This window comes from Xanthobacteraceae bacterium, from assembly GCA_019454205.1.
Classification (GTDB): Bacteria; Pseudomonadota; Alphaproteobacteria; order Rhizobiales; family Xanthobacteraceae.
The window spans coordinates 2,786,231-2,840,035 of record CP075369.1 but is presented as its reverse complement, the minus strand read 5'-3'; the positions used below and the strand labels follow the sequence as shown (position 1 = coordinate 2,840,035).

The 53,805-nt window shown below is 63.1% G+C and carries 63 protein-coding genes (1 of these 63 running past the window's edge); 40 read left to right on the top strand and 23 right to left on the bottom strand.

What is annotated here, in order from left to right:
• Nucleotides 1-164: 164 nt before the first annotated feature.
• On the top strand, nucleotides 165-1,139 hold the full coding sequence (locus KF794_14385) for an NADPH:quinone oxidoreductase family protein (GenBank protein QYK44922.1): 975 nt from the start codon (nucleotides 165-167) through the stop codon (nucleotides 1,137-1,139).
• 37 nt (nucleotides 1,140-1,176) lie between these two features.
• Here the strand turns inward: KF794_14385 and KF794_14380 are convergent, their stop codons facing one another.
• From KF794_14380 to KF794_14370, 3 genes are read right to left on the bottom strand one after another with little or no spacing between them, the layout of a single operon-like run.
• Entirely contained in the window at nucleotides 1,177-1,554 is a 378-nt protein-coding gene (locus KF794_14380) for a DUF1232 domain-containing protein (protein ID QYK44921.1), read from the bottom strand.
• Between the two features lie 41 nt (nucleotides 1,555-1,595).
• Nucleotides 1,596-2,168, bottom strand: coding sequence for an RNA 2',3'-cyclic phosphodiesterase (thpR, locus tag KF794_14375; protein QYK44920.1), 573 nt, complete (start codon nucleotides 2,166-2,168; stop codon nucleotides 1,596-1,598).
• 5 nt (nucleotides 2,169-2,173) lie between these two features.
• Nucleotides 2,174-2,815 (bottom strand): arylesterase, encoded by a 642-nt coding sequence (locus KF794_14370; GenBank protein ID QYK44919.1) that lies wholly within the window; start codon nucleotides 2,813-2,815, stop codon nucleotides 2,174-2,176.
• A 79-nt stretch (nucleotides 2,816-2,894) separates the two neighbouring features.
• On the opposite strand from KF794_14370, the gene KF794_14365 reads away from it, so the two are divergent.
• The 3 genes from KF794_14365 (at nucleotide 2,895) to KF794_14355 (ending at nucleotide 7,122) form a co-directional block, all read left to right on the top strand.
• Entirely contained in the window at nucleotides 2,895-3,614 is a 720-nt protein-coding gene (locus tag KF794_14365; protein ID QYK44918.1) for an ABC transporter ATP-binding protein, read from the top strand.
• On the top strand, nucleotides 3,611-6,184 hold the full coding sequence (locus KF794_14360) for an FtsX-like permease family protein (protein QYK44917.1): 2,574 nt from the start codon (nucleotides 3,611-3,613) through the stop codon (nucleotides 6,182-6,184). Before KF794_14365 ends, KF794_14360 begins: the two co-directional genes overlap by 4 nt.
• A 158-nt stretch (nucleotides 6,185-6,342) precedes the next feature.
• A complete protein-coding gene (locus KF794_14355; GenBank protein QYK44916.1) occupies nucleotides 6,343-7,122 on the top strand; it encodes a Bax inhibitor-1/YccA family protein in 780 nt (259 codons plus the stop codon).
• Nucleotides 7,123-7,247: 125 nt separating this feature from the next.
• Here the strand turns inward: KF794_14355 and KF794_14350 are convergent, their stop codons facing one another.
• From KF794_14350 to acnA, 3 genes are all read right to left on the bottom strand, one after another.
• Nucleotides 7,248-7,610 carry a DUF2794 domain-containing protein gene (locus KF794_14350; GenBank protein QYK44915.1) on the bottom strand — a complete coding sequence of 121 codons (363 nt, stop codon included), beginning with the start codon at nucleotides 7,608-7,610 and terminating at the stop codon, nucleotides 7,248-7,250.
• Nucleotides 7,611-7,993: 383 nt separating this feature from the next.
• The gene (locus tag KF794_14345; GenBank protein ID QYK44914.1) at nucleotides 7,994-8,719 is read right to left on the bottom strand and encodes a DUF1223 domain-containing protein; all 726 of its coding nucleotides are present in this window, start codon (nucleotides 8,717-8,719) and stop codon (nucleotides 7,994-7,996) included.
• A 102-nt stretch (nucleotides 8,720-8,821) separates the two neighbouring features.
• Nucleotides 8,822-11,533: an aconitate hydratase AcnA gene (gene acnA, locus KF794_14340; protein QYK44913.1), complete on the bottom strand. Its 2,712-nt coding sequence runs from the start codon at nucleotides 11,531-11,533 to the stop codon at nucleotides 8,822-8,824.
• Nucleotides 11,534-11,675: 142 nt separating this feature from the next.
• On the opposite strand from acnA, the gene ccmA reads away from it, so the two are divergent.
• The 5 genes from ccmA to KF794_14315 all read left to right on the top strand — a co-directional run bounded on the left by ccmA (nucleotide 11,676) and on the right by KF794_14315 (nucleotide 14,453).
• Nucleotides 11,676-12,299 (top strand): heme ABC exporter ATP-binding protein CcmA, encoded by a 624-nt coding sequence (gene ccmA / locus KF794_14335; GenBank protein ID QYK44912.1) that lies wholly within the window; start codon nucleotides 11,676-11,678, stop codon nucleotides 12,297-12,299.
• On the top strand, nucleotides 12,299-12,964 hold the full coding sequence (gene ccmB, locus KF794_14330) for a heme exporter protein CcmB (protein QYK46720.1): 666 nt from the start codon (nucleotides 12,299-12,301) through the stop codon (nucleotides 12,962-12,964). Before ccmA ends, ccmB begins: the two co-directional genes overlap by 1 nt.
• Nucleotides 12,965-13,027: 63 nt before the next feature.
• A complete protein-coding gene (locus tag KF794_14325; protein ID QYK44911.1) occupies nucleotides 13,028-13,756 on the top strand; it encodes a heme ABC transporter permease in 729 nt (242 codons plus the stop codon).
• Entirely contained in the window at nucleotides 13,756-13,914 is a 159-nt protein-coding gene (gene ccmD, locus KF794_14320; protein QYK44910.1) for a heme exporter protein CcmD, read from the top strand. Before KF794_14325 ends, ccmD begins: the two co-directional genes overlap by 1 nt.
• A complete protein-coding gene (locus tag KF794_14315; protein QYK44909.1) occupies nucleotides 13,911-14,453 on the top strand; it encodes a DsbE family thiol:disulfide interchange protein in 543 nt (180 codons plus the stop codon). Before ccmD ends, KF794_14315 begins: the two co-directional genes overlap by 4 nt.
• A gap of 6 nt (nucleotides 14,454-14,459) precedes the next feature.
• Here KF794_14315 and KF794_14310 read toward each other — a convergent pair whose 3' ends face one another.
• The gene (locus KF794_14310) at nucleotides 14,460-14,915 is read right to left on the bottom strand and encodes a nuclear transport factor 2 family protein (GenBank protein ID QYK44908.1); all 456 of its coding nucleotides are present in this window, start codon (nucleotides 14,913-14,915) and stop codon (nucleotides 14,460-14,462) included.
• A 72-nt stretch (nucleotides 14,916-14,987) separates the two neighbouring features.
• On the opposite strand from KF794_14310, the gene KF794_14305 reads away from it, so the two are divergent.
• Nucleotides 14,988-15,488: a helix-turn-helix transcriptional regulator gene (locus KF794_14305; protein QYK44907.1), complete on the top strand. Its 501-nt coding sequence runs from the start codon at nucleotides 14,988-14,990 to the stop codon at nucleotides 15,486-15,488.
• On the opposite strand, the gene KF794_14300 is transcribed toward KF794_14305, so the two are convergent.
• The 5 genes from KF794_14300 to KF794_14280 all read right to left on the bottom strand — a co-directional run bounded on the left by KF794_14300 (nucleotide 15,485) and on the right by KF794_14280 (nucleotide 20,153).
• Nucleotides 15,485-16,072, bottom strand: coding sequence for a septation protein A (locus tag KF794_14300; protein QYK44906.1), 588 nt, complete (start codon nucleotides 16,070-16,072; stop codon nucleotides 15,485-15,487). The two genes, KF794_14305 and KF794_14300, sit on opposite strands and share 4 nt — an antisense overlap.
• Before the next feature lie 31 nt (nucleotides 16,073-16,103).
• Nucleotides 16,104-17,021 carry a signal recognition particle-docking protein FtsY gene (gene ftsY, locus KF794_14295; GenBank protein ID QYK44905.1) on the bottom strand — a complete coding sequence of 306 codons (918 nt, stop codon included), beginning with the start codon at nucleotides 17,019-17,021 and terminating at the stop codon, nucleotides 16,104-16,106.
• Nucleotides 17,022-17,031: 10 nt separating this feature from the next.
• Nucleotides 17,032-18,276, bottom strand: coding sequence for a tRNA (N(6)-L-threonylcarbamoyladenosine(37)-C(2))-methylthiotransferase MtaB (gene mtaB / locus KF794_14290; GenBank protein ID QYK44904.1), 1,245 nt, complete (start codon nucleotides 18,274-18,276; stop codon nucleotides 17,032-17,034).
• Nucleotides 18,276-19,151, bottom strand: a complete 876-nt coding sequence (locus KF794_14285; protein QYK44903.1) for a diaminopimelate epimerase — start codon at nucleotides 19,149-19,151, stop codon at nucleotides 18,276-18,278. The genes mtaB and KF794_14285 overlap by 1 nt, the downstream gene beginning before the upstream one ends.
• A gap of 66 nt (nucleotides 19,152-19,217) precedes the next feature.
• Nucleotides 19,218-20,153 carry a hypothetical protein gene (locus KF794_14280; GenBank protein ID QYK44902.1) on the bottom strand — a complete coding sequence of 312 codons (936 nt, stop codon included), beginning with the start codon at nucleotides 20,151-20,153 and terminating at the stop codon, nucleotides 19,218-19,220.
• A 424-nt stretch (nucleotides 20,154-20,577) separates the two neighbouring features.
• On the opposite strand from KF794_14280, the gene ffh reads away from it, so the two are divergent.
• The 9 genes from ffh (at nucleotide 20,578) to leuC (ending at nucleotide 27,293) form a co-directional block, all read left to right on the top strand.
• The gene (ffh, locus tag KF794_14275; GenBank protein ID QYK44901.1) at nucleotides 20,578-22,089 is read left to right on the top strand and encodes a signal recognition particle protein; all 1,512 of its coding nucleotides are present in this window, start codon (nucleotides 20,578-20,580) and stop codon (nucleotides 22,087-22,089) included.
• Between the two features lie 18 nt (nucleotides 22,090-22,107).
• Entirely contained in the window at nucleotides 22,108-22,455 is a 348-nt protein-coding gene (gene rpsP / locus KF794_14270) for a 30S ribosomal protein S16 (GenBank protein ID QYK44900.1), read from the top strand.
• Between the two features lie 6 nt (nucleotides 22,456-22,461).
• Complete coding sequence (gene rimM / locus KF794_14265; GenBank protein ID QYK44899.1) at nucleotides 22,462-22,992, top strand: ribosome maturation factor RimM; 531 nt, start codon at nucleotides 22,462-22,464, stop codon at nucleotides 22,990-22,992.
• On the top strand, nucleotides 22,989-23,690 hold the full coding sequence (gene trmD, locus KF794_14260; GenBank protein QYK44898.1) for a tRNA (guanosine(37)-N1)-methyltransferase TrmD: 702 nt from the start codon (nucleotides 22,989-22,991) through the stop codon (nucleotides 23,688-23,690). Before rimM ends, trmD begins: the two co-directional genes overlap by 4 nt.
• Nucleotides 23,691-23,780: 90 nt before the next feature.
• The gene (rplS, locus tag KF794_14255; protein ID QYK44897.1) at nucleotides 23,781-24,269 is read left to right on the top strand and encodes a 50S ribosomal protein L19; all 489 of its coding nucleotides are present in this window, start codon (nucleotides 23,781-23,783) and stop codon (nucleotides 24,267-24,269) included.
• Between the two features lie 102 nt (nucleotides 24,270-24,371).
• Entirely contained in the window at nucleotides 24,372-24,755 is a 384-nt protein-coding gene (locus KF794_14250) for a hypothetical protein (protein QYK44896.1), read from the top strand.
• A gap of 6 nt (nucleotides 24,756-24,761) precedes the next feature.
• On the top strand, nucleotides 24,762-25,637 hold the full coding sequence (locus KF794_14245) for a metallophosphoesterase (protein ID QYK44895.1): 876 nt from the start codon (nucleotides 24,762-24,764) through the stop codon (nucleotides 25,635-25,637).
• 36 nt (nucleotides 25,638-25,673) lie between these two features.
• Nucleotides 25,674-25,814, top strand: coding sequence for a hypothetical protein (locus KF794_14240; protein ID QYK44894.1), 141 nt, complete (start codon nucleotides 25,674-25,676; stop codon nucleotides 25,812-25,814).
• 69 nt (nucleotides 25,815-25,883) lie between these two features.
• Entirely contained in the window at nucleotides 25,884-27,293 is a 1,410-nt protein-coding gene (leuC, locus tag KF794_14235; GenBank protein ID QYK44893.1) for a 3-isopropylmalate dehydratase large subunit, read from the top strand.
• A 76-nt stretch (nucleotides 27,294-27,369) separates the two neighbouring features.
• Here leuC and KF794_14230 read toward each other — a convergent pair whose 3' ends face one another.
• From KF794_14230 to KF794_14220, 3 genes are all read right to left on the bottom strand, one after another.
• Nucleotides 27,370-28,074 (bottom strand): hypothetical protein, encoded by a 705-nt coding sequence (locus KF794_14230; GenBank protein QYK44892.1) that lies wholly within the window; start codon nucleotides 28,072-28,074, stop codon nucleotides 27,370-27,372.
• A 169-nt stretch (nucleotides 28,075-28,243) separates the two neighbouring features.
• Nucleotides 28,244-28,600 (bottom strand): hypothetical protein, encoded by a 357-nt coding sequence (locus tag KF794_14225; protein QYK44891.1) that lies wholly within the window; start codon nucleotides 28,598-28,600, stop codon nucleotides 28,244-28,246.
• A 94-nt stretch (nucleotides 28,601-28,694) separates the two neighbouring features.
• Nucleotides 28,695-28,907, bottom strand: coding sequence for a hypothetical protein (locus KF794_14220; GenBank protein ID QYK44890.1), 213 nt, complete (start codon nucleotides 28,905-28,907; stop codon nucleotides 28,695-28,697).
• Nucleotides 28,908-29,099: 192 nt separating this feature from the next.
• Between KF794_14220 and KF794_14215 the strand changes: the two genes are divergently transcribed.
• The 3 genes from KF794_14215 to leuB all read left to right on the top strand — a co-directional run bounded on the left by KF794_14215 (nucleotide 29,100) and on the right by leuB (nucleotide 31,462).
• A complete protein-coding gene (locus tag KF794_14215) occupies nucleotides 29,100-29,525 on the top strand; it encodes a metallopeptidase family protein (GenBank protein ID QYK44889.1) in 426 nt (141 codons plus the stop codon).
• Between the two features lie 177 nt (nucleotides 29,526-29,702).
• Nucleotides 29,703-30,308 (top strand): 3-isopropylmalate dehydratase small subunit, encoded by a 606-nt coding sequence (leuD, locus tag KF794_14210; protein ID QYK44888.1) that lies wholly within the window; start codon nucleotides 29,703-29,705, stop codon nucleotides 30,306-30,308.
• A gap of 44 nt (nucleotides 30,309-30,352) precedes the next feature.
• Nucleotides 30,353-31,462 (top strand): 3-isopropylmalate dehydrogenase, encoded by a 1,110-nt coding sequence (gene leuB, locus KF794_14205; GenBank protein QYK44887.1) that lies wholly within the window; start codon nucleotides 30,353-30,355, stop codon nucleotides 31,460-31,462.
• A 70-nt stretch (nucleotides 31,463-31,532) separates the two neighbouring features.
• Here the strand turns inward: leuB and KF794_14200 are convergent, their stop codons facing one another.
• Nucleotides 31,533-31,805 carry a hypothetical protein gene (locus tag KF794_14200; GenBank protein QYK44886.1) on the bottom strand — a complete coding sequence of 91 codons (273 nt, stop codon included), beginning with the start codon at nucleotides 31,803-31,805 and terminating at the stop codon, nucleotides 31,533-31,535.
• 203 nt (nucleotides 31,806-32,008) lie between these two features.
• Here KF794_14200 and KF794_14195 point away from each other — a divergent pair, with 203 nt between their 5' ends.
• The 3 genes from KF794_14195 (at nucleotide 32,009) to KF794_14185 (ending at nucleotide 35,009) form a co-directional block, all read left to right on the top strand.
• Nucleotides 32,009-33,091, top strand: a complete 1,083-nt coding sequence (locus KF794_14195) for a sulfite oxidase (protein QYK46719.1) — start codon at nucleotides 32,009-32,011, stop codon at nucleotides 33,089-33,091.
• A 141-nt stretch (nucleotides 33,092-33,232) separates the two neighbouring features.
• On the top strand, nucleotides 33,233-34,603 hold the full coding sequence (locus KF794_14190; GenBank protein ID QYK44885.1) for a sulfite oxidase: 1,371 nt from the start codon (nucleotides 33,233-33,235) through the stop codon (nucleotides 34,601-34,603).
• Between the two features lie 4 nt (nucleotides 34,604-34,607).
• On the top strand, nucleotides 34,608-35,009 hold the full coding sequence (locus KF794_14185; GenBank protein ID QYK44884.1) for a hypothetical protein: 402 nt from the start codon (nucleotides 34,608-34,610) through the stop codon (nucleotides 35,007-35,009).
• Here the strand turns inward: KF794_14185 and KF794_14180 are convergent, their stop codons facing one another.
• Entirely contained in the window at nucleotides 35,010-35,864 is an 855-nt protein-coding gene (locus tag KF794_14180; GenBank protein QYK44883.1) for a hypothetical protein, read from the bottom strand. It abuts the gene before it with no gap.
• A 134-nt stretch (nucleotides 35,865-35,998) separates the two neighbouring features.
• Between KF794_14180 and KF794_14175 the strand changes: the two genes are divergently transcribed.
• Nucleotides 35,999-37,033 (top strand): aspartate-semialdehyde dehydrogenase, encoded by a 1,035-nt coding sequence (locus KF794_14175; GenBank protein ID QYK44882.1) that lies wholly within the window; start codon nucleotides 35,999-36,001, stop codon nucleotides 37,031-37,033.
• 55 nt (nucleotides 37,034-37,088) lie between these two features.
• Here KF794_14175 and KF794_14170 read toward each other — a convergent pair whose 3' ends face one another.
• Nucleotides 37,089-37,763, bottom strand: coding sequence for a carbonic anhydrase (locus KF794_14170; protein QYK44881.1), 675 nt, complete (start codon nucleotides 37,761-37,763; stop codon nucleotides 37,089-37,091).
• Between the two features lie 115 nt (nucleotides 37,764-37,878).
• Between KF794_14170 and KF794_14165 the strand changes: the two genes are divergently transcribed.
• Both KF794_14165 and KF794_14160 read left to right on the top strand, forming a co-directional pair.
• Nucleotides 37,879-38,772: a CoA ester lyase gene (locus KF794_14165; GenBank protein ID QYK44880.1), complete on the top strand. Its 894-nt coding sequence runs from the start codon at nucleotides 37,879-37,881 to the stop codon at nucleotides 38,770-38,772.
• Nucleotides 38,769-39,836 carry a MaoC family dehydratase gene (locus KF794_14160; GenBank protein ID QYK44879.1) on the top strand — a complete coding sequence of 356 codons (1,068 nt, stop codon included), beginning with the start codon at nucleotides 38,769-38,771 and terminating at the stop codon, nucleotides 39,834-39,836. Before KF794_14165 ends, KF794_14160 begins: the two co-directional genes overlap by 4 nt.
• On the opposite strand, the gene KF794_14155 is transcribed toward KF794_14160, so the two are convergent.
• Nucleotides 39,833-40,723: a LysR family transcriptional regulator gene (locus KF794_14155; protein ID QYK44878.1), complete on the bottom strand. Its 891-nt coding sequence runs from the start codon at nucleotides 40,721-40,723 to the stop codon at nucleotides 39,833-39,835. The genes KF794_14160 and KF794_14155 overlap by 4 nt on opposite strands.
• A gap of 250 nt (nucleotides 40,724-40,973) precedes the next feature.
• On the opposite strand from KF794_14155, the gene sdhC reads away from it, so the two are divergent.
• Genes sdhC through KF794_14130 form a run of 5 tightly spaced genes read left to right on the top strand, consistent with a single transcriptional unit; the run spans nucleotide 40,974 to nucleotide 44,607 of the window.
• On the top strand, nucleotides 40,974-41,372 hold the full coding sequence (gene sdhC / locus KF794_14150; GenBank protein ID QYK44877.1) for a succinate dehydrogenase, cytochrome b556 subunit: 399 nt from the start codon (nucleotides 40,974-40,976) through the stop codon (nucleotides 41,370-41,372).
• Between the two features lie 3 nt (nucleotides 41,373-41,375).
• Entirely contained in the window at nucleotides 41,376-41,756 is a 381-nt protein-coding gene (gene sdhD / locus KF794_14145; GenBank protein QYK44876.1) for a succinate dehydrogenase, hydrophobic membrane anchor protein, read from the top strand.
• A gap of 2 nt (nucleotides 41,757-41,758) precedes the next feature.
• On the top strand, nucleotides 41,759-43,591 hold the full coding sequence (locus KF794_14140) for a succinate dehydrogenase flavoprotein subunit (protein ID QYK44875.1): 1,833 nt from the start codon (nucleotides 41,759-41,761) through the stop codon (nucleotides 43,589-43,591).
• Nucleotides 43,592-43,825 (top strand): hypothetical protein, encoded by a 234-nt coding sequence (locus KF794_14135; protein ID QYK44874.1) that lies wholly within the window; start codon nucleotides 43,592-43,594, stop codon nucleotides 43,823-43,825.
• Between the two features lie 2 nt (nucleotides 43,826-43,827).
• Nucleotides 43,828-44,607, top strand: coding sequence for a succinate dehydrogenase iron-sulfur subunit (locus tag KF794_14130; protein QYK44873.1), 780 nt, complete (start codon nucleotides 43,828-43,830; stop codon nucleotides 44,605-44,607).
• On the opposite strand, the gene KF794_14125 is transcribed toward KF794_14130, so the two are convergent.
• Nucleotides 44,608-44,910: a hypothetical protein gene (locus KF794_14125; GenBank protein QYK44872.1), complete on the bottom strand. Its 303-nt coding sequence runs from the start codon at nucleotides 44,908-44,910 to the stop codon at nucleotides 44,608-44,610. It lies immediately after the preceding gene.
• 57 nt (nucleotides 44,911-44,967) lie between these two features.
• Between KF794_14125 and KF794_14120 the strand changes: the two genes are divergently transcribed.
• Nucleotides 44,968-45,357 (top strand): VOC family protein, encoded by a 390-nt coding sequence (locus tag KF794_14120; protein ID QYK44871.1) that lies wholly within the window; start codon nucleotides 44,968-44,970, stop codon nucleotides 45,355-45,357.
• A gap of 94 nt (nucleotides 45,358-45,451) precedes the next feature.
• Here KF794_14120 and KF794_14115 read toward each other — a convergent pair whose 3' ends face one another.
• Nucleotides 45,452-45,832, bottom strand: a complete 381-nt coding sequence (locus KF794_14115; protein QYK44870.1) for a hypothetical protein — start codon at nucleotides 45,830-45,832, stop codon at nucleotides 45,452-45,454.
• A gap of 327 nt (nucleotides 45,833-46,159) precedes the next feature.
• The gene (locus KF794_14110) at nucleotides 46,160-46,744 is read right to left on the bottom strand and encodes a GNAT family N-acetyltransferase (GenBank protein QYK44869.1); all 585 of its coding nucleotides are present in this window, start codon (nucleotides 46,742-46,744) and stop codon (nucleotides 46,160-46,162) included.
• 380 nt (nucleotides 46,745-47,124) lie between these two features.
• Here KF794_14110 and KF794_14105 point away from each other — a divergent pair, with 380 nt between their 5' ends.
• From KF794_14105 to sucD, 5 genes are all read left to right on the top strand, one after another.
• Nucleotides 47,125-48,306 (top strand): AFG1 family ATPase, encoded by a 1,182-nt coding sequence (locus KF794_14105; protein ID QYK44868.1) that lies wholly within the window; start codon nucleotides 47,125-47,127, stop codon nucleotides 48,304-48,306.
• Nucleotides 48,303-48,623, top strand: a complete 321-nt coding sequence (locus KF794_14100; GenBank protein ID QYK44867.1) for a DUF1311 domain-containing protein — start codon at nucleotides 48,303-48,305, stop codon at nucleotides 48,621-48,623. Before KF794_14105 ends, KF794_14100 begins: the two co-directional genes overlap by 4 nt.
• A 222-nt stretch (nucleotides 48,624-48,845) precedes the next feature.
• Nucleotides 48,846-49,811 carry a malate dehydrogenase gene (mdh, locus tag KF794_14095; protein QYK44866.1) on the top strand — a complete coding sequence of 322 codons (966 nt, stop codon included), beginning with the start codon at nucleotides 48,846-48,848 and terminating at the stop codon, nucleotides 49,809-49,811.
• A 33-nt stretch (nucleotides 49,812-49,844) separates the two neighbouring features.
• Nucleotides 49,845-51,014 carry an ADP-forming succinate--CoA ligase subunit beta gene (sucC, locus tag KF794_14090; GenBank protein QYK44865.1) on the top strand — a complete coding sequence of 390 codons (1,170 nt, stop codon included), beginning with the start codon at nucleotides 49,845-49,847 and terminating at the stop codon, nucleotides 51,012-51,014.
• Nucleotide 51,015: 1 nt separating this feature from the next.
• Nucleotides 51,016-51,900, top strand: a complete 885-nt coding sequence (gene sucD / locus KF794_14085; GenBank protein QYK44864.1) for a succinate--CoA ligase subunit alpha — start codon at nucleotides 51,016-51,018, stop codon at nucleotides 51,898-51,900.
• Between the two features lie 10 nt (nucleotides 51,901-51,910).
• On the opposite strand, the gene KF794_14080 is transcribed toward sucD, so the two are convergent.
• On the bottom strand, nucleotides 51,911-52,198 hold the full coding sequence (locus KF794_14080; GenBank protein ID QYK44863.1) for a hypothetical protein: 288 nt from the start codon (nucleotides 52,196-52,198) through the stop codon (nucleotides 51,911-51,913).
• A 236-nt stretch (nucleotides 52,199-52,434) separates the two neighbouring features.
• On the opposite strand from KF794_14080, the gene KF794_14075 reads away from it, so the two are divergent.
• Nucleotides 52,435-53,805: the 5' end (the start) of a 2-oxoglutarate dehydrogenase E1 component gene (locus KF794_14075; GenBank protein QYK44862.1), read on the top strand. The gene runs 1,590 nt beyond the window's last position; only the first 1,371 of its 2,961 coding nucleotides appear in the window; the start codon lies at nucleotides 52,435-52,437; its stop codon lies off the right edge, out of view.

Sequence of the window (53,805 nt, the reverse complement as noted above, 5' to 3'; positions counted from 1 at the left end):
GGCCCCGCGACAAACTCCGCCACAGGAATTAGAAATAGCCGCCTTTAGCCCCGCCTGCCAAGGAAACGGTACAGGGAAGGCGGGCCGTCCAATCTGGCAGCGATGTAGGCATCGACGCCGACAAAAACATGGCGCGGTTACGCGCCGCATACGGGAGTGAGCCGATGAAAGCCGTTCTTTGCGTTCGCTACGGAGGGCCGGAAGCCCTCGAAATCCGCGACATTCCGGAGCCGGTCGCAGGCAAGGGCGAGGTCGTGGTGAAGATCGCGGCGGCGGCGCTCAATTTCTTCGACACGCTCATTATTCAGGGCAAGTACCAGTACAAGCCCGACATGCCGTTTTCGCCGGCGTCGGAATTCTCCGGCACGGTGGAATCGGTCGGCGAGGGCGTCACCGGCTTCAAGCCGGGCGACCGCGTGATCGGCAACATCCCGACCGGCGCGGCACGCGAGAAGATCGCGGTGCCGGCGCGTGCGCTCATTTCCGTTCCGGATGGACTGGAACTCGAAAAGGGCGCGGGCCTGATCGTTACCTACGGCACCACCATTCACGCGCTGAAAGACCGCGCGAAGCTGAAACCCGGCGAGACGCTCGCGGTGCTCGGCGCAAGCGGCGGCGTCGGCCTCGCGGCGGTCGAACTCGGCAAGGTGCTCGGCGCGAAGGTGATCGCTTGCGCGTCGTCGCCTGAGAAACTCGCCTTCGCGAAACAGCATGGCGCGGACGAACTGATCGACTATTCGAAGGAAGATCTGAAAGAGCGGCTGAAGACGCTCACCAACGGCAAGGGCGTGGACGTCATTTATGATCCCGTGGGCGGCGATTTCGCGGAGGCGGCTTTGCGCTCGATTGCGTGGGAAGGGCGCTTCCTGGTGATCGGCTTTGCGGCGGGCGAGATTCCGAAAATTCCGCTCAACCTCGCGCTGCTGAAGGGCTGCGATATCGTCGGCGTGTTCTGGGGCGCGTTCGCGCAACGCAACCCGGAAGCGAACCGCCAGCACATTTCCGACATCGCGAAATGGACCAGCGAGGGCAAGCTCTCCGCGCATCTTGATGCAAAATATAAGCTCGACGACGCGGTCGAAGCGTTCCGCGCCATCGCGCAGCGCAAGGTGAAGGGCAAGATCGTTCTGGTGCCTTGAGTCTTCGCCGTCCCCGCCTTCGCGGGGACGGTTGCCGCTACTTCTTCGCGACTTCCAGATCATTCAGCGCCGCCTTCGCGGCGTCGCGATGCTCCGGCTTGATGTGCGAGGAAATGAGCTGGAGCGTCGCCATCAGCACCGCCGCATCGTCGGTGAAGCCGAGCGCGGGCATGAGGTCCGGCACCATGTCGAGCGGCATCACGAAATAGGCGAGCGCGGCGAGCAGCATGCCGCGCACACGCAGCGGCGTGTTGCGGTCCAGCGTGCAGTAATAGGCGGCGAGCGCTTCTTCCGCGAACGGGATTTTCGCGGCGGCTGCCCTGATCTTCGGCCAGAAGCCTTCGCGTACGCGCTCGGCGTCGCCCTTGCGGGTGCGGAACTTCCAGAAGAAGTTGCTTGCCTGAAAAGCGGCCATCTCATGCTCCCTCGCGGGCGCGCGAACGCCCGTTCGGGAAATTACATGGCGCTGGCGTGGCGGAGTTCAAGTCCCTGCCGGCCGCGAAGCGGATAGTCGGCTTCCACGATATACGGCCCGCCGCCGGTGGAGGCCCGCGACGAATAGAGCACGAAGCGGTTCACGGGAAAGCGGATCGCGCGGAACGCGCGGCGGCTGGAGAGATAGTCGGCGACATCCATGCCGGAAGCGTCGCGCAATCTTGCCAGCGTGACATGTGGCGTGAACTTGCGCGGCTCCGGGGGAAGGCCGAGCCGCTGCATGATGCGCTCGTGCTCGTATTGCAATTCGGCGAGCGAAGGCGTGGGCGTGGCGGCGGCGAAGATCGCGCGCGGTTTCTTCCCGCCGAAATGATCGAGGCCGGTCAGCGTGACCTCGAACGGCGCGCGCTGCACGCCGTCAAGCATGTCCGCGATGTCGTTGGCAGTGCGGTCGTCGATGTCGCCGATGAAGCGGAGCGTGAGGTGGTAGTTTTGCGGATCGACCCAGCGTGCGCCGTGGATTCCGCCGCGAAGCGCGGAGAGAATCATGCCGACATCCTTCGGCACTTCGATCGCAGTAAAAAGTCGCGGCATGAGGGTTACCCGCGGCGTTTTTTGACTCGCTCGATCAGCGATTCGCTCGAAGGCAGTATACGCTCAACCATGACGGATACACCCTTCGCTGTCGGATGCAGGCCGTCCGCCATGATCAATTCGCGCTGCGCGGCGACGCCGTCGAGCAGGAACGGATAGAGCAGCACGCCATATTCCCTGGCGAGTTCCTCGTACATGGCGTCGAACTTCTTTGCATAATCCGCGCCAAGATTAGGCGCAGCGCGCATTCCCGCGATCATCACGTCGATATTGCGGGCGCGGAGCCGCCGGATGGCGTCGCCGAGTGCCTTTTTTGTCACCGCCGGGTCGACGCCGCGCAGCATGTCGTTGGCGCCGAGCGCGAGAATCACCGCGTCGGTTCCGTCCGGCACCGACCAGTCGACGCGGGCGAGGCCGCCGCTCGCGGTGTCGCCGGAAACACCGGCATTGGCGATTTCGACATCATGGCCGCGGCGCTTGAGTGCGGCTTCCAGTTGAGCAGGCAGTGCTTCCTGTCCGGTCAGGCCGAATCCGGCCGTCAAACTGTCGCCCAATGCAACGATTTTGATGGTCTGGGCGAAGGAGAGTGTCGATCCGCCAATCATGGCGGCAAGTGCCAGAAGCAGGCTTGCGGCAAGCGCGCGCATGGAATGGCGTGTTCGCCGGGCAATCCCATCTATGGCAGAACGATTGAAGCGCGAATCCCGCCGGAGCAACCACGCCCGCATGAATATCTCCACGCCGCTGAATTCGAGCTCACCCGCTATCCGCCTGAATAATGTCGATTTGAAGCTGGGAAGCGGAGCGGCGCGCGTTCATATCCTCAAGAAAGTGACGCTCCAAATCGGGCAGGGCGAAGCGGTGGGCCTGCTCGGCCCTTCCGGCTCCGGTAAATCCACGCTGCTGATGGTGATGGCGGGCCTGGAGCGTGCCGACGAAGGTTCGGTGCAGGTCGCGGGTAGCGAACTGACGGCGATGAGCGAAGACGAACTGGCGCGCTTCCGCGGCGCTATCGCGGGCATCGTGTTCCAGTCGTTCCACCTGATTCCCACGATGACCGCGGTCGAGAACGTCGCGGTGCCGCTCGAACTCGCGGGCCGCGCGGATGCGCTGGAGCGCGCGAAGGCGGAGCTTGCGGGCGTGGGTCTCGGCGCACGGCTCGATCATTACCCCGCGCAATTGTCGGGCGGCGAGCAGCAGCGCGTGGCGCTGGCCCGCGCGCTTGCGCCGGAGCCTGCGATCATTTTCGCGGACGAGCCGACCGGCAATCTCGACGAGACCACCGGGCGGGAAATCATGGATCTCCTGTTCGCGAAGCGCGCTGAAAAGAACGCGACGCTGGTGATCGTCACCCACGATCCGGTGCTCGGAGACCGTTGCGACCGCGTGATCCGGATGCGTTCGGGCGAGGCGACTTCCGAATCGCCGAAGGCTGTGCGCGCATGAGCCTTGCCGCAGGCGCGCCGCAGGCTTCTTTCTTTTCGCGGTATGCCATCGCGCTCAAACTTGCGTTGCGAGAACTGCGTGGCGGCGTGCGCGGCTTCGGCGTTTTCCTTGCCTGTCTCGCGATCGGCGTGACCGCAATCGCGGGCGTCGGTTCGTTCGCGCGCGCGCTGTCCGACGGCATGTTGCGCGAGGGCGAAAGAATTCTAGGCGGCGATATTTCGTTCTCGCTGATCCACCGGCAGGCCGATCCGGCCGAGATGACGTTCCTGAAGGGCAAGGGTGCGGTTTCTGAAATCGCGAGCCTGCGTGCGATGGCGCGCGTGACCAACGGCGCCGCGACGCTGGTCGAACTGAAGGCGGTCGATGACGCCTATCCGCTCAACGGCAAGGTCGAACTCGATCCGAACGTGCCGCTGGGCCGCGCCTTGCAGAAGGTCGGCGAGCGCTACGGCGCGGTCGCGGAGCAGGCATTGCTCATCCGTCTCGGCATTCTGCCCGGAACGGAAATCAAGATCGGCGAGGCCACGTTTCTCGTAACCGCGGCCATCGTGCAGGAGCCGGATCGTGTCGCGGCCGGTATCGGTTTCGGTCCGCGCCTGATAATTTCGCAGGAAGGCTTGCAGGCTACCGGGCTGATCCAGCCCGGCAGTCTGGTGCGCTGGAGCTACCGGGTGCGGCTCAACGATCCCGGCTATCCGGCGATTCAGTTTATGCAGGAGCAGGCGCGCGACCTGTTTCCGAATGCGGGCTGGGAAGTCCGCACGCGCTCCAGCGTCTCGCCGCAGCTTGAGCGCAATGTGCGCAGGCTTGCGGAGTTCCTGACGCTGGTCGGCCTCACCGCGCTGCTGATCGGCGGCGTCGGCGTAGCGAACGCGGTGATGCATTATCTCGACCGCAAACGCGCGGATATCGCGACGCTGAAAGCGGTCGGCGCTTCCGGCGGCACCGTGTTTTCCATTTATCTCGCGGAAATCGGGATCATCGCCGGAATCGGAATTGTCATCGGACTCATCTTCGGAACGCTGTTGCCGTTCGCCATCGCCTCTTTCTTCGGGCGGTTGATTCCGCTGCCGCTCGCGCCCGGCTTTCATCCCGACGTGATGTTGCTGGCGACGGCATTCGGTATTCTGGTGGCGCTGGCGTTCGCGCTGTGGCCGCTTGGGCGCGCGCATGACGTGCCGGTCTCGGCGCTGTTTCGCGACAATGTGGAGCAGACGAGCCGCCTGCCGCGCACGCGCTATATCGCGTTCGTCGTGCTCGCGGTTGCCGCGCTCGCAGCGCTCGCACTCCTCACCGCGGAAAGCCGTCGTATTGCGCTGATTTACATCGTCGCGGCAGCGGCGATCTTTCTGGTGCTGCGCTTGCTGGCATGGGGCCTGATGCGGATTGCCGCGAGACTACCGCGGCCGCGCTCGACTGCCTTGCGCCTCGCGCTCGCGAACATTCATCGCCCCGGCGCACTCACGCCTTCGGTCGTGCTGTCGCTCGGCTTGGGCCTCGCGCTGCTTGTTACACTCACGCTGATCGACACCAACCTGCGCCGTCAGCTGACGCAGGCGCTTCCGAAAAGCGCGCCGAGCTTCTTCTTCGTCGACGTGCCCTCGAACGACGTCGAACGTTTCAATGCTTTCATCAAGCAGAACGGCAGCGGCGGCGAACTGACCGAAGTGCCGATGCTGCGCGGAAGAATCCTGAGCGTGAAAGGCGTGCCCGCCGATCAGGTGAAGGTCGAGGCGGAGCAGGCGTGGGTGCTGCAATCCGACCGCGGCATTACGTTCACCGAAACGCTCCCCGCAGGCTCGGTCCTGGTCTCCGGTGCGTGGTGGTCAAAGGATTACAGCGGCCCGCCGCTGGTTTCGTTCGAGAAGCGTGCGGCCGACGGCCTCGGCCTGAAAGTCGGCGACAAGGTTTCGGTGAACGTGCTCGGCCGCACCATCGAAGCGACCATCGCAAACCTGCGTATGGTGGAGTGGGAAAGCCTCGGCATCAATTTCGTGATGCTGTTCTCGCCGAATACGTTTCGCGGCGCGCCTCACACGATCCTCGCGACGCTGACTTACCCTAACGGCGGCGACCAGCGCCTTGAGCTGGATTTGCAGCGCGCGGTCGCGAACGAGTTTCCCGCAGTCACCACCGTCCGCGTGAAGGAAGCCTTGCAGGCGATCAATACGGTCGTCTCCGACATCGCGGTCGCGGTGCGCGGCGCGAGCGCGATCACGCTGATCGCGAGCATCCTCGTGCTGGCGGGGGCGTTGGCGGCCGGTCATCACAGCCGGGTTTACGATGCGGTGATCCTGAAGACGCTCGGCGCGACGCGGGCGCGGCTCGTGCTGGCTTACGCCATCGAATACGCAATCCTCGGACTGTCCACGGCGCTGTTCGCGACGGCGGCGGGGGCCATCGCCGCCGCCTTCGTGGTCGAGAACGTGATGAATTTCAGCTTCCGGTTCGACCCGCGCGCCGCGGCCATTGCGGCAAGTACGGCGGTACTTCTAACGATCGGACTGGGCCTGATCGGCACCTGGCGGGCGCTTGGGCAGAAGCCCGCGCCGGTTTTGCGCAATCTGTAGAACTTTAAGCAGTTTCAGCCTCTTACAAGGGTCACATAACCTTGACGTAAATTCACTTGCAGCGGAATTTACCGCGCACCATATTCATCACCGATTTCAGGGCAGGCACCCGTTTCCGGCGCCTTATCCGCCCTGCAACAAGGGAGAAAGGGACCACGATGTCCGACCTGAACAACAATCCCGCCGCTCGCTATGGCGGAGCCGTACGCACTGGCGCCGAGATCGATCAGGGTCTCCGCTCCTACATGCTCGGCGTCTACAACTACATGACGATCGGACTTGCCATCACCGGCCTGTTCGCGCTCGGCATTTACATGCTGTCGGTTTCGAGCGTTTCGGTGCCCGGCGCCGTGCTGCTTCGCGCCGGCATGTATCTGACGCCGTTCGGCCAGACGCTTTTCCTGAGCCCGCTGAAATACGTCATCATCTTCGCGCCGCTCGCGCTGGTGTTTTTCCTGAGCTTCCGCGTCGACAAGATGAGCGTCGGCGCGGCGCAGCTCACCTACTGGATCTACGCAGCGCTGGTCGGCGTTTCGCTCGCCACCATCCTGATGGTCTACACGCACACTTCGGTGGCGCGCGTGTTCTTCATCACGGCCGCCTCGTTCGGTGCGCTCAGCCTCTACGGCTACACCACGAAGCGTGACCTGTCGGGCATGGCGACGTTCCTCGTCATGGGCCTGATCGGCGTGATCATCGCCTCGATCGTGAACATCTTCCTCGGCTCGTCGATGCTGCAGTGGATCGTTTCGATCGTCGGCCTCCTCGTGTTCGCGGGCTTCACCGCCTACGACACGCAGGACATCAAGAACATGTACGATGTGAACGACGACGGCACCGTCGCAGGCCGCAAGTCGATCATGGGTGCGCTGCGCCTGTACCTCGACTTCCTGAACATCTTCCTGTTCCTGCTGCAGTTGCTCGGCAACCGCGAATAAGCAAACAGCGAATCGAAATGCGAAGGCCCGGCTAACCGCCGGGTCTTTTGCTTTGAGGGGGCGCGGTTTTTTGGTTGAAGCGTGATCTTGTCCGAAAACCGGTACCCACTTTTCGGGATCACGCTTTAGTTCACGACGCTGAGGCGCTTGTCGATCACGGCCAGCACGCGGTCCAGATCGCGGCCGCGCTTCAGGACGAAACCCGCGGAAGATACCACGGCATACTCGCCTTGCTTGCGGGCGAGCGCGGGGATTTTCTCGATCGAATAGAGCGGCTGTTCCGAGGCGCGGCGGAATACGGAAAAAACGGCGCGATCTTTCAGAAAAGCGATCGCATAATCGCGCCACTCACCGGCAGCCACCATGCGTCCGTAGAGGTCGAGGATGCGCAGCAACTCGCGGCGGTCGAACGTGGTGTTTCTGGGTGCAGGGGCGGTTGTCGCGGCTTTCGCGCGCCCCGGAAACGCTATCGGCTCGAGATCGCTCAATGCTGTTCGCGCCTCCTGCCTCGTTCACCGCGGCTGTCGCGGCAACGTCATGATTGCGCTGCCCGCGCGGCGGGGCAAGTCCCCGCTTACGTGCTGAAAATATTTGCAGATTCCAAAGTTCCACGGCGGGCGAAATATCATAAAGACGCCCCATTCCGGCCAAGCGCGCGCCCAAGGCGGCAGCGAGATTTCTTCTTGTAGCCTCCGGGCCGGTTCGATTGAGCACCGGTTAATCCCAGCCCCCCAGCCCCCGGGTTTGATCGGGCCGGCCCATTTTCCCTCCGCGAAAACTTGCGGCGAGGCGCAACCCCAGAGTTAAGTCCCGCAATTAAAAAGGGCCGGTTTCCCGGCCCTGTTTTTTTTTGCGTATTGCGATTAGCGAATCAGCGCAGCGAAAGAATCTCCGCGCCGCGAATCGCGCCGGGTGCGTTCTCGCTGCCCGCCTGCACCAGCACGACGACGGTGTCGGCTTCGTTCTTCACGATCTCCGAGACAGGGATGTTGAGCTTCACCGGCTTGCCGTCGAAGTTGCCGAGGTTGCGCCAGGAACGGACCACGTTGGTATAGACGATGGTCTCGCCCTTGTTCTCGCCGCGCGCGATCGGCACCCTCACTTTGTGCGTGACGGAGAGCAGCCAGATTTGCGCGCTGCCGTCGCCGTTGCCGACTTCGACCGCAAGCGTGTCGCCGTTGCGCTGGAGCTTCACCGGAACGCCGTGCGTGCTAGCCGTGTTGACCTTGCGTATCGCCGCGTCGATCTGGCGCTGGTCGCTACCGATGGTGAAGTCGCCGCCGTTCACGATTGCCTGCGGGGTATAGACGTTCATGTCGCCGCGCGTGCGCGAATAGCCGCGCTGGCGCTTCGTGTGTGCGTTCAGCGCGAGCGTGTCGCGCCAGCCGAGATAGTCCCAGTAGTCGACCGAAAGGGTGAGCGGGATCAGCCCCGGATTGTCGGCAAGGCGGCCGAACAGCGCGTCCGCGGGCGGGCACGAATTGCAGCCCTGGCTGGTGAAGAGTTCGATTACCGGTTTGCTGCCGGCCTGCGCGGCGCTCGTGCCGGTCAGCATGGAGAGGACCGCGACGAGTCCGAGGGTACGTGCCACATTCATGTCGTCACCGATTGATGAGAGCCGACCATAGGCACCGCCAAGCGAAAGCCGCCACTCACACTTGGGTGAGCGGCGGCTTTGCTTTGATTCCAGTGCGTTAGCTTACGCGACAGCGAGCTGGCGCAGGACGTATTGCAGGATGCCGCCGTTCTTGAAGTAGTCGAGTTCGTCCAGCGTATCGATACGGCAAAGCAGCGGTACGGTCTTCTTGGTGCCGTCCGCGGAAGTGATTTCCGCCGACATAACCTGCTGGGGTTTAAGGCCGTCCGCGAGGCCGTGGATGGTGACCTTCTCGTCGCCCTTCAGGCCCAGCGTCTGCCACGAAGTGCCTTCCTCGAAGACGAGCGGCACCACGCCCATGCCGATCAGGTTCGAGCGATGGATGCGCTCGAAGCTCTGCGCGATCACGGCGCGGATGCCGAGGAGCACGGTGCCTTTCGCCGCCCAGTCGCGCGACGAGCCGGTGCCGTATTCCTTGCCGGCGAATACGACCAGCGGAACCTTCTCCTGCTTGTATTTCATCGCGGCGTCGTAGATCGGCAGGCGCTCGCCGCCCGGATAGTGGACGGTCACGCCGCCTTCGACGCCCGGCACCATCTGGTTCTTGATGCGGATGTTGGCGAAGGTGCCGCGCATCATCACTTCGTGGTTGCCGCGGCGCGTGCCGTACTGGTTGAAGTCGATCACCTTCACGCCGTGATCGGTCAGGTACTTGCCCGCGGGCGAAGCGGCCTTGATCGAACCGGCCGGGGAGATGTGGTCGGTCGTGATCGAGTCGAGGAACAGACCGATGATGCGCGCGTCGTCGATATCGGTGATCGGTTCCGGCAGACGCTGCATGGTCGCGAAGTAGGGCGGGTTCTGCACGTAGGTCGAGTTGTTGTCCCAGCCGTAGGTGTCGCTGGGCGCGACCTTGATCGCGCGCCAGTAGGTGTCGCCCTTGAACACGTCGCTGTATTTCTTCTCGAAGATGCGCTTCGTCACGGATTTCCGGATGAACGCCGCGATTTCCTTCGGCGAAGGCCAGATGTCCTTCAGGTAGACCGGCTTGCCCTTCTTGTCGGTGCCGATCGGCTCCTTGGTGAGATCGACCTGCATCGAGCCGGCCAGCGCATAGGCGACGACCAGCGGAGGCGAGGCGAGATAGTTCGCGCGCACGTCCGGGTTCACGCGGCCTTCGAAGTTGCGGTTGCCGGAAAGCACGGCGGCGGCGACCAGATCCTTCTCGTTGATGGTCTTCGAGATTTCCTCCGGCAGCGGGCCGGAATTGCCGATGCAGGTGGTGCAGCCGAAGCCGACGAGGTTGAAGCCGAGTGCGTCGAGGTCTTTCTGCAAGCCGGACTTGGCGAGATATTCGCCGACGACCTGCGAACCCGGCGCGAGCGATGTCTTTACCCACGGCTTGGTTTTCAGGCCGAGCTTCACGGCGTTGCGCGCGAGCAGGCCCGCGCCGATCATCACGCTCGGATTCGAGGTGTTGGTGCAGGACGTGATCGCCGCGATCACCACGTCGCCGTGGCCCATGTCGAACTTCTTGCCTTCGACATGATAGCGGTTGGCGGCATCGGCGGTTTTCTTGAATTCCTTTTCCATCGCCTCGGCGAAGCCAGCCTTGGTCTTGGAGAGCGCGACGCGGTCCTGCGGGCGCTTCGGGCCGGCGAGCGACGGCTCGACCTTGGAGAGATCGAGCGAGAGCTTGTCGGTGAAAACCGGGTCCGGGGTGGAGGCTTTGCGCCACATGCCCTGTGCCTTGGCGTAGGCCTCGACCAGCTTCACGCGGCCCTTCGCGCGTGCGGTGTCTTCGAGGAAGCGGACGGTTTCGTCATCGACCGGGAAGAAGCCGCAGGTTGCGCCGTACTCGGGCGCCATGTTGCCGATGGTCGCGCGGTCTTCCAGCGAAAGGCCGCCGAGGCCGGGGCCGTAGAATTCGACGAACTTGCCGACCACGCCCTTCTTGCGAAGCATCTCGGTGACGGTGAGCACGAGATCGGTCGCGGTGACGCCGCTCTTCAGCTTGCCGGAGAGCTTGAAGCCGATCACTTCGGGAATCAGCATCGAGATCGGCTGGCCGAGCATCGCGGCTTCCGCCTCGATGCCGCCGACGCCCCAGCCGAGCACGGCGAGGCCGTTGACCATCGTGGTGTGGGAGTCGGTGCCGACCAGCGTGTCGGGGAAGGCAAACTCGACGTTCTTCTTCTTGCCCTTCACGTCGACCAGTTCTTCGGTTTTGGTCCAGACCGTCTGCGCCAGGTATTCGAGGTTCACCTGGTGGCAGATGCCGGTGCCCGGCGGCACCACGCGGAAATTGTCGAAGGCGAGCTGGCCCCATTTCAGGAACTTGTAGCGCTCGCCGTTGCGCTCGTATTCGAGATCGACGTTCTGCTTGAACGCGCGCGCCGTGCCGAAGTGATCGACGATCACCGAGTGGTCGATGACGAGATCGACCGGAACGAGCGGATTGATTTTCTTCGGGTCGCCGCCGAGCGCCTTCATCGCGTCGCGCATCGCGGCGAGATCGACCACGGCGGGAACGCCGGTGAAGTCCTGCATCAGCACGCGCGCCGGGCGGAACGCGATCTCGCGGTTCGATTTGCGCTTCTTGCCCCAGCTCGCCAGCGCCTTGATGTCGTCGCGCGTCACCGAGCGGCCGTCCTCGAACCGGATCAGGTTTTCGAGCAGCACTTTCAGCGAGAACGGCAGCTTGGACGCGCCCTTCAGCCCGTTTTTCTCAGCCACCTTGAGGTCGTAGTAGGCGTAGGTCTTGCCGCCCGCCTTGAGGGTGCGGAGGCATTTGAAGCTGTCGAGAGAGGTCACGGCATTTCCCGCTGGGTAAGAGTGATGCGTGCCTGTACCCGGCCGGTGGCGTTTCTCGTCGGGTGCCAAGGCTGATAAGCCGCTTTATAGAACTATTCGGAACAAGGGCAATGACCGGGCATTTGATCGAAAGTCGATCCCGATGCGGCTGATCGCCGAGCGGCTCGCCTGCATCCGCGGCGGGCGGGCTTTGTATGACGGGATGTCGTTTTCGCTCGAACCGGGCGAAGCCCTGCTGGTCGTGGGGCCGAACGGCGCGGGGAAATCGTCGCTGCTGCGGCAGGTCGCGGGCCTTTTGCCGCTCGACGGCGGTACGCTGACACTCGAAGGCGGCGAACTACAGGATCACATCCATTATCTCGGCCATGCGGGGGCGGTACGCGAGGCGCTGACGGTTTCCGAGAACCTCGAATTCTGGCGCGACCTCTACGGTGGCGGCGGCAAGCTCACGCCGGAGACGGCCCTGCACCGGCTGCATCTTCTGCCCTTGCAGGATTTGCCCGCGCGCAATCTTTCCGCCGGACAGAAACGCCGCCTCGCCATCGCGCGGTTGCTGACCATCCGGCGTCCGCTCTGGCTGCTCGACGAGCCGGATGCAGCACTCGACACGGAAGGCCGTGCGGTGCTGACCGGCATTATTACGGAGCACCGCGCAGGCGGCGGCATGGCGATGATCGCGAGCCACGGCACGCTCGACGTCGCGCCGTCGCGGGAGATTTCCTTCGCACGCGCGGCGCAGGCGGTGGTGGAGAAGGAAATCGCATGATCCGCGCCATGGGCATCATCATCGCGCGCGATCTCCGGCTCGGCATGCGCGCGGGCGGCGCGCTCGGCGCGGGACTGATCTTCTTTCTTTCGGTCGTGATGGTGTCGGCTTTCGCCATCGGTCCCGATCTCGGCCTGTTGTCGCGGGTCGGTCCCGCGATCCTCTGGATCGGCGCGTTGCTCGCGAGCCTCCTGGGGCTGGAGCGCATCTTCGCGGCCGACCACGAGGACGGCAGCCTCGATCTCCTGCAACTCGCGCCGCTGCCGATGGAAGCGGTCGCCGCCGCGAAGGGGATCGCGCACTGGCTGATGACCGGGTTGTCGCTTGCAGTCGCGGTCCCGGTGTTCGGCATCCTGCTCGGCGTGAGCGGCAAGGCGTTGTTCGCGGCTGCGTTGCTGCTGCTCGTTGGCACACCCGCAATCACGTTTCTCGGCCTGATCGGCGCGGCGGTGTCGGTGGCGCTGCCGCGCGCGGGCATGCTGGTTGCGATCCTCGTGCTGCCGTTCACGATCCCGGTGCTGATCTTCGGCGCGGCGGCAACCGAATCCGCGATAGCCGGAGAAGTATTTGGAACTCCGTTCAAGCTGCTGCTCGCAACCGCGCTGTTCGGCTTCGTGATCGGGCCGGTCGCGGCGGCGGCCGCAATCCGGCTGGCGCGTTCCTGAGGTCCGCATGAATTTGTTTTGCCGCATTGCCTCGAAAAATCCCGGAGCATAAGAGACGCCGCCATGCCGGTTTCCGATCTCGCCAATCCGCACCGCTTCCTGCGCTTCGCGCGCTGGGGCGTGCCGTTGTTCGCGCTGCTTGCAGTTGCGTTGATCGCGCTCGGCCTGACGCTCGGCTTCCTCGCGCCGCCGGAACGCGACCAGGGCGAGTCGGTGAAGATCATCTTCCTGCACGTTCCCTCTGCGTGGTTGTCGATGGGTATTTTCGCTTTCATGGCGATTGCCGCACTCGGCACGCTGGTATGGCGGCATCCGCTCGCCGATGTCGCGCAGAAGGCGGCGGCACCCATCGGCGCGGCGTTCTGCGTGGTGTGTCTGGTTTCCGGCGCACTGTGGGGCCGCCCGGCGTGGGGCACCTACTGGCAATGGGACGGGCGGCTGACCTCGGTGCTGGTGCTGCTCCTGATCTATCTCGGCATCATCGCGCTGTGGCGCGCGTTCGAGGAGCCGGGACTGGCGGCGCGCGCGGTTTCGGTGCTGACGCTCGCCGGGTCGATCAACCTGCCGATCATCAAGTTCTCGGTGGACTGGTGGAGCACGCTGCACCAGCCGGCTTCGGTGCTGCGCTTCGGCGGGCCGACGATTCATCCGGCGTTCCTTACGCCGCTGTTGGTATCCGCACTCGGTTTTGCGTTTCTGTTCGGCGCATTGCTGATGGCGGCGATGCGTAACGAAATCCTGCGCCGCCGGGTGCGCACGCTGCGCATCCTTGCCGCAAGCGGGGCGCAGTGATGTTCGGCGCGCACGCTCCCTACATCTTCGGCGCTTACGGCGTGGCGCTTGTCGTCTTCGCGATGCTGGCGGCGTGGGTCGTACTCGATCACCGCGCGCAGAAGCGCGCGCTCGCCGATCTCGAAGCGCGGGGCATCAAGCGCCGCTCGGAAACATGATGCGCCGTCTCGCGGTGCTGATTCCGCTCGGCATCTTCGCAATACTCGCGGGGATATTCTTCGTTCGCCTCTATAGCGGCGATCCTTCGGTCGTGCCGTCGGCGCTCCTCGACAAGCCGGTGCCGCAGGTGACGCTGGCGCCGCTCGACGGAGCGAGCGCCCAGCCGCTCACGCTTGAGGCGTTGCACGGGCAGGTGACGGTCGTGAATTTCTGGGCGTCGTGGTGTGCGCCGTGCCGCCTCGAACATCCGTTGCTGACGCGACTTTCGCGCGACAAGCGCATCCAGATCGCAGGCATCAACTACAAGGACAAGACGCCGGCGGCGCTGCGCTTCCTGCAAGAGCACGGCAATCCGTTCGCGCGAATCGGCGTGGACGGCGACGGGCGCGCGGCAATCGAATGGGGCGTGTACGGCGTGCCGGAGACGTTCATCGTCGGGCGCGACGGAAAGATCCGCTACAAGCAGGTCGGTCCGCTGACGCCGGAAAACTTTCCGCGCTTCCTCGCCGAGATCGAGAAGGCGCTGGCCGCGCGCTGACTTCGTTCAATCGACGATCGGTTCCGCTTTCGCTTCGGCGTTTCCGGCAAGGGCGAGCCGTTCCAGCGTTGCGGACAGCACGGTTGTATCCGGACAGATGATGAGTTGCGTCATGCGGCCCCATGCAAGCCGCGCGACGTGAACACCTTCCGCGGAAGTCCTCACGCCATCGGTGCCGGAGTTGGTTTCTCTCCATTCGACCGAGGCAATCGTGTTCCACGGCGTGCCGCTTACATTGATCCTTTTCAGATCGAATTTGATGTCCGGCAACAGCCGATAGAGCCGTTCGTACCAGCGGCGCGTCGAAGCCTGCGTGCGGCGCGTTCCGCAAAGGGCGTGGCGTTCGCCGAGGAAAATGTGCTCGAAGCGCGGCGCGAAAGCCCGCAAGACCGGCTCCGCGTCGCCGCGATTGATTGCGTCGAACAGGCTTCCGATCCTGGCGCGGACGATGGCGTGGTACATGGGCTTGTAAGTTCAATGATTGAACCAAGGTTGCACATTGAGTTCAATGAAGCAACCCACTATCGTGACGCCATGAAAAGAACCAGCTTCGAAAAGATGCACTGCTCCATCGCCCGCTCGCTGGAAGTGATTGGCGATTGGTGGTCGCCCCTTATCGTGCGCGATCTGTTCCTCGGCGTGACGCGCTTCGACGATCTTGCCGAGGATCTGGGCATTTCGCGCAACCTGTTGACCCGAAGGCTCGGTGCGCTCGTCGAGAACCGCATTGTCCGGCGCGTCGCCTACAGCGAGAAGCCGTTGCGTTACGAATACCATCTGACGGAAGCGGGGCGCGGCCTCGTGCCCATCCTTGCCGCGCTGACGGCATGGGGAGACCGTTGGGTGGCCTCAAAGGAAGGCAAGCCGATCCTGTTCGTGCATACCGGATGCGGCAAGAAAATCAGCGCGCAAGTCGTGTGCTCAGGATGCGGCGAGGCGCTTCACGCGGATAACCTGAAGGCGCTGCCCGGTCCGGGCGGGGCGGCGAAGGCAGGGACGAAAGTGATCGCGCGAAAACTCGCGGCGATGCGCTAGGACTTCGCGCCCGGTTCGTTCTCGGCGTACTTGAGCATGATCGGCGCCTGCGAGAAGGCGAACAGCAGCGTAATCGGCAGGAAGCCGAAGGTCTTGAACGCGACCCACTGGTCGGTCGTGAACGAGCGCCAGACGAATTCGTTCACCACCGCCATCGCGAGGAAGAACACCGACCAGTTCACGGTGAGCTTCTTCCAGCCTTCTTCTTTCAGGTGCAGCGCGCCGTCGAGCACGATCTTGAACAGCGGGCGGCCGGTGGCGAGGCCTGCGAGCAGCACGACCGCGAAGATGACGTAGATGATCGTCGGCTTCAGCTTGATGAAGGTGTCGTTGTGCAGCCACAGCGTCAGCGCGCCGAACACCATCACGATCACCGCGGTCACGATCGGCATGACCGGGAAGCGGCGGATCAGGTAATAGCTGATGGCGAGCGTGACGAGGGTCGCGACCATGAATGCGCCGGTCGCGAAATAGATGCCGCCCCATGAGTTGGCGAAGAAGAACAGAAGCAGCGGCCCCAGATCGAGCAGCAGTTTCGGGAGCGGCGCGAGGTGTTTCTTCGGGGCGGCGGTTGTGTCGGTCATGCCGTTCTGTTGCCCGCGGAATGCGGCGGTTTCAAGCGTCTTTGTCGAGGCCGACCAGCGCGCGCGAAAACTCCTTCGCGGAGAAGGTTTCGAGATCGTCCACGCTTTCGCCGACGCCGATGAAGTGCACCGGCAGTTCGTAGCGGGTCGAGATCGCAACCAGGATGCCGCCCTTCGCGGTGCCGTCGAGCTTGGTCACGACAAGGCCGGTGACGCCCGCGACCTGCTTGAAGGCTTCGACTTGCAGGAGCGCGTTCTGGCCGACGGTCGCGTCGAGGACGAGCAGCACCGCATGCGGCGCACTGGCGTCGATCTTCTTGATCACGCGGACGATCTTTTCGAGTTCGCCCATGAGCGACTCTTTGTTCTGGAGGCGGCCCGCCGTGTCGATCAGCAGCACGTCCGCGTTTTCCTCGCGCGCCTTCTCCATCGCCTCGAACGCGACGCCCGCGGGATCGGAGCCTTGCGCCTTCGCGACGATGGAAGAATTGGTGCGCCCGGCCCAGAGTTTGAGTTGCTCGATGGCGGCGGCGCGGAAGGTATCGGCTGCGCCGAGCGTGACCTTCTTGCCCTCGGCGTGGAGTTTCGCTGCCAGCTTGCCGAGCGTCGTGGTCTTGCCGGAGCCGTTCACGCCGACCGCGAGCACCACGAAGGGCTTGTGCGCGGTAACGTCGAGCGGCTGTTCGACCTTCGCCAGCACCTTCTCGACTTCGGAAGCAATCAGCGCCTTGAAGTCGGCTTCGTCGTAGCGCTCGCCGAGGCGGCCGTCGTTCAGCGCGGAGACGATTTTCGTCGAGGTCTCGACGCCGATGTCGGATGCGATCAGGAGGTCTTCGACTTCCTGCAACGTCTTCGGGTCGGCGCCGCGAAAGCCGATGCGCGCCAAGCCTTCGCCGAGGCGCGAGGCGGAGCGCGACAGGCCGCCGGTGAGGCGTTTCCAGAAACTCATGCTGCGGTTCTCATGCTGCAAGTAGCCCGCGTTCGTCGTGATCCGCAATCCGCACTTCGGCGATGGCACCGCGCGCGAAGCGCCGCGCGAGTTTCACCGGCATGAAATGCTCGCTGCGGCCCTCGAAGCCGCTGCCCTCGACCAGCACGCGGCGCGACTTGCCGATCTCGTTCGCGAAATGACGGCGCAGCAGTTCTTCGCCTTTCGTGCGCAGGAGGCTTGCGCGCTGTTTTGCGATCTCGCGGCCAAGCTGCGGCATGCGCGCGGCGGGTGTGCCCTTGCGCGGCGAGAACGGGAAGACGTGAAGGAAGGCGAGGCCGCAGTCTTCGATGTGTTGCAGTGTGTTTGCGAAATGCGTTTCGGTTTCGGTCGGGAAGCCCGCGATGAAATCCGCGCCGAACACGATGCCGGGCCGCAGGCGGCGCGCCGCATCCGTGAAACGGACGGCGTCGCGTGTGAGATGGCGGCGCTTCATGCGCTTCAAGATGAGATCGTCGCCCGCCTGCAAGGAGAGATGCAGGTGCGGCATGAGGCGTTCTTCCTCGGCCAGCGCGCGCATGAAGTCTTCGTCGATCTCGATGGAGTCGATGGAGGAAATGCGAAGGCGCGGCAATTCGGGAACATGCTTCAGGATTTGCCGCACCAGCATGCCGAGCTTCGGCGCGCCGGGAAGATCGTTGCCCCATGAGGTGAGATCGACGCCGGTCAGCACGACCTCGCGGTAGCCGCGTTCCGCGAGCGCGCGGATTTGCGAAACCACTTCGCCTGCGCCGACTGAGCGCGATGGGCCGCGGCCATAGGGAATGATGCAGAAAGTGCAGCGATGGTCGCAACCGTTCTGGATCTGCACGAAAGCGCGGGTGTGGCCTTCGAAACCATCGACCAGATGCAGCGCGGTCTCGCGGATTGAATCGAGGTCGTCGATCTGCACTTTTTCGAGCGCGCCGAATGGTTCGCGCCATGTTCCGGCATCGAGCTTGCGCGCATTGCCGATCACGCGCGCCACTTCCGGCATCGCGGCGAAGGTCTCGCTTTCCGTCTGCGCGGCGCAGCCGGTGACGACGATCTGCACGTTTGGCCGTTCGCGCTTCATGCGGCGGATTTGCTGGCGCGCCTGCCGCACCGCTTCGCCGGTGACGGCGCAGGAATTCACGATGATCGTGTTTTCGAGCTTTGCTGCTTCCGCGTGGCGGCGGATGGTTTCCGACTCGGTGATGTTGAGCCGGCAGCCGAAGGTGACGACTTCGACGGACATTACGCCGCCGGTGCCGTGTTCAGGATCTTGGCGTCGAGCACGCCTTCGAATTCGAATTCGACCGGGCCGGTCATCAGCACATGGTCGTCGCTCTCGCGCCATTCGATGTCGAGTTCGCCGCCCGGCAGCACGAGATGCACCTGGCGTCCCGTGCGCTTGGTGCGCGCAGCCGAGACGGCAACCGCGCAGGCCGCCGAGCCGCAGGCGCGCGTCAGCCCCGCGCCGCGCTCCCATGTGCGCATCGCAATATTCTCGCGGTCCTTCACGTGTGCGAGCGAGATGTTGGCGCGCTGCGGAAACACGGGGTGATTTTCGAGAAGCGGTCCGAGCTTCTCCAGATCGTAGGCGTAGGGGTCATCGACCCAGAACACCGCGTGCGGGTTGCCCATCGAGACGACGGACGGCGAGTGCAGAACCGGCGCGTCGATGGGACCGATCTGCAATTCGATCATGCGCGTGTCGCGGAATTCCTCCGCGAGCGGGATGTCGCGCCAGTCGAAGCGCGGCTTGCCCATGTCGACGGTGATCGTGTTCTCGTTCTCGAAATGTGCGGGGATCAGCCCGGCGCGTGTTTCATAAATGAAGTCGTGCTTGCCGGTCTGTTTCACGTCACGAGAAACCACGCAGCGCATGCCGTTGCCGCAGGCGCCTGCCTCCGAGCCGTCGGAATTGTAGATGCGCACGAAGGCGTCGGTGCCGGACGCGCGGGGCGGGTATAGCACCATGAGCTGGTCGAAGGGGATGGCATCCTTGCGCGCAATCGCGCGTGCGTCGGCCTCCGTCACGGGCGCGGAATCGGCGCGCAGATCGAGCACGACGATGTCGTTGCCGATGCCGTTCATCTTCACGAAGGGGCGGTTCAGAAGTGCGCTCATGTCCGGGCCGGTACAGCTTGTACCGGCCTTATATGGCGATTGCCGGCGCGATAGCCAGCCGTGGCGCTATTCGCCGGGCAGGGGAGCAATCACGGCGAGGGCGGCCTTGATCGCCTCGCGGTCGGGTGTGCCGGTCAGCGCTTTCTCGACCATCGGCGCGCGGCGGTCGGTACGCAGGATCGGCTCGCCAGCGGCCAGCCAGAATCCCGCCGCGCGGGCGCGCATGAGCGCCAAGCCGGCGTCGTCTGCCTTGTCGGCGGCTTCCAGCGCGTTCCGGAACAGGGCGATGCTTGCAACGTTTAGCGCGGCGGCCAATTCGTCGGCCGCTTCCTGCGGCCATTTCTGCCGGAGCAAGTCGGGCTGGCCATCGGCGAGCGCTTGCAGGATGCGCGCGTTCAGGCGCTCGCCGTTCGGTAACGCGGCAATCGCCTCGAATGCGCCGTGCTTGCCTTCGGGGCCGTAATAGAAAGCGAAGGCTTCGCTCCAGTTTTTCGGTGCGCCGTTCTGCAACGACCAGTTCGGCTGCGTCGCGCTTGCCTTGCGTTGCGCTTCGCCGAGTTCGTAGCGCGCGTAATTGATCAGGAGTGCGGTCATGCCTGCGTCGAGCGCGGCCTTGCGTTCCGCTTCGCTGGCGCGGGCAAAGCGCCCGGTATTGGCGAGCGCCGCGAACAGGAATGCGTTCTGGAACGAGGCGCTGCCATAGTGCTTCGCCGACACAGGCAGGTAGCTGTCGAGGCGGCCGTTGTAGTTGTCGGCGAAGCGCGCGACCGAATGGGCCTTGAAGTGGCGGCCGTAGGCATAGAGCGAAAGCGCACCTGCCCAGTCCGGTTTTTCGCCAGCGAGCAGCGCGCGGATGTCCGCCATGTCCTGCGGGAATTTGTTGTGGGCGCTGACGTCCGCTGCGGTGAGGAACGGTCCATGGCCGATCTGCCAGGGTTCGCGGGCCTGCGCCGCGAACGGGGCAGCCAGCAACAGGACGATGGCGAGCAGGCGGGCGGGCATCGGTTCCTCCTTTTTCGGGATCGTCCGGGCGCAGTCTGCCGCCGTCAAACGAAATCAGGGGCGGAATCAGGGGATTGGAACCGCCACAAGGCGCTAACCCCTGCATTTCCTTGACTTGGCCACGGTCCACCCCTAGTCGTCCTGCCACCAATCGACCGGCGAGACTTCCTCGCGGCTGACCGGGACTTTGAACCCGGAGGTCACCCCCCGACAGCGCGTTGCGCCCTCGGGGGCGAACGGCGTTTGGCGAAGGCATGACCCCCGAAAAGTGGGTACCGGTTTTCGGATCAGGTCATGCCCAAACAAGACGGCCTCATCCTGAGGAGCGGGCGCAGCCCGCGTCTCGAAGGATGAGAAACGAGCCTCGCCCTCCGAGATGCGATCCTTTCGGATCGTTCCTCAGGACGGGGCTAACGGAAGACGGATGTTCGAGAACCTGACCGGCCGCCTTGGCGGCGTACTCGACAGGCTTCGCGGCCGCGGCTCGCTCAGCGAGAGCGACGTTAGCGAAGCCATGCGCGAAGTGCGTCAGGCACTGCTCGAAGCGGACGTCTCGCTCGAAGTGGCGCGTGCCTTCGTCGAGAAGGTGAGCGCGCGCGCAGTCGGCGCGGAAGTGATCCGCTCGATCACGCCGGGCCAAATGGTCGCGAAGATCGTTCACGACGAACTGGTCGCGGTGCTCGGCTCCGATGCGAAGCCGATCGACCTCGCCGCCGCACCGCCGGTCGCGATCCTGATGGTCGGCCTGCAGGGTTCGGGCAAAACCACTTCGACCGGCAAGATCGCGAAGCGCCTCAAGGACCGGATGAAGAAGAAGGTCCTGATGGCGTCCTTGGATACGCGCCGTCCGGCCGCGCAAGAACAACTCGCCGTGCTCGGCAAGCAGGTGAGCGTCGATACGCTCGCCATCGTCGAAGGCGAGAACGCAGTCACGATCACCAAGCGCGCTCTCTCCGAAGCGCGGCGCGGCGGCTATGACGTGCTGATGCTCGACAGCGCGGGCCGCGTCACCGTCGATGAAGAACTGATGCAGGAGGCGGCGGACGTCGCCGCGATTGCGAAGCCCCACGAAATCCTCCTCGTTGCCGACGCGCTGACCGGCCAGGACGCGGTGAACACCGCGCGCGCGTTCGACGCGAAGTTAGCTGTCACCGGCATCGTGCTGACGCGCGTAGACGGCGATGGACGCGGCGGTGCCGCACTTTCCATGCGCGCCGTCACCGGCAAGCCGATCAAGCTGATCGGCGTCGGCGAAAAACTCGACGCGCTGGAAGACTTCGATCCGTCGCGCATTGCCGGACGCATCCTCGGCATGGGCGACGTGGTCGGCCTCGTCGAAAAGGCCGCCGAGAATCTCGACGCCGCCAAGATGCAGGCGACCGCCGAGAAGATGCGCAAGGGCGCGTTCGACCTCTCCGACCTGCGCGAGCAACTCGACCAGATGTCGAAGCTCGGCGGATTGTCTGGCCTGATGGGCATGATGCCCGGCGTCGCCAAGTTGAAGAACCAGATGGCGAACGTGAACCTCGACGACAATCTGCTGAAGCGCCAGAAGGCGATCATCGACTCGATGACGCCGAAAGAGCGCCGCAACCCGGACCTGCTCAAAGCCTCGCGCAAGCGGCGCATCTCGGCCGGCTCCGGCGCGAAGGTCGAGGAAATCAACCGGCTCCTGAAAATGCACCGGCAGATGGCCGACGTGATGAAGTCCATGAGCCGCGGCGGCAGGGGCGGCGGAATGCTCGCCGGCCTCGGCAACATGCTGGGCATCGGCAGCGCGCCGCAAATGCCATCGCCCGAAGAAATGAAGAAACTCGCCGAGAAAATGCCGGACGCAGGCAAGCTGCCTGCGCAGTTTCCCGGTCTCTCCAACCTGCCGTCGAAGTTTCCGGGCCTGCCGGGACTGGGCGGCATGAACCCACTCAAGAAAAAGTAGTCACGAAAGGACTAAACAATGGCCGTCGTTATCCGTCTTTCCCGCGCGGGCACCAAGAAGCGCCCGTTCTACCGCCTCGTCGTCGCCGACTCGCGCTTCCCGCGCGATGGCCGCTTCATCGAACGCGTCGGCACCTACGACCCGAAGAAGCCGAAGGATTCTCCGGAGCGTGTGAAGCTCGAACTGGAGCGCATCAAGCACTGGATCTCGAAGGGCGCGCAGCCGTCGGATCGCATCCTGCGCTTCCTCGACGCCGCCGGCATTGCCAAGCGCACGCCGCGCAACAACCCGCAGAAGGCGAAGCCGAAGAAGGAAGCCGCCGCTCCCGCGGAAGGCGCTGCTCCCGCTGCCGCTCCGGCTGCGTAAGACTAGATGACGGATCGCGTCTGCGTCGCGAAAATCGGCGCCGCGCACGGCCTGCGCGGCGAAGTGCGATTGCAGGTCTTCACGCAAGACCCGGACGCGGTCCTCGGCTTTGGCGAACTGGAAAGCGAGGACGGCACGAAGAAGTTTCGTGTTGCCTCGCTTCGTACGGCCAAGGGCCACTTCGTCGCGAAGCTCGCGGGCGTGAACGACCGCAACGCTTCCGAACTGCTCACGAACATCGAACTGTTCGTTGCGCGCGACAAACTTCCCAAGATTGAAGCGGACGGCGAGTTCTATCACGCGGACCTGATCGGGCTGCGCGTGGAGGACAAGTCCGGGAAAAATTACGGCGTCGTGATCGCGGTCCGCAATTACGGCGCGAGCGATCTCATCGAAGTCGCGGAGCCGCCGAAGAAATCCGGTACGCTGATTCCGTTCATCGACGAGTTCGTGCCGGAAGTGGATGTAGAAGCAGGACGCGTGGTGATCGTTCCGGCGCCGGGATTGTTCGATGAGCCGAAGGCGAAATCGAAATGACCTGGCGCGCTTCCATCCTCACGCTGTTTCCCGAAATGTTTCCGGGGCCGCTTGGGATTTCGCTCGCGGGCAAGGCGCTCTCGAATCAAATTTGGTCGCTCGACGCGCAAGACATTCGCGCTCAAGCGACCGACAAACACCGCACCGTGGACGACACGCCTTCCGGTGGCGGGCCGGGCATGGTCATGCGCGCCGACATTCTCGCCAAGGCCATCGACGCGGCTTCGCCCGCGGATGATCCGCGCCCGCGGCTCCTCATGAGTCCGCGCGGCGTGCCGCTGACGCAGGAGAAAGTTTGTGGCCTCGCCAAGGGTCCGGGCGTCGTCATCGTCTGCGGCCGCTTCGAGGGCGTGGACGAGCGCATCATCGCCGCCCGCAATCTCGAGGAAGTCTCGGTCGGGGACTACGTGCTGTCGGGGGGCGAGGTCGGGGCCTTCGTGCTGCTGGACGCCTGCGTCCGGTTGCTTCCGGGGGTGATGGGGGACGAGGCTTCGGGGACGGACGAGAGCTTCTCCGACGGCCTCCTCGAATACCCCCAGTACACCCGGCCGCAGGCCTTCGAAGGGGTGCCGATTCCGGACATCCTGACCTCCGGGGACCACGCGAAAGTGGCCGCCTGGCGCAGGGAACAGGCCGAACGCCTCACGGCCGCCCGCAGGCCCGACCTGTGGGGCCAAAAAGGGGGCAAAAAGGCATGACAAGCCTCGATTCTTCGCCTATAGACCCCGCCCATCCCGTTATGGAATTCACTTCCCGGCGCCGGATTTGAGCGGCGCGGAGCTACTGTCATGAACCTCATTCAGACCATCGAAAAAGAAGAAATCGCACGCGTTACCGGCGGCAAGCCGGTACCGAAGTTCCAGCCGGGCGACACGCTGATCGTGAACGTCCGCATCAAGGAAGGCGAGCGTACCCGCGTGCAGGCCTATGAAGGCGTGTGCATCGCGCGTACCGGCGGCGGCCTCCAGGAGAGCTTCACGGTGCGCAAGATTTCGTACGGCGAAGGCGTCGAGCGCGTGTTCCCGATCTATTCGCCGAACATCGATTCCATCGACGTCGTGCGCCGCGGCAAGGTTCGCCGCGCGAAGCTCTATTACCTGCGCGATCTCGAGGGCAAGCGCGCCCGCATCGTCGAGCGTCAGGACGCGGCTGCTGCCGCGCTCGACGCCGAAGCCGCGGCGATCAAGGCTGCCCAGCCGAAGGCCGAGAAGGTCAAGAAGGAAAAGCCGAAGGCGCAGGCGGCAACGCGCGCTGCCAAGGGCGGCGGCAAGAAGTAAGCCTTCGCTCACCACGAACACAAAAGGCCGGCGCATTTCCGCCGGCCTTTTTGTTTATTGCGTGCAGGCAACCCGATTGCAGCAGAGGCGTTTGGATAGACGATGCATGTTCTCGCGCAGCTTCGGACGGTTTTGATCGCGCTCCTTTTGGCGGGCGCATGCGCATTTCCGGCGCGTGCGGAAACCGTCAGCCTCGAAGTGCAGGCTTCCTCCGTGGACCGCGACAAGACCACGAACGAAGTCGTGGTGCTGATCGAACTCGCGCCCGGCGCGATCGACAAGTTCGAGAGCTTCACCGAGCGCCATGTCGGGCGGCAGATCGAAATTCGCCTCGGCACCACCGTACTGCTGAAGGCGCGGCTGGTGGAGAAGATCAAAGGCGGCACCATCCGCGCCACCACGAAATTCACCGATGACGAAGGCCGGAAAGTATCCGCGCAACTCACGCGCGGGGCGATGATCATTCTGGAAAACGTTTCGGAATAACGCTTCATGTTTTCGCGGCGCGCTTTTCTTCGCCTGCTCGGCGGTACGGCTGCTGCGGGTGCGGGGCTTTTCTCCTATGCGTTCGCCATCGAGCCGCGCTACCGGCTTGTCACCACGACCTACCGCTTCACGCCGCCGCGTTGGCCGAAGCTCGCGCGGCCGCTGCGCATCGCGGCGCTCGCCGACCTGCATGCCTGCGATCCGTGGATGCCGCTTTCGCGGATCGAGGAGATCGTGCGCGCGGCGAACACGCTGAAGCCCGACCTGATCGTGTTGCTCGGCGATTACGTCTCCGCCATCCATCGTTTCGGGACAACCGAAATTCCGGTCGAAGCGTGGAGCGCCGTGCTTGCAAAACTCGAAGCGCCGCTCGGTACCTTCGCGGTGCTCGGCAACCATGACTGGTGGACCGGCGCGGAAGAAGTGCGCCGCGGGCTTGCAGGCAACCGGATTCCGGTTCTCGAAAACGAAGCGCGCAAACTGAAAGCGCCGGACGGTTTCGAATTCTGGCTTGCGGGTCTCGGCGATCAGATCGCAATCCCGAAAGGCCCGCGCCGTTTTCAGGGCGTGGACGATCTGCCGAAAACCATGCGTGCGATCACGGATAATGCGCCCGCCATTCTGCTTGCGCATGAGCCGGATATTTTTCCGCAGGTGTCTGAACGCATTGCGCTCACGCTTTGCGGGCACACCCATGGCGGGCAGGTGCGGTTCCCCTTCTACGGCGCAGCGGTGGTGCCGTCCCGCTACGGCCAGCGCTATGCCTACGGCCATGTCGTCGAGGCCAACCGGCACCTCGTCGTATCGGGCGGGCTGGGCTGCACCTTCCTGCCGGTCCGTTTCGGCGTGCCGCCGGAGATCGTGCTCGTCGAACTGGGATAGTTTGCGGGGGCTACGGGGCAGCGCTATATCACGGCCATGCCGACGAAACGGACCACGGAACTTGCGGAAAACACGGGCGCAGCGCGCCCGCTGTGCCGCGTCGTGCTGCGCGATCATGCGCGGCTGCCGGGCCGTTTCTTCGGGCGGCTGACCGCCTCGATCCAGGCGGCGCTTTAAGCGGCTGTTCGCGCTTTCGCGCGTAAACTCTCACCCGCTTCCATCAGACTTAGCCAAGAGCCAACGACTATGAAACCGCGCACTCTCTACGATAAAATCTGGGACGATCATCTCGTCGATCAGCAGCCGGACGGCACCTGCCTGCTCTACATCGACCGCCACCTCGTGCATGAGGTGACCAGCCCGCAGGCGTTCGAAGGCCTGCGCATGGCGGGCCGCAAGGTTCACGCGCCGGAAAAGACGCTCGCCGTGGTCGACCACAACATCCAGACCACCGACCGCTCCAAGGGCATCGCCGATCCGGAATCGCGCACGCAGGTGGAAGCGCTCGCCGCGAACGCCAAGGAATTCGGCGTCGATTATTTCGACGAGCATGACCGCCGTCAGGGCATCGTCCACATCATCGGACCGGAACAGGGCTTCACGCTGCCGGGCACGACGATCGTATGCGGTGACAGCCACACCTCGACGCACGGCGCGTTCGGCGCGCTCGCGCATGGCATCGGTACGTCCGAAGTCGAGCATGTGCTGGCGACGCAGACGCTGATCCAGAAAAAAGCGAAGAACATGCGCGTGACGGTGGACGGCAAGCTGCCGGAAGGCGTCGGCGCGAAGGACATCATCCTCGCCATCATCGGCGAGATCGGCACCGCGGGCGGCACCGGCTCGGTCATCGAATTCGCGGGCGAAGCGATGCGCGCGCTGACGATGGAAGGCCGCATGACCGTCTGCAACATGACGATCGAAGGCGGCGCGCGCGCAGGGTTAGTCGCGCCCGACGAGAAGGCCTACGAATATCTCAAGGGCCGTCCGCGTTCGCCGAAAGGCGAGGCGTGGGACGCGGCCATGCGCTACTGGGAAACGCTCTACTCGGACGAAGGTGCGCATTTCGACCGCGAAGTGAAGCTCGACGGTGCGGCGCTGCCGCCCATCGTTTCGTGGGGCACCAGCCCGGAAGACGTCGTTTCCATCGCCGGCGTCGTGCCGGATCCGGCGAAGCTCGCCGACGAGAACCAGCGCATCGCGAAGCAGCGCGCGCTCGATTACATGGGCCTGAAAGCGGGGACGAAGATCACCGACATCCGGCTCGACAAGATCTTCATCGGCTCCTGCACCAACGGGCGCATCGAAGACCTTCGCGTGGTAGCGAAGATCGTGGACGGCAAGAAGGTCCACGATGCGGTGAGCGCGATGATCGTGCCGGGTTCGGGCCTGGTCAAAGCGCAGGCCGAGCAGGAGGGCCTCGACAAGATTTTCAAGGCCGCGGGCTTTGAATGGCGCGAGCCGGGCTGCTCGATGTGCCTTGCCATGAACCCGGACAAGCTGAAACCGGAAGAACGCTGCGCCTCGACCTCGAACCGTAACTTCGAGGGCCGTCAGGGCTACAAGGGCCGCACGCATCTTGTGTCGCCCGCGATGGCGGCGGCGGCGGCGATTGCCGGTCACTTCGTCGATGTACGCCAGTGGCCGAAGCACTAAAGCGTTTCGGCAATCCCTGAAAGCAAAACGGGCGCTCCAAAGAGCGCCCGTTTCGTTTTGAGCTTATGCCGTCCGCTTAGTGCCAGTGCTTCTTCTTGTTGTGCGGGTGCTTATGCGGATGATTGTGCACATGCTGATGCTTGTGCGGGTGGCGATGCATGTGGTGCTGCCCGCGATGCTGGTGGTGGCGGTGATAACGATACCGCTCCGAGGTGTAGTAGCGCGGCGCATAATCGTAACGGCGATGGCGGTAGCTGTATCCCGCGTCGTCGTCATAGTCCTGCTGCACATAGCCATACTGCCGCTGCGCGTAGCCGTAAGGCTGCGTGTAGTAGCGCGGCGCGTAATTCACCTGCGGCTGCACATAAGCAGGCTGCTGCCTCACGTAATAGTAAGTCGTGACTGCGTAGGCGTAAGGCTGCGCGGCCTGCTGCTGCACCGGATAGGCATATTGCTGCGTGTAATTGTATTGCGGCTGGTAGCTGTAGCGCTGCACGACCGGGCGGTAATCGCGCTCATAGCGATACTGCCGTTCGGCGGCGTATTCGTAGCGGCGCTGGTAGTCGCGGCGGACGTAATTGCGGCGCGGCGCATAGTCATAGCGGTTGTAGGCGTTGACGCAGCGCCATTCGCCGCGAACCTTCCGCGGCGTGCAGTTCGCGTCGGCGCGAACGGCGTTCGGCGCGACGGCGGGCGTAGAGAGTGCGGTCACGCGCGCTTGCGCGGACGTCGCGAGTCCGAAGGCGCTCACGGCAGCGAGCGCGAGTACGAATTTCTTCATTTGATGGCTTCCCATTTACCTTTCGTTGCGCGGGAGTATTTCGTTTGCCGCGTGCGCGCGAAAGCGAAAGCCGTTGGTATGGTAAGCCGGTATGGTAAAGCGCGCGGCACGCTCATGCGGCCGCTCTGTTCTTTTGCTTAACGAGGATCGCCGCGGAAACGCCGTCCGCTCAATACCAGTACGGGCGGCGATACCAGTACGGCCGATACAATCCGTACGGACGGTAATGGCTGTACGGGATGTAGCCGTAATACGGGAACGGCGGGCCGTAATGGACCACGCCGGTTTCGCCGCGGAGATAATCGGGCCGCGCGCGCCGCGCATAATACTGGCGCAGCAACCGCGTGCTCGTGCAACGCCGCTGCGACGACCAGCGCAGATGATGGCATGTGCTGCGCTTCGCATCGACAAGGTTGGTGTCGAAGCCTGGGACCGTTGCTTTGCGCGGCGCGCTGTCCGCGGGCGACGCAATGAAAGCGAGCGAGAGAAGCGAGAGCGCTGCGAATGCTGGCCGGAAACTTTTCATCTTGTGTTGGTAGCCGTTCGTTCGCCGCAATGCAAAACGGGCGCTTCTTGCGAAGCGCCCGTTTCATCAAGCCGATCCTTGCGGATCGAATTGCTTACCAGTGATGGCGCGAGCGCCAGCGGCGGTGATGGCGATAGCAGCGCCAGCCGGACCAGTGACGGCGGTGATAACAGCGCGCGTCGATGGTGTTCGATTCGACCGACGGAGCCTTCAGGCCGGTGAACGCGCCGGCGGCAGCCGGCGTGGCGGTGGCGGCAAGGCCGAGCGCGCCAGCGGCAGCGACGGCAAGAGCGAACTTCCTCAACATTGGAATCTTCCTCTCGATTGTTGCTTGCGGTCCCCAGTGGGGCGGCGGGACCGATGTGCGGATTTTCAGGAGAGTGACGTGAACCCGCCCTGATTTATGCATTCATGCCGGGTTCAGGAACATGGCTCCACCGAGGCAATAAATGCGCAATATTATGTTTGGTTCCTTAACGCGCGTGATGAAATTTCCACCATGAATGACAAGCCCGCCGAATGGCACGCCGCAACCGCGCCCACGCTCGCCGATTTCGAGCAGCTCGCGGACACAGCTTTCGCCCGTCTGCCAGAGACTTTTCGCAGGTTGTGCAGGGATATCGTCATCCGCGTAACGGATTTCCCCGACGACGATGTGCTCGATGAACTCAGAGCGGAAAGTCCGTTCGATCTTCTCGGACTGTTCTCCGGGATCGGCCTGCCGCAGGATTCCGCCGTGCCGGAAACCGGAAGAATGCCCAATCACATTTTCTTGTACCGCCGTCCGATCCTCGATTACTGGGCCGAGCATGAGCAAACGCTCGGAGAAATCGTGACGCATGTGCTGGTGCACGAGATCGGTCATCACTTCGGCATGTCGGACGACGACATGGCACGCATCGAGGCGGAAGCGGATCGGCCCTGACCGAGCCGCATCGGGCGGCCGTAGCTCCCCGCGTCCACGGGAAGGCACAGGCCGCAAAAAGCCAGCAAACAGGGCGCTTATCGCTGCCCTCCTAGAGCAAAACGTGCAGGCCCTTGATCGTCATGGGGCCGATGTGGGACAGGAACGGCCAAATCCGCTCCTTACGGACAGGCCGACATGGAAAAGTTCACGACCCTCACCGGCGTCGCCGCGCCGCTCCGGATCATCAATATCGACACCGATATGATCATCCCGAAGCAGTACCTGAAGACGATCCAGCGGACCGGCCTAGGCAAGGGCCTGTTCTCGGAGATGCGCTACAAGGACGACGGCTCTGCGAACCCGGATTTCGTGCTGAATCAGGCCGCCTACAAGGATGCGAAGATTCTCGTTGCCGGCGACAACTTCGGCTGCGGCTCCTCGCGCGAGCACGCGCCGTGGGCGCTGATGGATTTCGGAATCCGCTGCGTGATCTCGACTTCGTTCGCGGACATTTTCTACAACAACTGCTTCCAGAACGGACTGCTTCCCATCGTCGTCTCCAAGGACGATCTGGAGAAGCTGTTCGACGACGCCTCGCGCGGCGCGAACGCGACTCTCACCATCGACCTCGAGAAGCAGGAAATCCGCGGACCGGACGGCGGTGCGATCAAGTTCGACCTCGACCCGTTCAAGAAGCACTGCATGCTGAACGGTCTCGATGGCATCGGCCTCACGATGGAAAAGAAGGCGAGTATCGACGCCTTCGAGAAGAAGAACGCCGCCGCGCGGCCGTGGGCATAAGCCCGTTACCCTGTCTAATCGTCTAATTTCGTAAGCGAGCAATCATGCCGACATACAATCTGCTTTTGCTTCCCGGCGACGGGATCGGTCCCGAAGTCATGGCGCAGGCGCGCCGCGTGATCGAATGGATCGAGAAGCGCGGTCTCGCGACCTTCAACATCGAGGAAGGCCTGGTTGGCGGCGCGGCCTACGACGCGCATGGCAAGTCGATCTCCGAAGACGACATGAAGAAAGCGATGGCCGCCGATGCGGTCATCTTCGGCGCGGTCGGCGGCCCGAAATGGGATGGCGTGCCTTACGACGTTCGCCCGGAAGCGGGCTTGCTTCGGCTTCGTAAGGATCTCGCGCTGTTCGCGAACCTGCGCCCCGCGATCTGCTATCCGGCGCTGGCCGACGCTTCGTCGCTCAAGCGCGAGCTGGTCGAGAACCTCGACATCGTGATCGTGCGTGAGCTGACTGGCGGCGTCTATTTCGGCGAGCCGAAGACGATCACGGATTTGGGCAACGGTCAGAAGCGTGCCATCGACACGCAGGTCTACGACACCTACGAAATCGAGCGCATCGCGCGCGTGGCCTTCGATCTTGCGAAGGCGCGCAAGAACAAGGTCACGTCCTCCGAAAAACGCAACGTGATGAAGTCCGGCGTGCTCTGGCACGAGGTCGTCAATCAGGTGCATCAGCGCGAATACAAGGACGTGGAGCTGGAGCACCAGCTCGCGGATGCGCTCGGCATGCAGCTCGTGCGCAACCCGAAGCAGTTCGACGTGATCGTCACCGACAACCTGTTCGGCGACATGCTCTCAGACGTCGCGGCGATGCTTACCGGTTCGCTCGGCATGCTGCCTTCCGCCTCGCTCGGCGAAGTCGATTCCAAGACCAAGAAGCGCCGCGCGCTCTACGAGCCGGTGCATGGCTCCGCGCCGGACATCGCAGGCCGCGGCATGGCGAACCCGATTGCGATGATCGGCTCGCTCGGCATGGCGCTGCGCTATTCGTTCGGCATGGGCAAAGTGGCAGACCAGATCGAGGAAGCGATCTCGAACGTGCTGGCGGCGGGTCACCGCACCGCGGATATTCGCGGCAATGCGACCAAGATCGTGTCCACGCAGGACATGGGCGACGCCATCCTCGCGGAGTTGGACAAGCTCGCGTAATCGGTTCGCACAACCTCAAATAAAAACGCCGGGCACGAAGCCCGGCGTTTTGCTTTTCAGCGTGAAAGAATCAGTAGCCCGGCAACTCGAACTGGCCGGGCAGCGGCCAACGGGTATGGCCCATCGGATCGGGACCATAGGTCGGGTAGCGCCACGAAGGGCCGAACGCATAATCGTGGTAGCTTTTCGATCCCGGTTTCACTTCCGTGCCCGGATCGAGATAGCTGCGCTTCTTCACGATGATGCGGGGACGCTGCTGCCGGTATTGCGCGTCGGCTTCGTAGGCCGTCGCGGCAAGTAGCGACAAACCGGCGGCAAGGGCGATAAATGGTGCGAAACGCATGACAGCCTCCCGAATTCTCAACTCTTATAACCTTTTATCCCGGTTCCGGTTGCAGGGCCTAGTGGCCGAAAGACACAGGGGGAACGGCGATTGAGCGAGCACCGGGCAACCCGTAGATTCAGCCCGAATTTCACTTTCCGGGAGCCGTTTTGAGCGCCAGCAAACCCGCCGCATCCGCCTCCGCCGCAAAATCGCATCCCGAATTGGCGGAGAAGGGCGACAACGTCTTCGTCATCGGCGAGCAACCGCTGGTCGCTGAAACCCGGCCCGAGGCGCTCGACGACGACACCACGCCGGCATCGAAGTTTTTCATCCGCAACAACGGCGAGGTTCTGGTTGCCGCTGGCGATCCGGAGCGCTGGACGCTGTCCATCGGCGGCGAAGTGAACGCCGCGCTCGCGCTTACACTCGGCGACATCAAGGCGAAGTTCGCGCAGGTGACGCAGCGCATGGTGCTGGAATGTGGCGGCAACGGCCGCGCGTTCTTCTCGCCGCAAGCCGAAGGCGTGCAGTGGCATCACGGCGGCGCAGGCTGCGCGGAATGGACCGGCGTGCGGCTGCGCGATGTGTTACTGGCGGCGGGTCTGAAAGAGACTGCGCGTTTCACCGGACATTTTGGTGCCGACCCAGCGTTTCCGGGTCACGTTACGCCGCCGATCTCACGCGGTATTCCGATTGCGAAAGCGATGGACGAGAATACGCTGCTCGTCTTCGCAATGAACGGAAAACCGCTGCTTCCGGTGCATGGCTTTCCATTGCGGCTTATCGTGCCGGGCTGGGTCGGTTCCGTCTCCCATAAATGGCTGACAAGAATTCTGATCCGCAAGGACCGGCATGACGGAACGCTGATGGACCCCTGGCACTATCGCGTGCCGCCGGTTCCGATGATGCACGGCGACAAATTCGATCCGACGACATTCGTCGATCTGGAGGCGATGCCGTTGCGCTCGATCATCACTTCGCCGGCGAACGGTTCGCATGCGGTGTGCAACACGCCGTTACGCGTGCGCGGGGCGGCGTGGGCAGGCGATCAGACCGTTCGTATCGTCGAAATCTCGGGCGACAAAGGTGCAAGCTGGCAACGTGCGGAGCTTTCGCCGCTGAAGAATCCGTATGACTGGACTCGCTTCAGCGCGACGGTTTCATTCGCGGCGCGCGGCCCGCATGAAATCTGGTCGCGCGCGACAGATAGCACCGACAATGTACAACCCGATATAGCACATGGTTGGAATCCACACGGCTATGGCGCAAATCCGATTCATAAAATCAAAATAGTTGTTCAATAAGTGCGCGCTCGTTTGTGCGCTGCATGTTGAGCGCACAGCGCGATTCTCTACGCTTCCTCCCGGATGGAGTTGCCGTAAGCGCTCCCCCACAAAAATGAACGCCGAACGTCCCGCCGTAAGCGGTGACCAGGGAGGAATGCCATGACGACGCGCGAGCGCTCGTTCGAAGAACTGTATCGTGATGATCCCGAGCGCGCCGATGCGTTGCTCCATGGACGCAAAACCGGCGCTTCGCGGCGCGGATTTCTTGGCGGCGCTGGTGTCGCCGCTGTCGGCGCAATGGTGGGTGCCGCCATTCCGTTCTCGAAAAACATGCCTGCCGGTTTTGTGCCAGCCGCATTCGCGCAGCAACCGAATCCGAACGCGCAAACCACGACACCGCCGCCCGCAACACCGGAAAAGAAAGGGCCGCAGCTGCTCAATTTCCCCGGCAAGGACGGCAAGCTCGTGGTGCTCGGCGAGCGGCCGCTGGTGGCGGAAACGCCGGAAGCGTTGCTCGACGACGACACCACGCCGACCTCGAAATTCTTCATCCGTAACAACGGTAATCCGCCGCAGAACACCGGCGATCCGGACGCATGGAAGCTCACCATCGACGGCGAAGTGAACAAGCCGCTCGAAATCACGGTCGGCGAACTGAAGAAGAAATACAAACCGCAAACGCTGCGCATGGTGTTGGAGTGCGGCGGCAACGGCCGTTCGTTCTTCTCGCCGCCTGCAAGCGGCAACCAGTGGACCAACGGTGGCGTCGGCTGCGCGGAATGGACCGGCGTTTCCCTTGCCGAAGTGCTGAAAACCGCGGGTGTGAAGCCCTCCGGCATCTACACCGCGAATTACGGGGCGGACGCGCATCTTTCGGGCGATCCCGCGCGTCATACGCTTTCGCGCGGCGTGCGCATCGCGAAAGCTATGGAGCCGCAGACGCTTCTCGTCTGGGCGATGAACGGCAAGCCGCTGGAGGCTGTACACGGCGCGCCGCTGCGGTTGATCACGCCGGGCTGGGCGGGTTCGGTGTCGCACAAGTGGCTGAACAAGATCACGATCCGCGACAAGGAACACGACGGGCAGGGCATGGTCGGCACCAACTACCGTCTCGCGATCAATCCGATGGTGCCGGGGAGCAAGGCGGACCCGAAGAATTTCCGCATTCTCGAATCGATGCCGGTGCGTTCGATCATCACGTCTCCCGCGAACGGCACCAAGCTTGCCGCCGGTACGCGCGAGATCAAGCTGCGCGGCGCGTCGTGGGCGGGCGATCTCACGGTGAAGCAGGTCGAAGTCTCGGCCGATTTCGGCCAGACCTGGACCAAAGCGACGCTCGCCAACCCGAAGAACAAGTTCGACTGGCAGCGCTGGACGGGAACCGTGAAAGTGCCGAGCGACGGCTATTACGAGATCTGGAGCAAGGCGACCGACTCCAACGGCAAGGCGCAGCCGCATGTGGCGGCGGGATGGAACCCGCAAGGTTACGGCTCCAATCCCTTCCACCGGATCGCGGTGCTGATTGGCTGAGCGAATGAAAAGGTACACAACAACGCGGGCGGCGAATGCCGCCCGCAACTTTCTCGCCGTGCTGCTGGCCGTGTTTGCGTTCGGCGTGTTGTCGACCGCATCACACGCGCAACAACAGCCGCCCGCATTCGAACCGAAGCCGGAGGATCCGGAAGATTATCCGGACAATCCGGGGCGCGACGATGCATTCTATGGCTGCACGGCGTGCCACGGATTCAAGATCGTCGCGGCGCAAGGTTTCACGCGGGAACGCTGGAGCGAAACCATCGACATCATGATCGAGCGTCACGGCGCACCAAAACTCGATGCGAAAGACCGCAAAACGATTCTCGATTATCTGGAGAAGACGTTTCCGCCGAAAGCGCCCGGCAACCGGGGCTTCCAGAATCCATTCCTGAATCAGTAATCAGCGCGCGGTGAATTTGCCGCGCAGGCGCGGGCCGTCCTTGGTATCGATCCAGTCCGGTGCTTTCGGCGCGACGCCGAGCAGCGGATTTTTCACGTCGCAGAAGCTGCGGTTACGCTCGGCAACAGCGAAGAAATCGATCAGCCGTTCGTCGCCGCCCGAAGACAGCATGGCGAGACGGTCGAGCATGCAGGCCAGTTGACCCGGCGCAACCAGCTCGGTGCCGGGATTGCAGTACCAGGCGGTGATGCCGATCGCGGCTTCGTCGAACTTGCCGGCGATGGCGAGGCAGTTGCGCGGACCATTTCCGGTCGCAAGGGTCATCTGCACGGTTTGCAGATCGCCGAACTTGGTGATGAGGATTCCGGCAGGGCCGGTGATGTCCGCTTGAATCGAGGAGAGCGCTGCCAGCGAGGCGACCGATTCCACCGGGTCGCTCAGCACCGCGCCTTCCGTACCGGGACGATAGAGCGAGACGCGAACGAACGCGCCATTGGTATCGGAAGCCGCGCCGTAGGTGAGGATGTCCTCGCGGCCGCCGCCGGTGGCATGGCGGCGTGTGAGGTAGGTGTGTTCCAGCCCCTGCAGGGCGCTGGAGGCGATGGCGAAAGCGCCGTTCTGGCGCGCGGCCTCGATCCATGCCGAGCGCTGCGGCGGCGCCTGCTCGACGGAGGATTTCGCCTGCTGCGGCCCACCGAGGCCGACCACGAAAAAAGCAACCAATGCGGCCATCGCCATGGCGGCGAGGACACGCGATGCGGTGACGGCGCGGGCTTCCTGCTCCAGCAGGAGCGGAACCGCGACAGCCTCCGGCGGACGGCGAAAAACGGAAAGCGGTACGTGGCGATCGTTCACTTTGCGGCCCCCCTGAAAGGCCCGCCAGCCCCGTTCATTCAAGGCTTGGCGCGTGCAACCTTCTCGCGTAGAACCCGCCGCATTCCGGTTAAATGCAGGAGCAAAGCCGCGGCTTTTCGCGGCCAGAGTGAACAATGGGTTACAAGGTCGCCGTAGTCGGCGCGACGGGTAACGTCGGCCGCGAAATGCTGAACATCCTTGCGGACCGCGGCTTCCCCGCGGACGAGGTCGTGGCGCTGGCTTCGCGCCGCTCGATCGGGGTCGAGGTTTCGTATGGTGACCGGATCCTTAAATGCAAGGCGCTCGAGAACTACGATTTCTCGGACACCGACTTCTGCCTGATGTCGGCGGGTTCTTCCGTGTCGAAGGAATGGTCGCCCAAGATCGGCGCGCAGGGCTGCGTGGTGATCGATAACTCGTCGTGCTGGCGCTACGACGACGAGGTGCCGCTGATCGTTCCGGAAGTGAACGCGGATGCTGTCACCGGCTATACGAAGAAGAACATCATCGCGAACCCGAACTGCTCGACCGCACAGCTCGTGGTGGCGCTGAAGCCGCTGCACGATGCCGCGAAGATCAAGCGCGTCGTGGTCTCGACCTATCAATCGGTGTCGGGTGCCGGCAAGGACGCGATGGACGAACTCTTCAACCAGACCAAGGCGATCTACGTGAACGACTCGGTCGAGCCGGAGAAGTTCACCAAGCGCATCGCCTTCAATGTCATTCCGCACATCGACGTGTTCCGCGAGGACGGTTACACGAAAGAAGAGTGGAAGATGGACGCCGAGACGAAAAAGATCCTCGATCCGGACATCGCACTGACCGCGACCTGCGTGCGCGTGCCGGTGTTCGTAGGCCATTCGGAAGCGGTGAACGTCGAGTTTGAGCAGCCGCTCTCGGCGGACAAGGCGCGCGACATTCTTCGCGAAGCACCGGGTCTGCTGGTGGTGGATAAGCGCGAGAACGGCGGTTACGTCACGCCGTTCGAGGCGACCGGCGAGGATGCGACCTACATCTCGCGCATCCGCGAAGATCACACGGTGAAGAACGGCCTGAACTTCTGGTGCGTGTCCGACAATCTGCGCAAGGGCGCGGCGCTGAACGCGATCCAGATCGCGGAAGTGCTGGTCAACCGCAAGCTCGTGCAGCCGAAGAAGAAGGCGGCGTAAGCTTCAAGGACAATCGAATAAGAAAATGGCCGGGTCTCCCCGGCCATTTTTATTTTCAGAATCTCGGCTCGGCGATCGCCGCCGCGTGCTCGGCCTTCGCGACCGGCACGAAATCTTTCTTCTGTTCGTCGTAGACCAGCAGGTCGCCGTCCGCGACGCCGAAGTACGCGCCGTGCAGCTTCAGCTTGCCGCGCCCGACCAGGATGTTCACGCAAGGGAACGTCATCAGGTTCTTGACGGTCAGCAGCACGGATGCCTTTTCGAGGCGCGTAAGATATTCGCGCTCGCTCTCGTTGTGCGCGCGCCGCGGCATGCTTTGCACCGCGGGCTCGATTATCTTCATCCAGTTGCCGATGAAATCGCCCGGCGAGAGCGGTTCGATATGGTTCGCGTGCGCGGCGATACCGCCGCACTGTGCATGGCCGAGCACCACGATGTGCTTCACGCGCAGCGCCTGCACCGCGAATTCGAGGGAGGCGGAGACGGCGCGGGTCGCGCCGTCCGGCGAATACGGCGGCACCAGATTCGCGACATTGCGCGCGACGAACAATTCACCCGGTGCGGCGTCGAAGATGACTTCCGGCGACACGCGGCTGTCGCAACAGCCAATCACCATGACTTCGGGCTTCTGGCCGCGGGTCGCGAGTTCCCTGAACCGACTCTGCTCGTCGGGCAGACGGTTGGTGAGAAAGTTGCGATAGCCTGCCGTGAGCCGTTCGGGAAAATCCACGTTTCCGTTCCTCTTTGGCGGTCCCTACGAAAGAAGCCACCTTCGCGCTCCCGTCAAGGGCTTGGCATGCAGGTTGCGTGGAGGCTAGGACATGGCCTGCAAACGAGGGGTTCTCATGCCGTCTTCCATTCGTCCGCGCAGAAGCGTGCTCTACATGCCCGGCTCCAATGCGCGTGCGCTGGAGAAGGCGCGCTCACTTGCCGCAGATGCATTGATCCTCGATCTGGAAGACGCAGTCGCGCCCGACGCCAAAACCATCGCGCGCGAACAAGTTACGGCAGCCGTGAAGGCCGGCGGCTACGGCAACCGGGAAGTCGCAATCCGCGTCAATGCGTTCTCGACGCCATGGGGCATGGATGATTTCAAGGCGGCGGCGATGGCGAATCCGGATGCCATTCTGGTGCCGAAAGTCTCGTCTGCCGACGAAATGAACGATATCGCGCGGGCGCTGGCGCAAACGAACGCGGACGGGAAAATCCGCATCTGGGTCATGATCGAAACGGCACTATCGGCCTTTCGTCTCGAACAGATCGCAGCGACCGCGAAAGACGACAAGACTCGGCTCTCGGTTTTCATTCTCGGCACCAACGACTACGCGAAGGAAACGCGGGCGAGGATCACGCGCGGGCGCGCGGGATTGATCCCGTTCCTCGCGAATACGGTCGCTGCCGCGCGCGCTTACGGAATCGACGTGATCGACGGCGTCTATAACGACATCGCCAATATCGACGGATTGAAGGAAGAAGCCGCGCAGGCGCGCGATTTCGGCTTCGATGGCAAGACCATTATCCACCCCTCGCATATCGCGCCTTGCAACGAGGTGTTCTCGCCGGGCGAGGAAGAAGTCGCGGCCGCGCGAAAAGTGGTGAGCGCTTTCGAACAGCCGGAGAATGCGGGCAAGGGCGTTTTGCAGATCGACGGCCGCATGTACGAAATCCTTCATGCGGAAATCGCGAAGCGTACGGTCGCGGTGGCGGATGCGATCAGGGAACGGGAAGCGGCGCAATGAATCCGGTTGTGACGAAGATGAAAACTTCTTCCGGCAATTTCTTCGAGGATTTTTCGCTTGGGCAGGTCATCCACCACGCGACGCCACGAACGATCACGGAAGGCGACGTATCGCTCTATTCGGCGCTTTACGGCACGCGCTTCGCCGTGCAGTCGGCGGAGAGCTTCGCGAAGGCAATCGGCTATCCGCGTGCGCCGGTCGATGATCTGCTTGTGTTTCACATCGTGTTCGGCAAGACGGTGCCGGATATCTCGCTGAACGCAGTCGCGAACCTCGGCTATGCCGCGTGCCGTTTCCTCGCGCCGGTCTATCCGGGCGATACGCTGCACGCCGTTTCCGAGGTGATCGGCTTGCGCGAGAATGCGAACCGCACCTCCGGCGTGGTCTATGTGCGTTCGACCGGCTTCAACCAGCATGGCAAGGAAGTGCTCGACTACGCGCGCTGGGTGATGGTGCGCAAGCGCAACGAGCATGGCGCGGCACCTGAGCCGCTGGTGCCGCAGCTTCCCTCCGCGATCCCTGCCGAAGGACTGGGCGCAAGTGTGCCCGCGCTGCATTTACGCGAATATAATTTCCGCCTTGCGGGGAGCGAACACCGTTTCGAGGACTACACGCCGGGCGAGAAGATCGACCATGTGGACGGCATGACGGTCGAGGAAGCCGAGCACCAGATCGCGACGCGGCTCTACCAGAACACGGCGAAAGTCCACTTCAACCAGTTCGCGCAGAAGTCGGATCGCTTCGGGAAGCGGCTGATCTACGGCGGTCATGTCATTTCGCTGGCACGGGCGCTTTCGTTCAACGGCCTCGCCAACGCGTTCCATGTCGCGGCCATCAACGGCGGGCGGCATGTCGCGCCGCTGTTCGCGGGCGATACGGTGTTTGCGTGGTCGGAAGTGCTCGACGCGCAGGAGTTGCCGCACCGGAGCGATGTCGGCGCGCTACGTTTGCGTATGGTAGCGACCAAGGACCGGCCCTGTAGGGATTATCCGTACAAGAACGGCGACGAATACGAGCCGGGCGTGATCCTCGATCTCGACTACTGGGTGCTGATTCCGCGCTAGGCTTCCGTGCGGCGCAGGTGCTCGACCAGATCGCGCGAGTAGGCCGGCAGCGCCTCGAAGCTGCGCACGCAGATGGTGAGGTCGCGTTCGGCCCAGGCATCGGTAAGTGAAACCGGCGTCACTGCCATCGCGAGTGCGGCGCGCTTCGCCGTCGTCTCCGGCACGACGCCGATACCGACGTTCTTCTCCACCATACGGCAGACCGCATCGAATGAGCGGAGCTGAATCCGCAGCCGCAGTGGGCGGCCGATGCGCGCCGCCTTGTCGGCGAGGAAGCGCTGCAACGCCGACGCGCGGTCCAGCCCGACGAAATCGTGTTCCAGCACCTGCGCGAGCGACACCTGTGCGCGCACCGCAAGCGGATGATCGTGGGCGACGACCAGCACGAAGCGGTCGCGCCGGAACGGATAGGTTTCGAGTTCGCCGGAATCGACCGTGCCGGCAACGATGCCGAGATCGGCGACCCCTTCCGCGATCAGGCTCACGATTTCGTCGGAGAGCCGCTCCTCGATGTCGACGCTGACATTTGGATGCGCAGTGAGGAACGAGGACAGCGCTTCGGGAAGAAACTCGGTCAGCGCATTGGTGTTGGAGAGCATCTTGATCTGCCCCGCTTGTCCTCCGACGAAAGCGCCGAGGTCTTCTCGCAGGCGATCCGCCTGCTGGAGCATGAGACGCGCGTGCTGGAGCAGGGTGCGCCCAGCCTGCGTCGGCGCCACGCCTTGCCGGCTGCGGAGCAGGAGAGGCGTGCCAAGCGCCTCCTCCATGTTGCGGATGCGCGTGGAAGCTGCGGCGAGGGCGAGGTTCGCGCGCTCCGCGCCATGGGTAATCGATCCTGCCTCCATGACATGCCGGAACAGGCTGAGGTCGGAGAGATCAAAGCGCATGAATGCCTGCCATGCTGCGGATTCGCACGGAGCGGCAGGCGGAATCCGGCTGGTATGCCAATCCTTCGTATTTCACGAAGGAATGCTACGCCAAATAGCGATTGTAGTCCAAGTTTTGGCAGATAAGTTTCGCAAATGACGAAGTGAGAGCCATTCTAAACGGTGGATGGCCCTTTCTCCGGATTGCGGCGTGAGCGGAAACGGCACAAGTCTTCCGCCGCCGGTTCTCGGTACGAACGGAAAAATCGACATGGCTGATGCGCCGCTGCGCCCGCGCCCGCTTTCTCCCCACCTTACGATCTATCGCCTGACCTGGACCATGGCGATGTCCATGGCGCACCGCCTGAGCGGCATCGCGCTTTATTTCGGCATGCTGTTGCTCGCCTGGTGGCTGGTGGCGGCGGCGCTTTCGCCCAAGCATTTCGACAACGCCAACGATTTCTTCGGAAGCTGGTTCGGTCGGTTGATCCTGTTCGGCTTCACTTGGGCGCTGGTGCACCACCTGCTCGGAGGCCTGCGCCATTTCATCTGGGACACGGTCCGCGGTTTCGGCGCGGCCGAGCGTCATTTTCTCGCGCAGGCGACGCTACTCGGCTCGACTGCCCTCAACATCCTGATCTGGGCGGTCGCCCTCATGCTGAAGAACTGAACCATGCGCACTCCGCTCAGCCGCGTCCGCGGCCTTGGCGCCGCCCATCACGGCACCGAACATTTCTGGCTCCAGCGCGTCACCGCCGCCGCGAACGCAATCCTGCTGATCGTGCTGATCGGCGTGACCATTTCGCTGGTCGGCCGCGGCCATGCCGGCGTGATCGCGACGCTGTCGCGGCCGCTGATCGCGGTGCTGCTGCTTGCCGCCATCATCTCGGTGGCGATTCATATGCGCCTCGGCATGCAGATCGTCATTGAAGACTACGTCCATTCGCCGGGGCGGAAAGTTCTCCTGCTGCTCGCGAACACGTTCTTCACCTGGGGCGTCGCGCTCGCCTGCGCGTTCGCCATTCTCAAAATCTCCTTCGGCTTCGGAACCTGAACATGGCCAGCAACGGCAGCAGCCACACCGCACCGGCAACCTCCGGCAAGGCCTATCCCGTCACCGAGCATCTCTATGACGTCGTGGTCGTCGGCGCCGGGGGCGCGGGTCTGCGCGCGGTGGTCGGTTGCGCGGAAGCGGGCCTGAAGACCGCGTGCCTCACCAAAGTATTCCCGACGCGCTCGCATACGGTTGCGGCGCAGGGCGGCATCTCGGCCGCGCTCGGCAACATGGGCGAGGACGACTGGCGCTGGCACATGTACGACACCGTGAAGGGGTCGGACTGGCTCGGCGACCAGGACGCAATCGAATATCTCTGCCGTAATGCGCCGCAGGCAGTGTACGAGCTGGAGCACTGGGGCGTGCCGTTCTCGCGCACGGAAGCCGGCAAGATCTACCAGCGCCCGTTCGGCGGCATGACGACCCACTACGGCAAGGGCACCGCGCAGCGCACCTGCGCCGCCGCCGACCGTACCGGCCATGCCATCCTGCACACGCTCTACGGCGCGGCGCTGAAGCACCGCGCGGAGTTCTTCATCGAATATTTCGTGCTCGATCTCCTGATGGACGCGGACGGCCGCTGCTGCGGCGTGCTCGCGCTCAAGATGGACGACGGCACCATGCACCGCTTCCGCTCGCACGAGACCATTCTCGCGACCGGCGGCTATGGCCGCGCCTACTTCTCCTGCACGTCGGCGCATACCTGCACCGGCGACGGCAATGCGATGGTGTTGCGCGCGGGCCTGCCGCTACAGGACATGGAGTTCGTGCAGTTCCACCCGACCGGCATCTATGGTGCTGGTTGTCTCATCACCGAAGGTTCGCGCGGCGAAGGCGGCTATCTCGTCAACTCCGAAGGCGAGCGCTTCATGGAGCGCTACGCGCCGTCCGCGAAGGACCTCGCCTCGCGCGACGTCGTTTCGCGCTCGATGACCATCGAAATCCGCGAAGGGCGCGGTGTCGGCAAGAACAAGGACCACATCTACCTGCACCTCGACCACCTCGATCCGGAAGTGCTGCATGAGCGGCTGCCGGGCATTTCGGAATCCGCGCGCATCTTCGCGGGCGTCGACGTCACGAAAGAGCCGATCCCGGTGATCCCGACCGTGCACTACAACATGGGCGGCATCCCCACGAACCCACACGGCGAAGTCGTCACCAAGAAGGACGGCAATCCCGACACCATCGTCGAAGGCCTGATGGCGATCGGCGAAGCGGCCTGCGTTTCGGTGCACGGCGCGAACCGCCTCGGCTCGAACTCGCTGATCGACCTCGTTGTGTTCGGCCGCGCGGCGGCCGACCGCTGTGCCGAGAAGCTGACCCCGAACGACAAGCACATGATGCTTTCCGCCGAAGCGACCGAGAAGGCGCTCGCGCGCTTCGACGGCCTGCGTCACGCCAAGGGTGGCACGCCTACCGCTGAACTGCGGCTCTCGATGCAGAAGGTGATGCAGAGCAACTGCGCGGTGTTCCGCACCAAGGACATCCTGAGCGAAGGCCACGGCCTTATCCACAAAGTGTTCGGCGGCGCGGGCGACGTGAAGGTCACCGACCGTTCGCTGGTCTGGAACACGGACCTGATCGAGACGCTCGAGTTCGACAATCTCATTTCGCAGGCGGTGGTGACGATGGACTCGGCGCTGAACCGTACCGAGTCGCGCGGCGCGCATGCGCGCGAGGACTTCCCGAACCGCGACGACAAGGAATGGATGAAGCACACGCTGAGCTGGGTCGATTTCGACACCAAGAAGGTGAAGATCGATTACCGCCCGGTGCACACCTACACGCTGACGAACGAGATCCAGTACATCGAGCCGAAGGCGCGGGTTTACTAAATGAAACTCGCGCTCGTTTCGGATGGGAACGATTTCGCCGTCTATGAAGACGCCGCGTGGAAGGCGGGAAACGCGAAGAAGCTGGCGATGCTGAACCGCAACCAGGCGGATTTCACCATCGAGCCAGTGCCCGGCGCGCCCGCGAACCTGCCCACCGGCGCCTTCCAGACCATCAACGATGCCCTGATCGCGCTGCGCGAGGCGGGTTTTGAATTCGAGAAGTACGAGAAATAGTCATGGTCGAACTCACACTCCCCAAGAATTCCCGCGTCACCGAAGGCAAGGTCTGGCCGAAGCCGGAAGGCGCCGCCCGCGTTGAGGAACTGCGCGTCTATCGCTACGACCCCGATCAGGACGCCAATCCGCGCATCGACACCTATTATGTGGACCGCGACGACTGCGGCCCGATGGTGCTGGACGCGCTCATCTGGATCAAAAACAACGTCGACCCGACGCTGACCTTCCGCCGCTCCTGCCGCGAAGGCATCTGCGGGTCGTGCTCGATGAACATCGACGGCACCAACACCCTCGCCTGTACGCGCGGCATGGACGAGATCAAGGGCACGGTGAAGATTTACCCGCTGCCGCACATGGCGGTGGTGAAGGATCTGGTGCCCGATCTCACCGGCTTCTACGCGCAGCACGCTTCCATCGAGCCGTGGCTGCAAACCACGACGCCGGAGCCTTCCGCCGAGTGGAAGCAGAGCCACGAAGACCGCGTGAAGCTGGACGGGCTGTACGAATGCATCCTGTGCGCGTGCTGCTCGGCTTCGTGCCCGAGCTACTGGTGGAACTCGGACCGCTTTCTCGGCCCGGCCATCCTGTTGCAGGCCTATCGCTGGATCGTGGACAGCCGCGACGAAGCCACCGGCGAACGCCTCGACAATCTCGAGGACCCGTTTCGGCTCTATCGCTGCCACACCATCATGAACTGCGCGAATACCTGTCCGAAGGGACTGAACCCCGCCAAGGCCATTGCCGAGATCAAGAAGGCGATGGTGGTCCGCCAGCTCTGATTATTCGGCGGGCGGCAGGTTCGCCTGCGCGGCGTTGGCGTTGAATCGCATCCAGATCCGTGTGCCGTAGAGCAGCGCGTAGTGGATGACGCCGTAGATCAGTGCGGCGGCGACGGCGAGGAATGTTCCAAGTAGCAAATAGCGCGGCAGCGTGCCGATGCTGCCCAGCGCGCTGAAAGCGAACAGCAGCGCGAACAGCGCGGCCGCCATCGCCATCATCAGGAGCCAGAACAGGAAGACGCCCGCGAACATGAGCGCGGAGCCGACTGCGAACTTGCGGAAAGCCTGCATCGCAACCAGCATGGCGATCCGGGGTTAAGGACTCGCAAAGGCGAGCCGTACGCCGGAAAGAGGCAGGTCATGATCGATCACATCGGGTTTCCGGTTTCGGACTACGCGCGCGCCAAGGCGTTCTACGAAAAGGCGCTGGCGCCGCTCGGCTATGCGATCATCATGGAGGCGACGCCGGAGCAGACCGAGAGCGGGGCACCGGCCTGCGGCTTCGGCAGGGGCACCAAACCGGATTTCTGGATCGGCGGTGAGGGCGGGCTGAACGGCGTGCTGCACGTTGCGATCGCAACCGACAGCCGGGACAAGGTCGATGCATTCTACAAGGCCGCGCTTGCCGCGGGCGGGCGCGATAACGGCGCTCCGGGGCTACGGCCGCATTACCATCCGAACTATTACGGCGCGTTCGTGCTCGATCCGGACGGGCATAACATCGAGGCGGTCTGCCACAAGGCGCCTTGAGCGTCCGTAATCCGGATTAGGGAGCGCTAAAAAGTAATGACCGCGCACCTTGCGGTGCGCGGTCATCGAAACTCTTCTCGCTAGCGAGAGAAGTTTACATCGCCTTCTTCTTCTTCCGGCGCTTCTTCGTCTTCTTCTTCGCTTTTGCTTTCGCTTTACGCTTCTTAGCCCGTTTTGCCATGGTTTGCCTCTTGGCGAGATTGGGTTTGCGCTTTCGGGTTCCGGATTTCTTTTTCGTCGCCCGCTTGCGCGCCGGCTGTGAAGTTTCCTTCGGTCCGATTCCGAAGATGCCCATCATGGGACTGGTTGAGTCGCTCCTGGGCATTTCGAGTCCGAACAAACAACCGGCAGCGACATATCGCGCAAGGATTCTCCGTTTGCCAATAGGCATGGCAGATATCGTGGGTGTTTGCTGTTGCCGCCACGACTTGTTGCGTGTTGATTGCGATGCAGTATTCGAGTTTTCGATTGACAATCGAAACTCACTGCGCGGCGTGTAGAGAGTCAAAAATTTGTTTTATTTCATCAAGTTAGCGTCATGCGATTTTTGGCGCGCGATTCTGCGCGCAAGCCTTCGCATGTTGTACGAACACGCGCGCGCAATCGCTTAACCCTGCGCGAAAAAATTATTCACAGGCACGCGAATTGGTACGTCCAAAACGCTTCGCGGAGTCATTTTTTGGCAAAACGCGCACAAGTGATTCGCGAATCACTTGTGCGCAACGTCCCGTTACGGGTTTGGAAGCGGGATTTTTGGCGGTTTGCGGCGACGTTGTTGCGAATCGTCGCTCGTTCCGGCGCGTTACGCCGAACGAAACGCCCGCGATTGCATATCGAACATCGCGTCGGCCACGCCCTGACCATCCGCGACCGCCTCTTTCAGCATGGAAAGCGCATTTGCACGCGGCGTTTCGATATGGCCGTGGCCGCCATCGGAGTCGTAGGTCAGGATCGCGTCGAATTTCTTCGCAATCGCCTGCATCCGCGCGTTCTGCGAGAGGAAATTGACGTAAAGCTTGCCAATTCCGCGGTTTCGCGCGGCCAGAACGGTGCGCCCAAACAGTTCGGTACCGATCCCGCCGTTCTGAAAGTCCTTCTCGACCGAGAACGCTGCTTCCGCTTCGCCGCCGCCGACGCCGCGGAAGCCGCGCAGCTCGGCGACACCGCGCAAAATGCCGTCCACGAAGTAACCGTGCGCAACCGAGTGGTTGCCGAGCGCGTTGTCGGCGTAGTGCTGGATGAAGAAGTCGCTGACCGGCGTGCCGAAACGCATGCGCCGGCTCTCCGGATCGAGCCGGAGCAGGTGCGCACGAAGCGCTGCCGTATCCGCAGCCCATAGCTTGCGGAATGTGCCTTTCACCGTCGGCTTCTGTGTCTGCGTCGCCATCGTTTCATCCTCCGGCTAACCGGCCCGAATCGGGCCTGCCTGCCGCTCGCACGATAGATATGTGCACTGCAGCAAATTTCAACCGTCGATGGCAGATGTTGCGCTGGCGTGACGGCGCGGAGGCCGAAACGTGGCCGGCCGCCGGGCGCATCGCCGCAGGACGGTGTGCGCTTTAGGCCGTTGATTTTAATGAGGTTCTTGGCCTCATCCGCGCTTCCGGAAATCGGCACTTATGGTTAACGGACGATTAATGCGGACGGCTCAGACCTGTGCTGCATCTGCGAAGGCGGCCCGCTTGCCCGTCCACATGCCGCTGCGTATTTCACTCTTTCGTTCTTCCTCCCCGAACCGACGCAAACCACGAAAGGCCGCGCGCGCGGATGTCCGGAATTGCCGAACGCTATGCGGCGCTGGTGTCCGCGGGAGGGCTGGAGCGCGACCCCGCGCAACGCACGGCGAGCGCGCGCCTGCAACGCTTGCAGGATGCGCTCGCCGTCTATCGTCCGATTCTGAAGTCCTCGACGCTGGGATGGCTGATGGCGCGCGGCGCATCCTCCACGCCGCCGCAGGGGGTGTATCTCTGGGGCGATGTCGGGCGCGGCAAGACCATGCTGATGGACTTGTTCTACGAGACGTTGCCGCCGATGAAAAAACGGCGCGTCCATTTCCACGAGTTCATGGCCGACATCCACGACCGCATCCATGCGGTGCGGCAGGAAATGAAAGCCGGGGAGTTGAAGGACGGCGATCCGATCGCGCCGGTGGCCGAGGAGGTCGCGAGCGAGGCGACGCTGCTTTGCTTCGACGAATTCCACGTCAACGACATCGCGGATGCCATGATCCTGTCGCGGCTGTTCGAGCGGCTGTTCGAACGCGGACTGGTCATGGTCGCGACCTCGAACGTGCCGCCGCAAGACTTATATAAAGAGGGCCTCAACCGGCCGTTGTTCCTTCCGTTTGTGAAGCTGCTCGAGCAGAAATGTGAAACGCTGCAACTGGCCGCGCGCACCGATTACCGGCTGGAAAAACTTTCCGGCACGCGCCCCTGGCATGTGCCGGCCGACCGCGAGGCGCAGCAGCAGATCGACGAAATCTGGCGAAGGCTTGCGGGGAAGGAGGGGCGTAACGGCACCGAGCTGGCTTATCGCGGACGCAAGATCGAGATTCCGTTCGCGGGCAACGGCGCGGCCCGGTTCGATTTTGCCGATCTCTGCCACAAGCCCTACGGCGCCGCCGACTTCGTGCAGATCGCGCATCATTTCCATACCGTCGTGATCGAGGACATTCCGGTGATGTCGCCGGCGCAGCGCAACGAGGCCAAGCGCTTTATTCTGGTGATCGACGCGCTCTACGATAATGCAGTGAAGCTGATCGCCTCTGCCGCCGCGGAGCCGGAGGCAATCTACGAAGGCGAGGGCACCATCGAGGCGACCGAGTTCAAGCGGACGATCTCGCGCTTGATCGAGATGGGGTCGGATGAATATCTGGCGCTACCGCATGGCGGCGGTGGCAGGACTAGGAAGGCTTCCGAAGCGCCTGCGGGGGAAAAGGGGGAATCTTGAAATTTATTTCTTTTGCCCTCGCTATGACCGCTGCCTTCGTGCTCACGATGGATGCGAAAGCGCAGAGCTTCAACTGCAACTACGCCCGTACCGCCGACGAGGTACTCATCTGTCAGGACGAGCGGCTGTCGCGCCTCGATGAGCGGCTGGCCACGGTCTATGCGCAGGTGCGCAGCGCAACCCGCGACCGTCAGGATCGCCGGGAGCTGGAGTTCGAGCAGTCCTCGTGGCTCCAGAGCCGCCGGGAATGCGGCCGCAACTACGGTTGCGTCGAAAATCACTATCGCCGCCGCATCGACCAGCTCCTCGGCCGGTAGCCTCTCGCTCCATAATCGAAGTCTTCGATTGTCCGGTAAGAACACGCACCGCAGCGACTTTTGCTGCGGAGCGCATACGCTTTCTGCCTAGACGAAGGTCTCGTTAGTTGCTGGTATTATGTATATTAGGCTGAAGACATAGCATCAGGTTGTGTTGCAGTGCCCCCGTCAAATGGATAAGCCAGCGCAGTCTTTCCAACGCTAGCGAAGAGTTTTCCCACCATGGCTCGCAACAAAATCGCATTGATCGGCTCCGGCCAGATCGGCGGCACGCTCGCCCACCTCGTAGGCCTCAAGGAACTCGGCGACGTCGTCCTGTTCGACATCGCGGAGGGCATCCCGCAGGGCAAGGCGCTCGACATCGCGGAATCGTCGCCGGTTGACGGCTTCGACGCCAAATACTCCGGCGCGAACTCCTATGAAGCCATCGAAGGCGCGGACGTGGTGATCGTCACCGCAGGCGTGCCGCGCAAGCCGGGCATGAGCCGCGACGATCTCATCGGCATCAATCTCAAGGTGATGGAACAGGTCGGCGCGGGCATCCGCAAATACGCGCCGAAGGCTTTCGTCATCTGCATCACCAACCCGCTCGATGCGATGGTGTGGGCGCTCCAGAAATCCTCCGGCCTGCCGAAGAACATGGTGGTCGGCATGGCGGGCGTGCTCGACTCGGCGCGCTTCCGCTACTTCCTCGCAGACGAGTTTAATGTGTCGGTCGAGGACGTAACCGCGTTCGTGCTCGGCGGCCACGGCGACACCATGGTGCCGCTGGCGCGCTACTCGACCGTCGCCGGCATTCCGCTGCCCGATCTCGTGAAGATGGGCTGGACCACGCAGGAGCGTCTCGACAAGATCATCCAGCGTACGCGCGACGGCGGCGCGGAAATCGTGAACCTGCTGAAAACCGGCTCGGCGTTCTATGCGCCCGCAACTTCCGCCATCGCGATGGCGGAAAGCTACCTGCGCGACAAGAAGCGCGTGCTCCCGGTCGCCGCGCACCTCAACGGCGAATACGGCCTGAAGAACATCTATGTCGGCGTGCCGGTCGTGATCGGCTCGAAGGGCGTCGAGCGCGTCGTCGAGATCGAAATGGATAAGACCGAACGCGCGATGTTCGACAAGTCGGTAGACGCGGTGAAGGGCCTGATCGACGCCTGCATCAAGATCGCGCCGGATCTGGCGAAGTAAAACAAAAGATCAAACGGGGACGGGGAATTCGCGATGAACATTCATGAGTATCAAGGCAAGGCCGTTCTTCGCGAGTTCGGCGTCCCCGTCGCCTACGGGCTGCCTGCGCTTTCGGTCGAGGAAGCGGTCGCAGCCGCGAAAAAACTCGGCGGTCCGGTCTGGGTCGTGAAGGCGCAGATCCACGCAGGTGGCCGCGGCAAGGCCGGCGGCGTCAAGGTCGTGAAATCGGTCGAGGACGTCGAGAAGGAGGCAAAGCGCCTGCTCGGCTCCACGCTGGTCACGCATCAGACAGGCCCGGCCGGTAAAGAGGTCAACCGCCTCTACATCGAGGAAGGCTCGGCAATCGCGAAAGAGTTCTACCTTTCGATGCTGGTCGACCGTGAAACCTCGCGCGTTGCCTTCGTGGTCTCCACCGAAGGCGGCATGAACATCGAGGAAGTCGCGCACGATACGCCGGAAAAGATCGTGACCTTCTCGGTCGATCCCGCGACCGGCATCATGCCGCATCATGGCCGCCGCGTTGCCAACGCGCTGAAACTCGAAGGCGATCTCGCGAAGCAGGCCGAAAGCATGGCGGCGAAGCTCTATGCAGCCTTCACCGCGAAAGACATGAGCCTCCTGGAGATCAATCCGCTGGTGGTCACGAAAGACAACAAGCTGATCTGTCTCGACGCCAAGGTCGGGTTCGACTCGAACGCGCTCTACCGCCATCCGGAAATCATGGAGCTGCGCGATCTCACGGAAGAAGATCCGAAGGAGATCGAGGCCTCGAAGTACGATCTTTCCTACATCGCGCTCGACGGCACCATCGGCTGCATGGTGAACGGCGCCGGCCTCGCGATGGCGACGATGGACATCATCAAGCTCTACGGCGAAGCGCCAGCGAACTTCCTCGACGTCGGCGGCGGCGCAACCACAGAGAAGGTCACGGCAGCGTTCAAGATCATCACCGCCGATCCGAACGTGAAGGGCATTCTCGTAAATATCTTCGGCGGCATCATGAAGTGCGATGTCATCGCGCAGGGTGTCGTGACCGCCGTGAAGGAAGTCGGGTTGAAGGTGCCGCTGGTCGTTCGTCTCGAGGGCACCAACGTCGAACTAGGCAAGAAAATCATCAACGAGTCGGGACTGAACGTCGTCTCCGCCGACGATCTCGACGATGCCGCACAGAAAATTGTGAAGGCGTTGAAGGGAGGCAAGTGAGATGGCGATCCTCGTCGACAAGAACACGAAAGTCCTGACGCAGGGCATGACCGGCAAGACCGGCTCGTTCCACACCGAACAGGCCATCGCTTACGGAACGAAGATGGTCGGCGGTGTTGCGCCCGGCAAAGGCGGCAGCACGCATCTCAACCTCCCGGTGTTCAACACCGTGCGCGAAGCGCGCGAGGCGACCGGCGCGGACGCCACTGTCATTTACGTGCCGCCGGCAGGCTGCGCCGATGCGATCTGCGAAGCGATCGACGCGGAAATCCCGCTGATTGTTACCATCACCGAGGGCGTTCCGGTGCTCGACATGGTGCGGGTGAAGCGCTCGCTGTCCGGTTCGAAGTCGCGACTGCTCGGCCCGAACTGCCCCGGCGTGATCACGCCGGGCGAATGCAAGATCGGCATCATGCCCGGCCACATCCACAAACCGGGCAAGGTCGGCATCGTGTCGCGCTCCGGCACGCTGACCTATGAAGCGGTATTCCAGACCACCGCGGAAGGCCTCGGCCAGACCACCTGCGTCGGCATCGGTGGCGACCCGGTGAAGGGCACTGAATTCATCGACGTGCTGGAAAAATTCCTCGGCGACCCGAAGACCGAAGCGATCATCATGATCGGCGAAATCGGCGGCTCGGCCGAAGAGGATGCCGCGCAATTCCTTAAAGACGAAGCCAAGCGCGGCCGTAAGAAGCCGATGGCCGGATTTATCGCGGGCCGCACCGCACCTCCAGGCCGCCGCATGGGCCATGCCGGCGCGATCATCTCCGGCGGTAAGGGCGACGCGGAATCCAAGATTCAGGCGATGGAGTCGGCCGGGATCAAGGTCTCGCAGTCGCCGGCGCGGCTCGCCAAGACCCTGGTGGAAGTCCTGAAGGGCTAAACCGTCCGGCTCAGGTGGTTTTGCAGCCGTTGTTCAGCCTGCAAATCATCGTCGAAGTGCGGATGAGACGGGCTGCGGTGTCGAAATTGCGCTCCGCACAGAAAGTACGGCCACGCGCCACGACCGTCCGCAGGTCCGAGGGGCCGACCTCCGAGGCCGGGCGGTGGCTGTTATAGGCCTGCTCGAACCTGCTCACCATTTCGTTGCATGCCGTCACTTGCCGGTCCGCCCGGTCGAAATGCCACCAGACCGCGCCGGCAATTATCACCGCGAGGGCGGCTAATACTTTCAGCCACATGCCAAGGCTCCCTGTTTGCCGCCCAAGGCTAGGGTTGCCGCTTAAATGATCAGTTACGGAATAGTCTCAATATATTGAGAAGCGGGCGTGGCCCCATTAAAAGAGCCCTGCGCGGCGCGGGGTCCAGCTAAGACCTCGTTTCCTCATATTTTCGAAGTCTTATGTAGGCATAGAAAAAGCGGCGCGGCCCCGTCGGGCATGCGCGCAAACGGCGGACGCTTTCGTCCGGGATGAACATGGCACGCGAAGCAAGCAACCAAGGCTTTCTGAACTCCTCCTTCCTTTACGGCGGCAACGCCGCCTACATCGAAGATCTCTACGCGCGATACGAAAACAATCCGGCGTCGGTCGATGCCGAGTGGCGCGCGTTCTTCGAACAGATCAAGGGCGACGACAAAACCGCGATTGAAAAAAGCGCGAAGGGTCCGTCGTGGAAACAGCCGGGCTGGCCGCTAATCGCGAACGGCGAACTCGTCGCCGCGCTGGATGGCAACTGGGCTGCGACCGAAATCGCGGTCGGCAACAAGATCAAGGGCAAGGCGCAGGCGAAAGGCGTCGAGCTTTCCGATTCGGACGTGCAGCAGGCGACGCGCGATTCCGTGAAAGCGCTGATGATGATTCGCGCGTTCCGCATGCGCGGCCATCTCGAAGCGAAGCTCGATCCGCTCGGCATGGAGCCGGAAGTCCCGCATCCCGAACTCGACCCGGCGTCCTACGGCTTCACGGAAGCCGATCTCGACCGCAAGATTTTCATCGACCATGTGCTCGGTCTGGAATTCGCGAGCGTGCGCGAGATGGTCGCCATTCTGCGGCGCACCTACTGCCAGACCATCGGCATCGAATTCATGCACATGTCCGATCCGGAAGAGAAGGCATGGCTGCAAGAGCGCATCGAAGGTCCGGACAAGGAAATCACCTTCACGCGCGAGGGCAAGCGCGCGATCCTGAACAAGCTTATCGAGGCAGAAGGCTTCGAGAAGTTCATCGACGTGAAATACACCGGCACCAAGCGCTTCGGCCTTGACGGCGGCGAGGCGATGATCCCGGCGATGGAGCAGATCATCAAGCGCAGCGGCGCGCTTGGCTGCAAGGAGATCGTGCTCGGCATGGCGCATCGCGGGCGTCTCAACGTGCTCAGCCAAGTGATGGCGAAGCCGCACCGTGCGATCTTCCACGAGTTCAAGGGCGGTTCCTCGACGCCGACCGAAGTCGAAGGCTCCGGCGACGTGAAGTATCACCTTGGTGCTTCTTCGGACCGTGAGTTCGACGGCAATCAGGTTCATCTGTCGCTCACCGCGAACCCGTCGCATCTCGAAATCGTCGACCCGGTGGTGCTCGGCAAGACGCGCGCGAAGCAGGACCTGTTCGGCGACAAGCCGGAAGACCGCATTTCCGCGATGCCGCTGCTGATCCACGGCGACGCCGCCTTCGCGGGGCAGGGCGTGGTCGCGGAATGTTTCGGCCTCTCCGGCCTGAAAGGTCACCGCACTGGCGGCTCGATCCACTTCATCATCAACAACCAGATCGGCTTCACGACGAACCCGCGCTTCTCGCGCTCGTCGCCGTATCCGTCGGACGTTGCGAAAATGATCGAGGCGCCGATCTTC

Bases quoted from the DNA above. Each gene is read 5' to 3' on its own strand.
- KF794_14385 (QYK44922.1), top strand. From the start codon at position 165: ATGAAAGCCGTTCTTTGCGTTCGCTACGGAGGGCCGGAAGCCCTCGAA.
- KF794_14380 (QYK44921.1), bottom strand. From the start codon at position 1,554: ATGGCCGCTTTTCAGGCAAGCAACTTCTTCTGGAAGTTCCGCACCCGC.
- thpR (QYK44920.1), bottom strand. From the start codon at position 2,168: ATGCCGCGACTTTTTACTGCGATCGAAGTGCCGAAGGATGTCGGCATG.
- KF794_14370 (QYK44919.1), bottom strand. From the start codon at position 2,815: ATGCGCGCGCTTGCCGCAAGCCTGCTTCTGGCACTTGCCGCCATGATT.
- KF794_14365 (QYK44918.1), top strand. From the start codon at position 2,895: ATGAATATCTCCACGCCGCTGAATTCGAGCTCACCCGCTATCCGCCTG.
- KF794_14360 (QYK44917.1), top strand. From the start codon at position 3,611: ATGAGCCTTGCCGCAGGCGCGCCGCAGGCTTCTTTCTTTTCGCGGTAT.
- KF794_14355 (QYK44916.1), top strand. From the start codon at position 6,343: ATGTCCGACCTGAACAACAATCCCGCCGCTCGCTATGGCGGAGCCGTA.
- KF794_14345 (QYK44914.1), bottom strand. From the start codon at position 8,719: ATGAATGTGGCACGTACCCTCGGACTCGTCGCGGTCCTCTCCATGCTG.
- ccmA (QYK44912.1), top strand. From the start codon at position 11,676: ATGCGGCTGATCGCCGAGCGGCTCGCCTGCATCCGCGGCGGGCGGGCT.
- KF794_14325 (QYK44911.1), top strand. From the start codon at position 13,028: ATGCCGGTTTCCGATCTCGCCAATCCGCACCGCTTCCTGCGCTTCGCG.
- ccmD (QYK44910.1), top strand. From the start codon at position 13,756: ATGTTCGGCGCGCACGCTCCCTACATCTTCGGCGCTTACGGCGTGGCG.
- KF794_14315 (QYK44909.1), top strand. From the start codon at position 13,911: ATGATGCGCCGTCTCGCGGTGCTGATTCCGCTCGGCATCTTCGCAATA.
- KF794_14310 (QYK44908.1), bottom strand. From the start codon at position 14,915: ATGTACCACGCCATCGTCCGCGCCAGGATCGGAAGCCTGTTCGACGCA.
- KF794_14305 (QYK44907.1), top strand. From the start codon at position 14,988: ATGAAAAGAACCAGCTTCGAAAAGATGCACTGCTCCATCGCCCGCTCG.
- KF794_14300 (QYK44906.1), bottom strand. From the start codon at position 16,072: ATGACCGACACAACCGCCGCCCCGAAGAAACACCTCGCGCCGCTCCCG.
- ftsY (QYK44905.1), bottom strand. From the start codon at position 17,021: ATGAGTTTCTGGAAACGCCTCACCGGCGGCCTGTCGCGCTCCGCCTCG.
- mtaB (QYK44904.1), bottom strand. From the start codon at position 18,276: ATGTCCGTCGAAGTCGTCACCTTCGGCTGCCGGCTCAACATCACCGAG.
- KF794_14285 (QYK44903.1), bottom strand. From the start codon at position 19,151: ATGAGCGCACTTCTGAACCGCCCCTTCGTGAAGATGAACGGCATCGGC.
- KF794_14280 (QYK44902.1), bottom strand. From the start codon at position 20,153: ATGCCCGCCCGCCTGCTCGCCATCGTCCTGTTGCTGGCTGCCCCGTTC.
- ffh (QYK44901.1), top strand. From the start codon at position 20,578: ATGTTCGAGAACCTGACCGGCCGCCTTGGCGGCGTACTCGACAGGCTT.
- rpsP (QYK44900.1), top strand. From the start codon at position 22,108: ATGGCCGTCGTTATCCGTCTTTCCCGCGCGGGCACCAAGAAGCGCCCG.
- rimM (QYK44899.1), top strand. From the start codon at position 22,462: ATGACGGATCGCGTCTGCGTCGCGAAAATCGGCGCCGCGCACGGCCTG.
- trmD (QYK44898.1), top strand. From the start codon at position 22,989: ATGACCTGGCGCGCTTCCATCCTCACGCTGTTTCCCGAAATGTTTCCG.
- rplS (QYK44897.1), top strand. From the start codon at position 23,781: ATGAACCTCATTCAGACCATCGAAAAAGAAGAAATCGCACGCGTTACC.
- KF794_14250 (QYK44896.1), top strand. From the start codon at position 24,372: ATGCATGTTCTCGCGCAGCTTCGGACGGTTTTGATCGCGCTCCTTTTG.
- KF794_14245 (QYK44895.1), top strand. From the start codon at position 24,762: ATGTTTTCGCGGCGCGCTTTTCTTCGCCTGCTCGGCGGTACGGCTGCT.
- KF794_14240 (QYK44894.1), top strand. From the start codon at position 25,674: ATGCCGACGAAACGGACCACGGAACTTGCGGAAAACACGGGCGCAGCG.
- leuC (QYK44893.1), top strand. From the start codon at position 25,884: ATGAAACCGCGCACTCTCTACGATAAAATCTGGGACGATCATCTCGTC.
- KF794_14230 (QYK44892.1), bottom strand. From the start codon at position 28,074: ATGAAGAAATTCGTACTCGCGCTCGCTGCCGTGAGCGCCTTCGGACTC.
- KF794_14225 (QYK44891.1), bottom strand. From the start codon at position 28,600: ATGAAAAGTTTCCGGCCAGCATTCGCAGCGCTCTCGCTTCTCTCGCTC.
- KF794_14220 (QYK44890.1), bottom strand. From the start codon at position 28,907: ATGTTGAGGAAGTTCGCTCTTGCCGTCGCTGCCGCTGGCGCGCTCGGC.
- KF794_14215 (QYK44889.1), top strand. From the start codon at position 29,100: ATGAATGACAAGCCCGCCGAATGGCACGCCGCAACCGCGCCCACGCTC.
- leuD (QYK44888.1), top strand. From the start codon at position 29,703: ATGGAAAAGTTCACGACCCTCACCGGCGTCGCCGCGCCGCTCCGGATC.
- leuB (QYK44887.1), top strand. From the start codon at position 30,353: ATGCCGACATACAATCTGCTTTTGCTTCCCGGCGACGGGATCGGTCCC.
- KF794_14200 (QYK44886.1), bottom strand. From the start codon at position 31,805: ATGCGTTTCGCACCATTTATCGCCCTTGCCGCCGGTTTGTCGCTACTT.
- KF794_14190 (QYK44885.1), top strand. From the start codon at position 33,233: ATGACGACGCGCGAGCGCTCGTTCGAAGAACTGTATCGTGATGATCCC.
- KF794_14185 (QYK44884.1), top strand. From the start codon at position 34,608: ATGAAAAGGTACACAACAACGCGGGCGGCGAATGCCGCCCGCAACTTT.
- KF794_14175 (QYK44882.1), top strand. From the start codon at position 35,999: ATGGGTTACAAGGTCGCCGTAGTCGGCGCGACGGGTAACGTCGGCCGC.
- KF794_14165 (QYK44880.1), top strand. From the start codon at position 37,879: ATGCCGTCTTCCATTCGTCCGCGCAGAAGCGTGCTCTACATGCCCGGC.
- KF794_14160 (QYK44879.1), top strand. From the start codon at position 38,769: ATGAATCCGGTTGTGACGAAGATGAAAACTTCTTCCGGCAATTTCTTC.
- KF794_14155 (QYK44878.1), bottom strand. From the start codon at position 40,723: ATGCGCTTTGATCTCTCCGACCTCAGCCTGTTCCGGCATGTCATGGAG.
- sdhC (QYK44877.1), top strand. From the start codon at position 40,974: ATGGCTGATGCGCCGCTGCGCCCGCGCCCGCTTTCTCCCCACCTTACG.
- sdhD (QYK44876.1), top strand. From the start codon at position 41,376: ATGCGCACTCCGCTCAGCCGCGTCCGCGGCCTTGGCGCCGCCCATCAC.
- KF794_14140 (QYK44875.1), top strand. From the start codon at position 41,759: ATGGCCAGCAACGGCAGCAGCCACACCGCACCGGCAACCTCCGGCAAG.
- KF794_14135 (QYK44874.1), top strand. From the start codon at position 43,592: ATGAAACTCGCGCTCGTTTCGGATGGGAACGATTTCGCCGTCTATGAA.
- KF794_14130 (QYK44873.1), top strand. From the start codon at position 43,828: ATGGTCGAACTCACACTCCCCAAGAATTCCCGCGTCACCGAAGGCAAG.
- KF794_14125 (QYK44872.1), bottom strand. From the start codon at position 44,910: ATGCTGGTTGCGATGCAGGCTTTCCGCAAGTTCGCAGTCGGCTCCGCG.
- KF794_14120 (QYK44871.1), top strand. From the start codon at position 44,968: ATGATCGATCACATCGGGTTTCCGGTTTCGGACTACGCGCGCGCCAAG.
- KF794_14110 (QYK44869.1), bottom strand. From the start codon at position 46,744: ATGGCGACGCAGACACAGAAGCCGACGGTGAAAGGCACATTCCGCAAG.
- KF794_14105 (QYK44868.1), top strand. From the start codon at position 47,125: ATGTCCGGAATTGCCGAACGCTATGCGGCGCTGGTGTCCGCGGGAGGG.
- mdh (QYK44866.1), top strand. From the start codon at position 48,846: ATGGCTCGCAACAAAATCGCATTGATCGGCTCCGGCCAGATCGGCGGC.
- sucC (QYK44865.1), top strand. From the start codon at position 49,845: ATGAACATTCATGAGTATCAAGGCAAGGCCGTTCTTCGCGAGTTCGGC.
- sucD (QYK44864.1), top strand. From the start codon at position 51,016: ATGGCGATCCTCGTCGACAAGAACACGAAAGTCCTGACGCAGGGCATG.
- KF794_14080 (QYK44863.1), bottom strand. From the start codon at position 52,198: ATGTGGCTGAAAGTATTAGCCGCCCTCGCGGTGATAATTGCCGGCGCG.